This is a genomic window from Streptomyces sp. Y7 (genome assembly GCF_043195415.1).
GTDB lineage: Bacteria > Actinomycetota > Actinomycetes > Streptomycetales > Streptomycetaceae > Streptomyces.
Genome location: NZ_JBIDDQ010000013.1, coordinates 167,818 through 210,419, shown reverse-complemented (window position 1 = coordinate 210,419; position 42,602 = coordinate 167,818). Strand labels below are relative to the sequence as shown.

Genomic DNA, 42,602 nt, shown 5'->3' with positions numbered 1-42,602 from the left:
GAACCTCGCCCCAGCAGATGCTGGAGACGGGGTATCAACATATCTGGCGTTGATTTTTGGCACGCTGTTGAGTTCTCAAGGAACGGACGCTTCCTTTGTACTCACCCTCTCGGGCTTTCCTCCGGGCGCTTCCCTTCGGTGTTCCAAACTCTATCAGTGTTTTTCCGGCCCCTTGACCACCGTTCTGCAGGCATGCAGAAAGTGACCCCGAGATAGGATCTGACAAGTTAGGTGCTGCCGGGCAAGGACACCAAGTTGCGTCTCTCAGCCCCAGGCAGGAGTACGACTGTACACGTGGCCACGGAGCGCGTGCAAATCGATTTACGGTATGGTCTAGACCACTCTGGGGTGCCCACGCGGAACCGGCACTTCATGTGACATACGCTGCTGAACAGTGTGCTGTCCGGCACAGGTAGCGACGGCCCATAACGATCTCCACCCCTGGGAGGTTTCCCATGACCACCGTGACGTCCCCACTGGCAGGACGCGCCGTCGGACTGGCGTCCGTACCGGATCCCGTCTTCTCCGGCGCCATGGTCGGCCCGGGCACCGCGATCGACCCCGTGCGTGAGCCCTCCGAGGCCGTCTCGCCCGTGGACGGGGTCATCGTCTCTCTCCACCCTCACGCCTTCGTCGTCGTGGACGACCAGGGTCATGGGGTGCTCACCCACCTCGGCATCGACACCGTGCAGCTCAACGGCGAGGGCTTCGAGCTGCTCGTGAACAAGGGCGACACCGTCACCCGGGGTCAGGCCGTCGTGCGCTGGAACCCGGCGTCCGTCGAAGCGGCCGGCAAGTCCCCGGTGTGCCCGATCGTCGCCCTCGAGGCCACGGCCGAGGCTCTCTCCGAACTGCGTGACAGCGGCGATGTGAAGGCCGGCGACAGTCTCTTCACCTGGAAGTGACGTCGGTGCCGTCGTATGACGGCGAGTAAGGACGACAACCACCGCGGCGGCCGGACCCGCCGCACTATCGGAGACGGGTGAGATGGAGACAACGCTGCGAGGCGTCGGCGTGAGCCACGGTGTGGCCATCGGCGAGGTTCGGCACATGGGGACGGCGGTCCTGGAACCGCCTGCCAAGCAGATTCCGGCCGAGGACGCGGAGCGTGAACAGGGGCGCGCCCGCAAGGCGGTGGAAGCTGTGGCGGCCGACCTGATGGCGCGCGGCAACCTGGCGGGGGGCGAAGCCCAGGCGGTGCTCGAGGCGCAGGCCATGATGGCCCAGGACCCCGAGCTGATGGCGGACGTCGACCGGCGGATCGCTGTGGGAAGCACGGCCGAGCGGGCGGTGTACGACGCCTTCGCCGCATACCGCGAACTGCTGGCCGGTGCCGGTGAGTACCTCGCCGGTCGTGTGGCCGACCTCGACGATGTGCGGAATCGTATCGTCGCTCGCCTGCTCGGGGTCCCGATGCCGGGTGTGCCGGACAGCGACGAGCCCTACGTCCTGGTGGCGCGTGACCTCGCGCCCGCCGACACGGCGCTGCTCGACCCCACCCTCGTGCTCGGGTTCGTCACCGAGGAGGGCGGGCCCACGAGTCACAGCGCGATTCTGGCGCGGGCGCTCGGTGTGCCGGCCGTGGTCGCGCTGCCGGGTGCCGGTGAGCTCGCCGAGGGCACGTTCATCGCGGTCGACGGCAGCACCGGCGACATCTTCGTGAACCCGAGCGCCGAGAAGAAGGCGGAGCTGGAAGCGGCAGCCGCCGCTCGCAAGGCAGCGCTCGCGGCGTCGACGGGGCCGGGTGCCACCGCCGACGGTCACAAGGTGCCGCTGCTGGCGAACGTCGGCGGTCCGGCGGACGTTCCGGCCGCCGTCGAGGCCGGTGCCGAGGGCGTCGGTCTGTTCCGTACGGAGTTCCTGTTCCTCGACGACAGCAAGAAGGCGCCGTCGGAGGAGAAGCAGGTCGAGGCCTATCGACAGGTTCTCGAGGCCTTCCCCGAGGGCCGGGTCGTCGTGCGTGTCCTGGACGCCGGTGCGGACAAGCCGCTGGACTTCCTGACGCCTGCCGACGAGCCGAACCCCGCGCTGGGCGTGCGTGGTCTGCGGACGCTGCTGGACCACCCCGACGTGCTGCGGACCCAGCTGACCGCGCTCGCGAAGGCGGCGGAGGGGCTGCCCGTCTACCTTGAGGTCATGGCCCCGATGGTGGCGGACCGTGCCGACGCCAAGGCGTTCGCGGACGCGTGCCGTGACGCCGGGCTGCAGGCGAAGTTCGGCGCGATGGTGGAGATCCCCTCCGCCGCGCTGCGGGCACGCTCGGTCCTTCAGGAGGTGGAGTTCCTGTCGCTGGGGACGAACGACCTCGCGCAGTACACCTTCGCCGCGGACCGTCAGGTGGGTGCGGTCTCCCGCCTTCAGGACCCGTGGCAGCCCGCGCTGCTCGACCTGGTCGCGCTGTCCGCGGAAGCGGCGAAGGCCGAGGGCAAGAGCTGTGGTGTCTGCGGTGAGGCCGCGGCCGACCCGCTGCTGGCCTGTGTGCTGACCGGTCTGGGTGTCACCTCCCTGTCGATGGGCTCGGCGTCCATTCCTTACGTCCGGGCGACGCTGGCGAAGTACACGCTGGCGCAGTGTGAGCGTGCGGCCGCGGCCGCACGGGCGGCGGACAGCGCCGAGGAGGCGCGGAACGCCGCTCAGGCTGTGCTGTCGGGCGAGTAGGCCGGACGACTGCGGCCGCAGGTTGGTGATTGAGGGGCGCTCCACCTTCGGGTGGGCGCCCCTGCCGCGTCTCAGTGGTGGTGTCCGGGCGGAGTCGGGTCGCTTCCGCCTCCGAGGTCCGGGGGCACGCAGTAGTCGACGCCTGATTCCGGGGAGATGAGGTCGCCGGATTCGACGTCGGTGCAGTAGGCGTCGAAGACCTCGCCCGCGGTGAGGGGTTCCAGTCCGTCTCCGCGCAGGCGCCATCCGTAGATCCGGTCGGTGGTGCCGGGAGCGCTGGTCCGCATCACGAGTCCGCCGGGGCTCCGTGTGGCGAGGCCGAGGGCGAGAACAGTGGTGAACTCGAGGGCTTCGGCCTCCCGGAGGTGTGTCGCGCCTTGGTCGTCCTCGTCGACATGCAGTACGGAGAGGAGTGTTTCCGGGGTTCCGGTGACGCTGCATACGAGGTGTCGACTGCCCGGCGGGGCCGTGTCGAGGATGCGGACGAGGAGGTGGGAGGCGCGTGTGAAGGCCGCTCGGCCGATGTCCTCTCCGCAGGTGGCGCAGGTGCCGAGGCGGGCGAGGAGGATGGAGGCGTACTCCCAGGTGGCTTGTCGGACGGCTTCGTCGACGAGGGCGGGGACGACGTCCGACAGCGGCCGGCCGTCGTACGGGAGGGTCGGCCCTGTGGTCGCGAGGTGGGCCGTGAAGCGGGTGCGGCTCGACGCGGCGTCGGGATCGAGGCCGGTTTCCGCGCAGAACTCCGCGTACTCCTGTGGGTCGAAGAGGGCGATCGTCGTATGGCCGCCTTGGGAGGCTCGGGTCCTGAGGAGGGCCTCCACCTGTTCCAGATAGATCTTGTGGTCGTCGAACGTGAAGCTGCGGTAGCGCCGCATGGCGCGGAAGTCGTGCTCGTCGGTCAGCAGGCCGATCGTGCCGGCGATCTCGCTGCGCAGAACGCGTCGCATCGTCTGGTGGTCCGTGTGCGCCATGTTTTTCCCCCTGGTACGCAGTCGATCAATGCTCACTCACAGTAACCGGTGGCACTGACAACGGCGTCGGGGGTGGGAGCTCCGTGGAGCCGGAGCCCTCGTGATCGTGCAGGTGGAAGGGGGTGCGGACGGTTTGCCGTCGGCCTCGGACCCTCATAGGACTCCGAGGCCGACGGCGGGCGGTCAGGCGCGCTTGCGGGCGAGTTCCTCGTAGAAGTGGAGGAGGTCGAGGTTGTCGATGGAGCCGGGGTTGACCGCCTTGGCCAGGGGCGTGCCCTGGAGAAGGCGCTTGACCGGGACCTCGATGCGCTTGCCGGTGAGGGTGTGCGGGACGCCGGGGACCTCGATGACCTCGTCGGGGACGTGGCGCGGTGAGAGCTGTTCGCGGATGGTCTGCTTGATGCGGTTCAGGAGGGTCTCGTCGAGTACGGCGCCCGGAGCCAGGTGCACGAACAGGGGCATCCAGTAGCCGCCGTCGGGCTGTTCGATGCCGATGACGAGGGATTCCTTGATCTCGGGGAGGCGCTCCACGGCTTCGTAGATGTCGGCCGACCCCATACGGACGCCTTGGCGGTTGAGCGTCGAGTCGGAGCGGCCGTGGATGACGACGGAGCCGCGCGAGGTGATCGTGATCCAGTCGCCGTGACGCCATACGCCGGGGTAGGTGTCGAAGTAGCTGTCGTGGTACCGGCTGCCGTCGGGGTCGTTCCAGAAGTGGATCGGCATCGAGGGCATGGGGTTGGTGACGACGAGTTCCCCCACCTCGTCGACGAGGGGCTTGCCGCTGGGGTCCCAGGACTGGAGGTCGGTACCGAGGCCGGCGGCCTGGAGCTCGCCGACGTACACGGGCAGCGTGGGTACGGCTCCCGCGAAGCAGGAGCACACGTCCGTGCCGCCGCTGACGGAGGCGATCCAGAGGTCGTCGCGGACTTCGTCGTGCAGCCAGCGGAAGCCGTCGGGCGGCAGGGGGGAGCCGGTGGTGGCGACGCACTGGACCTTGGAGAGGTCGAAGTCGCGCGCGGGGTGCACGTCGGCCTTGCGGCAGGCCATGACGTAGGCGGCCGAGGTGCCATAGAGGGTGGCTTCCGTGCGTTCGGCGATGCGCCACTGGGCGCCTGTGTCGGGATAGCCGGGGCTGCCGTCGTAGAGGACGATCGTGGTGCCGGTGAGCAGGCCGGAGACGAGGAAGTTCCACATCATCCAGCCGGTCGAGGTGTACCAGAAGAAACGGTCCTCGGGGCCCAGGTCGCAGTGCAGGCCGAGTTGTTTGAGGTGCTCGACGAGGATGCCGCCCTGGGACTGGACGATGGCTTTGGGGAGGCCGGTCGTGCCGGAGGAGTAGAGCACCCAGAGGGGGTGGTCGAAGGGGACCTGCTCGAAGACGGGCTCCTCGTCGGCGGCCGTCAGGGCCGACCACTCCAGAGCGCCTTCGGGGGCCTCGGTGCCGAGAACCGGAATATGTACGACCGCTCGCAGGGTCGGCAGTTCGCGGCGCAGTTCGGCGACGGTGTCGCGGCGATCGTGCTCCTTGCCGCCGTAGCGGTAGCCGTCGACGGTGAACAGCACGACGGGTTCGACCTGCTGGAAGCGGTCCAGGACGCTGCGGGCGCCGAAGTCGGGGGCGCAGGAGGTCCAGACGCCGCCGACGGCCGCCGTGGCGAGGAGGGCGACCACGGCCTGCGGGATGTTGGGGAGGTAGCCGCTGACGCGGTCTCCGGGGCGTACGCCGAGGGCGCGCAGCTCGGCGGCGAGGGCGCCGACCTGGCGGCGCAGCTCGGACCAGGTGACCGGGCGTGGCTCGTGGGATTCGTCGACGTGCAGGAGCGCGGGTTCGTCGGCGCGGGTCGCGGCTGCGCGCAGGGCGTGTTCGGCGTAGTTCAGGGTCGCGCCGGGGAACCACTCGGCGCCGGGCATGGAGCGGTCGCCGAGCACGCGCGCGTAGGGGGTGGCGAAGCGTACGTCGAACCACTCCGTGACGGCTTTCCAGAACGTTTCCAGTTCGTCGACCGACCAGCGGTGCAGAGCCTCGTAGCCGCCCTCGGCGGGAGCGCCGTGGTGCTCGGCCGCCCAGGCCTGGAACTGGGTGACCTGTGCTCGGGCGATGCGCTGCGGGTCTGGCTGCCACAGCGGCTGGGGGTTCACGATCGACATGGAGCGGCTCCCGGACTGTGCGCGTCGTGTGCGTCTTCCGCGCACGGCGGGGGTGTGCGCGTGACGCGGATGACACGGACGATGCCATGTGATCGACTTCTGCACCAGGGGCCGCCCCACATAGTCCGTGTCGTGAAGATGTGGTCCCGGCACGGGTGAACGGCAGTTGAACGGCACCCGCGCGTGGGGCAGCGAATGGCAGGCTGAGCAGCATGGACGGTCGTGACCTGGTGCGTTCGATGAAGGTGGTCGGTTCTGTGGGGGCGGCCCAGGGGTTGCGTACCGTACGCGCGGCGTGGCGCAGGAAGCGCGCGGACGCCGCGGGGCTGCCGCCCCGGGGTGCCGAGCGCGCCCGGGTGCCCGGGCCCGTGCAGGAAGTGCGGCCCGGTCCGGGCGGCGGTGTGATCCGGTTCAGCCGGTCCGAGCTGTGCGTGACCGTGGCGGTGAACGGGGCGGTCTTCTGGGGCTGGGACGGGGCGGCTCCCGAGCCGTCGTACGCGCTGGCGGGCCGCTGTCCGGAGCCGGATCCGAGGGCGGTCCTGGAGCCCGACAAGGATGGTGGCTGGCGGGTCGTGGCCGAGCGGGTGACGGTGGTCATCTCGCGGCACGGCGCCGTGGAGGTGCTGACGCCCGGTGGTGTGACGCTGCGGCGTGACCTGCCGCCGCGCTGGTGGGAGCCGGTCGCGGGTGGTCCGGCGCGGTGGATGCAGCGGTCGGAGGTGGCCGCGGACGCGCGGTTCTTCGGGCTCGGGGGGCGGGCGTCAGGGCCCCGGCTCAGGGACGGCACCTACTCGTTGTGGAACACCGATCCCGGGCGTTCGTTCGGCCCTGGCGACGACCCGCTGTACATCACGATGCCGGTGCAGCTGGTCGCGGCGGACGCCGCGACGCACCTGGTGTTCCACGACACCTCGTGGGACGGCACCGTGACGCTGCGGGAGGGCGAGGAGGGCGCGGGTTCGGGTCATGACCGGGCGGGGACCAGCGAGCTGCGCATGGACGGCGGTCCGTTGCGGTGCTGGGTGATGGTGGGCACGCCCGCGCGCGTGCTGCTCGTGTGGGCCTCCCTGACGGGTACGGCGGCGCTGCCGCCGGCGTGGGCACTCGGGCACCATCACGCGCGCTGGGGGTTCGGCAGCGAGCAGGAGGTGCGCCGGATCGTCTCGGGGTACCAGGAGCGGGATCTGCCGCTGGACGCGGTCCATCTGGACATCGACCACTACGACGAGCACCAGGTGTTCACGGTCGACCATGAGGCCTTTCCCAAGCTGCCGCAGCTCGCCGAGGATCTCCGCCGGGACGGGATCCGCCTGGTGTCGATCGTGGATCCGGCGGTCAAGGCCGACCCGGGCAACGCCGTGTACGACGCGGGGACGGCGCTGGACGCGTTCGTGCGGGACGCCTCGGAGGAGGTCGTACGGGGTGTGGTGTGGCCCGGGGAGGCGGTCTTCCCCGACTTCACGCACGCGCGCGTGCGGCAGTGGTGGGGTGGGCTGTACGAGGAGCGGCTGGCTCAGGGTTTCGCGGGTTTCTGGCATGACATGAACGAGCCGACGTCGTTCACCGCGTTCGGGGAGTCGACGCTGCCGCGCTCGGCCAGGCACTCCCTGGAGGGGCGGGGCGGCGATCATCGGGAGGCGCACAACGTCTACGGCCTGTGCATGACCAGAGCGGGCTACGAAGGACTGCGTGAACTGACTCCCGGGGAGCGCCCCTTCGTGTTCTCGCGCTCGGGTTGGGCCGGCATGCAGCGCTACGGGGGCGCCTGGTCCGGGGACGTGGCCACGGGCTGGCCCGGGCTGCGGGCGTCGCTGTCGCTGGTCATGGGGCTCGGTCTGTGCGGGGTGCCGTTCTCGGGGCCGGACGTGGGCGGCTTCGACGGGAGTCCGTCGCCGGAGCTGTATCTGCGGTGGTTCCAGTTGGCGGCGTATCTGCCGCTGTTCCGTACACACGCGAGTCTGCGGGCGGGGCGCAGGGAGCCTTGGGAGTTCGGTCCCGAGGTGCTGGAGCACGCGCGCGTGGCGCTCGTCGAGCGCAGGAGGCTGCTGCCGTACTTCATGACGCTGGCGCATCTGGCCCGTCGGACGGGGGCGCCCTATGTGCGACCGGTGTGGTGGTCGGCGCCTGAGGACCGCACGCTGCGCGAGTGTGAGGATGCGTTTCTGCTCGGCGACGGTCTGCTGGTGGCCCCGGTGCTGGATCCGGGTGCCGACCGGCGTGCCGTGCAGCTGCCGCGCGGGCGTTGGTACGACACGGCGACGGAGCGGGCGTACGAAGGGCCGGGGCAGGTGCTCGTCGACGCGCCCTTGTCGCGGATCCCGGTGCTGGCGCGCTCGGGCGCCGTCGTCCCCGTGCGAGGGGACGACGGCGGGCTGGAACTGGAGGTGTGGGCGCCCGCCCGGGGACGTGCCGGGGGCGGGCTGGTGGTGCCGGATGCGGGTGACGGCTGGGACGAGCCGGAGATGGAGCGCTACGTCACCCGCTGGCAGGGCGACCGGGTGATCGTCGAGCTGGACCACGAGGACGGCTTGATCCCGTCACCCCGTCCGGTACGGGTACGCGGGCTCGGCGCGGGTGGGGCTCAGATGTAGCGGCCTTCGAAGAAGGCCCGCACGGCCAGCGTGTGCAGTGGGAAGGCGAGCTCCTCCGGCCTGCGCAGGAGCTGCCAGCCCTCGGTCTCGTCCGTGGCGGCCGACGTCGGCAGACGGTCGGCGGGCCGCTCCGGGAGGAGGCCGAACAGCAGCAGGTGCCCGTCCGGGGAGCTCATCGCGTCGACGAGGCGTACGTCGCGGCCGGCCGCGTCGATGCCGGTCTCCTCGCCGAGTTCGCGGACGACGGCCTGGCGCCAGTCCTCGCGGTCGTCGATGTAACCGCCGGGCAGGGCGATGCCCCCGCGCGCGGGGGCGATGGTGCGGGTGACGACGACCAGGGCGGTGCCCTGCGTGTCGTACACGGGCTGGAGTGCGATGGCCACCGGCAGCGGATTGCGGTAGGCCACGGCGCCGCACACCGGGCAGGTGCGCGGCCAGCCGGAGACGCCCTCTCCGTAGGGCGCGCCGCAGGTCGAACAGTGTGAGTTCGCTGCGGAGTTGGGAACGGAGGCTTGAGTTTCGGACACGCGGCGGACTGTATCCGATGAGTGGAAGGGCGTCTTCCGGGGGCCGGTCACTTGTGCGGCGTGAGGGATTTCGAGGACACGGGGAAGTCGAAGTAGGTGTCCGGGTAGAGCTCCGGCTTGTACGTGTAGTGCCACCACTCCTCGGCGAGGTTCACGAATCCGAGGGCTTCGAGGGTGCTCTTGAGGAGCAGCCGGTTGGCGCGCTGCTCGCCCTGGATGCGCGGGTCCAGCGTGTGGGAGAGGGTGTCGAAGCAGTCGAAGCCGGTGCCCATGTCGACGGAGTTGTCGGGGAAGCGCTCGGCCTTCGGCGCGTAGCAGGGCACCAGGGTCTCGCCGGGAACGTAGGGCCGGGTCGGCCTGGCCGGCAGCCTGACGATGGTCAGGTCCATGGTGGAGCCGCGGCTGTGGCCGGACTTCTCCGCGATGTACCCGTCGAGGAAGAGGCGGGCCTTGTCGACGTTCGGGTAGAACTCGTCCTTCATGGCCTCGTCGTCGAGGTCCTCGGCCCAGCGCACGAAATGGTCGACGGCGCGCTGTGGGCGGTAGCAGTCGTACACCTTGAGCGAGTACCCCTGCCGCAGGAGCCGCGTCTGCGCCTTGTGGAGCGCTTCGGCGGCGGGCCGGGTGAGGATGCACAGGGGCTGCCGGTAGCCGTCGATGCGTTCGCCGACGAAGTTGTGCGGGGTGAAGTACCGCATCTCCTGGATGATGGTCGGATCCACGGTTCTCAGCGCCACGAAGTCCTTCGGCGCCTTGTCGGTCCCGGTCTTCGCCTGGGCGGTCGCGGGTGCGGCGGTCACGGCGAACAGCGTGGCGAGGGTGACGGTCAGTCGCCGCGCCAGGGTCCAGAGTCGTGTCATGTCTCCTGCATCTATCAGGTGCGCGGTCCGCCCGGGAAGTGATCGGCTGCGGTTCCTTCCGAAGGCCGAATCCGACGCCCTGCCGCTGACCCGTCAACCGTGGCACACTTTCTGACGTTCCGTCAGATGACTAGCCCGGAGGGGATATGCCACGCACGCGTACGCCTGTGGTCGCCGGATGGTTCTCCGGCGACGGGGAGGACTTCCGGCTGATCGGCACTCGTTGCTCTGCGTGTACCTCGGTGTTCTTTCCCCGCGAGGACACGCATTGCCGGAATCCCAGCTGCCGGGGCGGTGAACTGGAGGAATTTCACCTCTGCCCACGCGGCCGCGTCTGGTCCTTCACGGACAGCCGGTACCGGCCTCCGTCACCCTATGTGAGCGATCCGGAACTTCCGTGGGAGCCGTGCACGTTGATCGCTGTGGAGCTGGAGTCCGAGCGCCTCGTGGTGCTGGGACAGGCGGCTCCCGGGGTCACCGTCGCCGATCTGACGGTGGGCATGGAGGTGGAGGTCGTGCCCGGCGTGCTCCATGAGGACGCGGAGACGACCTGGACGACCTGGCAGTGGCGGCCGACGGGGGTGACGGCATGACGGACGACGTGGCGGTGCTGGGCGCGGGCATGCATCCGTGGGGCAAGTGGGGACGAAGCTTCGTCGAGTACGGCGCGGCGGCGGCACGCGCGGCGCTCGCCGACGCAGGCCTGGAGTGGCGGGACATCGGGTCGATCGTCGGCGCGGACACCGTGCGGGGCGGCTATCCGGGGTATGTGGCCGGGGCGACGTTCGCGAAGGCGCTCGGCTGGCAGGGCGCCCGGGTCGCGAGCGTGTACGCGGCCTGCGCGTCGGGCGCCCAGGCGGTCAACACCGCGCGGGCGCAGATACTTTCCGGGCTCGCGGACGTGGTGCTCGTGGTGGGCGCCGACGCCGCCCCCAAGGGCTTCTTCCGGCCGGCGGGCGGCGACCGACCCGACGATCCGGACTGGCTGCGCTTCCGCGTCCTGGGGGCCACGAATCCGACCTACTTCGGGCTGTACGCGCGCCGGCGGATGGCCCTGCACGGAGACACCCCTGAGGACTTCGCCCAGGTCAAGGTCAAGAACTCCGCCCTGGGCGCGCTCAACCCCAACGCCCGCTATCGCAAGGCGGTCACCGCCGACGAGGTCGCCGCCTCCGCCGTCGTAGCCGATCCGCTGCGGCTGCTCGACATCTGCGCGACGTCGGACGGAGGCGCGGCGCTCGTGCTGGCCGGGATGGACTTCGCACGTCGACACTCAGTGGCGCACCCGGTGCGGATACGCGCGGTTTCCACGGTGACGCCGCGCTACCCCAACACCGTGCTGGACCTGCCCGACATCGCGACGGACTCCGCGGTGGCGGTGCGGCCGGCGGCTGAGACGTTCCGGGAGTCGATCGCCCGCGCCGCCTACGAGGAGGCCGGGATCGGACCCGAGGACCTGTCCCTCGCGGAGGTCTACGACCTGTCCACCGCACTGGAGTTGCAGTGGTACGAGGACCTCGGGCTGTGCGGCGAAGGCGAGGCCGCGAAGCTGCTGAGAGAGGGCACGACAGCGCTGGGAGGTCGCCTGCCGGTGAACGCGAGCGGCGGCCTCGCCTCCTTCGGCGAGGCGGTTCCGGCCCAGGCCATCGCCCAAGTATGCGAATTGACCTGGCAGTTGAGGGGAGCCGCGGGTGACCGGCAGGTCGCCGGTGCGCGGGTGGGGATCGCGGCGAACCAGGGGTTGTTCGGGCACGGGTCGGCGGTGGTCGCGGTGCGCTGAGAGCGGGGCGCGACGACCGCGGGCCGGAGCCGGGCGCGTGGTCATGAGAACGTCGCGTCGGCCTCGTCGGCAACGTCGCGTCGGCCTCGTCGGCACCGCCCGCGTCGGCCTCGTCAGCAACGTCACCTCGACCTCGTCGCACCCAGAACGATCAGCATTTATCTACGCAGCGTGAGCGGGCCGGAATCCTGCGTGAACGTCTCATGAACTGGGCTCGGGCGCGCTCAGGCGGCGCAATCATGCTCCCGTGCACTCCTGGACGGATACTCTCCGCTTCGCTTTCCAACCGGTGGTCAATCTGACCACCGGAGGGGTCGCGGGGCTGGAGATACTGGCCCGCCCGGAGACCGGCGACGTCCTGGCCGAGGCGCGCCGCGATCCCGATCTCGACGGCCAGCTCGCCGTGTTGGCGTTCCGTGCGGCGGCTCGCAAGGAGACACTGCTCCCCCTGTACGTCAACGTGTTCGCCGGCACCCTCGGCGACCTCGGCGGGCTGACGCCCCTGCACGACGCCGTCCGCGCGGCGGGGCGGCTGCCGTGGGAGGTGACGATCGACATCGGCCCGCCGTACACGCACGTGCCCCAGCAGGCGCTGCTGGAAGCCGTGGGCGCGTTGCGGGACCAGGGGTTCCGGATCAGCGCGGACGGCGTCGGCGACGGGGACGTCCCGCTGCGGCTGCTGACGGACATGTCACCGGAGCTGCTGAAACTGGACGCGTCCCTGCTGGCGCGGCCGGCGGCGATCAGTGCGATGCGGGCGTTGTGCGAGCAACTGGGAGCGCTCGTGTGCGTCGAGGGGGTGGAGACGGAGCTCCAGTGCGCCACGGCACGAGCGGCGGGTGCGCAGCTGGCCCAGGGCGAGCTGTTCGCTCCACCGGCCCGGCTGCCCGCGGCGGAGGTATACGTTCCGCCGCGTTCGACCGGACTGGCGGTTACGCCTCGTTCGGGACCCTCGGTGCGCGAGTTCGTGCGGCCGGCGGCCCTGCTGCCCGCCACCGCGTCGGCCGGACAGGTGCGGGCGCTGCTGACCGGCTCCCCGGAGGTGTCCGGGGTACTGCTGGTGGACATGCACGGCGTCCCGGTGCGGTCGGTGCACCGTTCCCGCTTCCTGCTGTCGATGTCGGGCCGCTACGGCCACGCCCTGTACGCCGACCGGCCCGCGGCAAAGCTCGGAGATCCGCCGCGCACGGTGGGCGTCGACGCCACGGCATGGGAGGTGCTGGACGTCGTCGCGGACGGCGGCCGGGACCGCACCTCGGACGACGTCGCCGTGGTCGACCGGTTCGGCCGGTGCGTGGGCGTCGTACGGCTGGCGGACCTGGTGCGGGCGCTCGCCGAGAACCGGGTCGAGGAGGCCGCCGGGCTCAATCCGCTGACCCGGCTGCCCGGGTCGGACGCGATCACCGGCGAGGTGGACCGGCGGATCGCGGACGGGCGGAGGTTCGCACTGAGCTGGCTGGACGTGGACCACTTCAAGCAGGTCAACGACGGTGCCGGGTTCGCGGCCGGCGACGAGCTGATCCGCTCCGTGGGGCGGGCGCTGCAGCACGTGGCGACGGACACCACCCGCGTCGGCCATATCGGCGGGGACGACTTCCTGGTCCTCGCGGATCCGGAGGGGCTGAATCCGCTGGCCATCTCGGTGCTGGACGCGCCCTGGTCGGCGGGGGGACGCACCGTCACGCTGTCCCTGGCCACCGTCCTGTGCGAACCCGGAAGCGTGACGGATCACCGCCAGGCGGCCTCCTGTCTGGCGCCGCTGAAGAAGGCCGCGAAGTCACTCAGCGGCGCGAGCTGGGTCCTCGGGCGCGCCGGACTGCCCGGGCACGAAATCCTGCGCGGAGTGGAAGCGGCACCCGCGGCTGGCTGCGCGGTGGCGGAGCCCGGCAGGGGGTGAGACGCTGTCCCCACGAGGTCGGCGGTGGCCGAAAGGCACCCGCGGGCCTCAGCACAGCACTGCACAGCAATGGCCTTCGACCCCTGCCGGGTCCAGCGGGAACTGGCCCGCCTGCCGGCCTCAGCAGGGCCTCGGTGTCCCGTCCCTGTCCCGTCTCACTTCCGAGTGGGCGTGCCCGGAGCGCGGAACGCGTGGGCTCGTGACCCGTCGGCACACCCCTGAACCGTTGGCGTCAGCGACCTTGACGCCCCCTGGACACCGGTGAACACTTCCCGGTGTCAGCCGACATCGCCGTACATTCTCGGCGTATCCACGCACTGCGCCGCGCGGTTCCGCCTGTGCAAAGGCCCTCCCCCACGGGCGATTCGGCTGCGACGGCACGCTCGTCACGGACGCCGGGCGGGGCGCGGGACCACCCTGCCTTCGTCTGAAGTCGCCATGGGAAACGCACCCCGCACCAAGAACCGGGGCCGATCGTCCCGGCCAGGGCCTAGGAGCAGCCATGAGCAACGGAGACATATTCCTCGGTGAGGTCATCGGCACCGCGATCCTGATTCTCTTCGGGGCCGGCGTCGTAGCCGCCGTCCTACTGAACTTCTCCAAGGCGAAGGACGCGGGCTGGATCGTCATCGCCTTCGGCTGGGGATTCGGTGTCATGGCCGGCGCGTACACCGCGGCCCCCCTGTCCGGCGGGCAGCTGAACCCGGCCGTGACGATCGGGATCGCCATCGACACGGGGGTCTGGGACAAGGTCCACATCTACATCGCCGGCCAGATCGTGGGCGCGATGCTGGGTGCGGTGCTGTGCTGGCTCGTCTACTACGCACAGTTCCAGGCCAATGCCGACGAGAAGATCGCCCAGCCGACGCTCGGGATCTTCTCCACCGCGCCCGCGATCCGCAATACGGTCGCGAACCTCATGACCGAGATCATCGCGACCGTCGCGCTGGTGCTGCCGATCCTCGCGTTCGGCCTGACCAAGGGGCTCGGCGTGTCGGGCACCGCGATCCTGATCGTCTCGTTCCTGGTGGTCGGCATCGGTCTGTCGCTCGGCGGTCCCACGGGGTACGCCATCAACCCGGCCCGTGACCTGGGCCCCCGCATCATTCACGCCTTGCTCCCGATTCCCAACAAGGGCACCTCGGACTGGGGTTACGCGTGGATCCCGGTGGTGGGACCGCTGATCGGCGGGGCGCTGTCCGGGGTCATCTTCAACGCAGCGTTCTGAAGGATCCGACGAAGGGGACGTCATGACGGACAAGTTCGTCGCCGCAATCGACCAGGGCACGACCTCGAGCCGCTGCATCATCTTCAACCAGGACGGCGCGATCGTGGCCGTCGACCAGCGCGAGCACCGCCAGATCTTCCCCAAGCCCGGCTGGGTGGAGCATGACGCCACGGAGATCTGGTCCAAGGTGCAGGCGGTGGTCGCCGGCGCGATCGCGAAGGCCGGTCTGCGCACCGACCAGATCAGCGCGCTCGGCATCACCAACCAGCGCGAGACGACGGTCCTGTGGGACCGCGCGACCGGCAAACCGGTGCACAACGCGATCGTGTGGCAGGACACACGCACCTCGGCGCTGTGCAAGGAGCTCGGCGGCTCGGACGGGCAGGACCGGTTCCGCGAGCAGACAGGACTGCCGCTGGCCAGCTACTTCTCCGGTCCCAAGGCGGCCTGGCTGCTGGACAACGTGCCCGGTCTGAGGGATCGCGCCGAGCGCGGCGAGATCGCCTTCGGAACCATCGACTCCTGGCTCATCTGGAACCTCACCGGCGGCACAGACGGCGGGCAGCACGTGACCGACGTGACGAACGCCGGGCGCACCATGCTGATGAACCTGGAGACCCTCCAGTGGGACCCCTCGATCCTGTCCGCCATGAACGTGCCCGAGGCCGTCCTGCCGGAGATCAGGTCCTCCGCCGAGGTGTACGGGACCGCCGTCGGGCAGCTGGCCGGGGTGCCGGTCGCCTCGGCCCTCGGTGACCAGCAGGCAGCCGTGTTCGGGCAGGCCTGCTACGACGTCGGCACCGCGAAGAACACCTACGGCACCGGTAGCTTCCTGCTGCTCAACACGGGCAACCGGCCGGTGCCGTCGAAGAGCGGGCTGCTGACGACGATGGGCTACAAGATCGGCGACGAGGCGCCCGTGTACTGCCTGGAGGGGGCGATAGCGATAACGGGCGCGCTGGTCCAATGGTTCCGCGACCAGCTCGGCATCATCCGTACCGCCGACGAGATCGAGCCCCTGGCGGAGAGCGTCGAGGACAACGGCGGCGCGTACATCGTGCCCGCCTTCTCCGGCCTGTTCGCGCCGTACTGGCGCTCGGACGCACGCGGTGTCGTCACCGGCCTGACGCGCTACGTCACCAAGGCGCACCTCGCCCGTGCGGTGCTGGAGGCGACGAGCTGGCAGACGCGCGAGGTCGTGGACGCCATGTACCAGGACTCCGGCGTCGAGATCACGACTCTCAAGGTCGACGGAGGCATGACGAAGAACAACCTGCTCATGCAGCACCAGGCGGACGTGCTCGACGTCCCGGTGATCCGGCCCAAGATCTCCGAGACGACCTGTCTGGGCGCCGCGTACGCGGCGGGCCTGGCCACGGGCGTGTGGAACGACCTGGACGAACTCAAGGCGCACTGGGCGAAGGACGCCGAGTGGACGCCCACCATGACCGCCGAGGCGCGTGACCGCGAGTACCACAACTGGCGCAAGGCGGTGGAGAAGAGCTTCGGCTGGGAGGAGGACGGCGGGAGCTGAGGCGGCGGGCGAGAGCTGCGGCAGGCGCCGAGAGCTGCCCACGCGTGCGTGCGCCCGACGTGAAGCACGCGCGTGTGCTCAAGGCGCACGGCCCGTACCCCGGTCGGCGGGGGTACGGGCCGTGTCCCTGAACGGGATCAGGTGGTGACGGTCTGGCGGCGGTCCGCCTGGAAGGCCATCGCGTGCTGGACGACCCCGATGAGGATCTCCTTGACGGACTCCCGGTCGCGGGCGTCGCACAGCACCAGGGGTGCGTCGGGGTCCAGATCGAGGGCCTGGCGGATGTCGTCCGCCGGGTAACGGGCGGCTCCCTCGAAGCAGTTGACGCCGACGAGGAAGGGTATGCCGCGCCGTTCGAAGTAGTCGATGGCGGCGAAGGAGTCCTCCAGGCGCCGCGTGTCGGCGAGGACGACGGCGCCCAGGGCGCCCTCCGACAGTTCGTCCCACATGAACCAGAACCGCTCCTGGCCGGGCGTGCCGAAGAGGTACAGGACCAGGTCCTCGCGCAGGGTGATGCGGCCGAAGTCCATGGCCACGGTGGTGGTGCGCTTGCCCTCGACACCGCTCGTGTCGTCGACCGGACGTCCGGCCTCGGTGAGCAGTTCCTCGGTGCGCAGCGGCCTGATCTCGCTGACCGCGCCGACGAGGGTGGTCTTGCCCACGCCGAAGCCGCCGGCCACCAGGATCTTGAGCGTGACGGGCTCGACCGGAGGCTTCCCGCGCTCAGAACGCCCGAAGATCATCGATCTCTTCTCCTGCTTGATGGGGGTCGCGCGACGGTGGGCCGTAGCCTCCGCCGCCGGGGGTTTCGATGACGAGTACGTCGCCGGGGCCGACGTCCGCCGAGTCGCTGCCGCCGAGCGCGGTGACCGTGCCGTCCGCGTGTTCGACGCGGTTGGCTCCCAGCGCGCCGGGCTCGCCGCCGGCCATGCCGTACGGCGGGACCCGGCGGTGCTGGGACAGCGTGGAGACGGTCATGGGCTCGTGGAACCGGAGGCGGCGCACCGCGCCGTCCCCGCCGTGCCACCGTCCGGCGCCGCCGCTGCCGTGCCGCAGCGCGAACTCGTCGAGCCGGACGGGCAGCCGCCATTCCAGCACTTCGGGGTCGGTGAGCCGTGAGTTGGTCATGTGGGTCTGGACGACGGGTGCGCCGGGGAACCCGTCGCCCGCACCCGACCCGGAGGCCACGGTCTCGTAGTACTGGTGGCGTTCGTTGCCGAAGGTGACGTTGTTCATGGTGCCGGAGCCTTCGGCCTGGACGCCCAGGGCCGCGTAGAGGGCCCCGGTGATGGCCTGCGAGGTCTCCACGTTGCCCGCGACGACCGCGGCCGGGGGTTCGGGGGCGAGCATGGAGCCGGGCGGCACGATGATGTCGAGGGGGCGCAGACACCCGTCGTTGAGCGGGATGTCGTCGGCGACCAGGGTGCGGAAGACGTACAGGACCGCCGCGTTGACCACCGAGAAGGGTGCGTTGAAGTTGGTGGTCAGCTGCGGGGAGGTGCCGGTGAAGTCGACGGTGGCGGTGCGGCCGGCGCGGTCCACGCGCACGCGTACCCGGATGACGGCGCCGGAGTCGGTCTCGTAGGCGTACTCGCCGTCGTCGAGGGCGTCGATGACGCGGCGTACCGCTTCCTCGGCGTTGTCCTGGACGTGCCGCATGTACGCCTGGACCACGTCGAGGCCGAAGTTCTCGATCATGCGGGCGACTTCGTCGACGCCCTTCTGGTTGGCCGCGATCTGGGCGCGCAGGTCGGCGAGGTTGGTCCTGGGGTTGCGTGAGGGGTACGGCGCCCCGGTGAGCAGACGGAGGGTCTCCTCCTCGCGGAACCGGCCGTTCTCGGCGAGCAGCCAGTTGTCGAAGAGGATTCCCTCCTCCTCGATGGTGCTGCTGTTCGCGGGCATGGAGCCGGGAGCGATGCCGCCGATCTCGGCGTGGTGGCCGCGTGAGGCGACGTAGAAGAGGATCCGCTGCTCACCCTCCGTGTTCGCTGCGCCGTCGGCGTCGAAGACCGGGGTGATCACGGTGACGTCGGGCAGGTGGGTGCCGCCGTGGTACGGGTCGTTGACCACGTAGGTGTCGCCCGGGCGCATCTCCGAGCCACGGCGCCGGATGACCTCCTTGACGCTGGTGCCCATCGAGCCCAGGTGGACGGGGATGTGCGGGGCGTTGGCCACCAGGTTTCCGTCCGGGTCGAAGAGCGCGCACGAGAAGTCCAGGCGCTCTTTGATGTTGACGGACTGTGCCGTGGATTCGAGGCGGGCGCCCATCTGTTCGGCGATGGACATGAAGAGGTTGTTGAAGACCTCGAGCAGGACCGGGTCGGCTTTCGTGTCGAGTTCGGAACTCTCCGTGATCGCCGCGCGTTCCATGACCAGATGCCCGTCGTCGGTCGCCACGGCTTGCCAGCCGTCGTCCACGACGGTCGTCGCACTGGCTTCGGTGATGATCGCCGGTCCGGTGACGGTTTCGCCGGGAGGGAGGAACTCGCGGCGGTGGAGGGGCACTTCGCGCCGGATGCCGCCGGTGTGGAGGGGGACGGTCGGCGGTGCCGCCGGGCTGCCCTCGGGGGCGGCCTCATAGGGGGCGAGAGCGGAGAGATCGGGGGGTTCGGTGATGCCGGTGGCTTCGACGGACAGGGCTTCGACGACGATCGGGCGGTCGAGCGTGAAGGAGTACGTGGCGCGATGACGTTCTTCGAAGGCACGCCGCATCGTGGCGGGTTCGGTGAGTTCGACGGTGAGGGTGGTGTCGGTGCCGTCGTAACGGAGTTGGGCGCGTCGGGTGACCCTGACGCGGTCCTCGGGGACGTCCTCGTCGAGGAGTTCGGCCCGAGCGGCGGATTCCAGGTCGTCCGCCGTCTTCAGGACGCCGGACATCGAGGCGGTGTCCAGGGCGGCTTCCACGGACTGCTCACGCATGGCCGTCGTGTCGGCGAGGCCGATCCCGAGCGCGGAGAGGACTCCGGCCATGGGCGGCACGAGGACGGTTCGGATGCCGAGCGAATCGGCGACCATGCACGCGTGCTGTCCACCCGCGCCACCGAAGGTGGTGAGGGCGTAGCGGGTGACGTCGTGCCCCTTCTGGACGGAGATCCGCTTCACGGCGTTGGCGATGTTGGCGACCGCGATCTGCAGGTAGCCCTCGGCCACCTGCTCGGGGGTGCGGTCGTCCCCGGTCCGTTCGCGGATCTCGCGTGCGAGGGCGGTGAAGCGGTCGCGGACGAGGACGTCGTCGAGGGACTGGTCGCCGTCGGGGCCGAACACCTGGGGGAAGTGCTCGGGTTGGATGCGGCCCAGCATGACGTTGGCGTCGGTCACGGTGAGCGGTCCGCCGCCGCGGTAGCAGGCGGGCCCCGGGTCCGCGCCCGCCGAGTCCGGCCCTACGCGGTAACGGGAGCCGTCGAAGTGGAGGACCGAGCCGCCGCCGGCCGCGACGGTGTGGATGTCCAGCATGGGGGCGCGCAGCCGGACTCCGGCGATCTGGGTGGTGAAGACGCGTTCGTAGTCGCCCGCGAAGTGGGAGACGTCGGTGGAGGTGCCGCCCATGTCGAAGCCGATGACCCGGTCGAACCCGGCGAGCTGCGACATGCGGGCCATGCCGACGATGCCGCCGGCGGGGCCGGAGAGGATGGCGTCCTTGCCGCGGAACTGCCCGGCCTCGGCGAGACCGCCGTTCGACTGCATGAACATCAGCCGCACGTCTTCGAGCTGGTCGGCGACGTGCTGGACGTAGCGGCGCAGCACGGGCGAGAGGTAGGCGTCGACGACGGCGGTGTCCCCGCGCGGGACGAGTTTCATCAGCGGGCTGACCTCGCTGGACAGCGAGATCTGCGGGAAGCCGATGCGGGCGGCGAGCCCGCCGACGGCCTGCTCGTGGGCCGGGTGGAGATGGCTGTGCATGCAGACCACGGCGACCGCGCGGATGCCGTCGTCGTACGCCTCCTGGAGGGGGCCGCCGAGGGCGTCCAGGTCGGGAGCGTGCAGGACGGTGCCGTCGGCGGCGATGCGTTCGTCGACCTCGACGACCCGCTCGTACAGCAGCTCGGGCAGCTCGATGCGGCGGGCGAAGATGCGGGGGCGGTTCTGGTAGGCGATGCGCAGGGCGTCGCGGAAACCACGGGTGATCACCAGCAGGGTCCGCTCGCCCTTGCGCTCGAGGAGGGCGTTCGTGGCGACCGTCGTGCCCATGCGGACGGCCTCGATGGGGTCCGGGGAGCCGTCCAGCAGCTCGCGTACGCCCGCCACCGCGGCGTCGGAGTAGCGCGCCGGGTTCTCCGACAGGAGCTTGTGCGTCAGCAGGCGGCCGTCCGGGCGTCGCGCGACGATGTCCGTGAAGGTGCCGCCTCGGTCGACCCAGAACTGCCAGCCTGTCACGTCACTACCCCGCTTCCGCGCCGCTCACAGCGCCCGCAGGCCGTTGATCACGTCGCGCAGAATACTCTCGTCCACCAGCTCGGCAGGCGGTACGGGCCGGTTCACATGGACGAATTCCGCGTCCACGAGGTCCCCGACGAGGACCCGTACGACTCCGATGGGCAGATCGAGTTCGGCGGAGAGTTCCGCGACGGACTGCGGGGCGTCACGGCACAGCTCCACGATGTCCACGTGTTCCGGGGACAGTGTCGAGTCGGCGTCCGGGTCGTCGGCGTGCGTCTCCGCGACGACCACCGCGATCAGGTCGAGGCGGTGCTGGGCCGCACTGGTGGTGCGGCCGCGCGTCATGGCGTACGGACGGACGACCGGTCCGGCCTCGTCGTCGAACCAGTGGCTTCTTCCCTGACCGTCAGCGCTCATGCCATCCCACTACCCGCCCGAGGTCAGATCGGTGCGCGGAGCGGAGCCCAGATGTACGCCGACCCGCTTGACCAGGAGCGTCATCTCGTACGCGACCTGGCCGACGTCGGAGTCGGCGTCCGAGAGCACCGCGAGGCAGCTGCCGTCACCGGCAGCCGTCACGAACAGGAAAGCGTCGTCCAGCTCCACGACGGTCTGCCGGACGCTGCCCGCCTCGAAGTGCCGGCCCACGCCCTTGGCGAGGCTGTGGAACCCGGACGCGACGGCGGCGAGGTGCTCGCTGTCCTCCCGCGTCAGGTCCTTGGACACACCGGTGGGCAGGCCGTCGCCGGAGAGCACGAGGGCCTTGCGGATGCTGGCGACCCGGTCCACCAGGTCGTCGAGGAGCCAGTTGAGCTCCCCCGACTGGTTGGTCGCGCTGTGGCCGGTCGCCTCTGGTGCGGTCATCGACCGTCCCCCTTAGTCGTTCGTTGTGGTGCTGTGCCGCTGTGGGCGTCGTCGCCCGCGGCGTTCTCCGTGCGGCCGCGCTGCCAGCCGCGCTGAAGTGAGGCCATTCGGCTGCGTACCTCGTCCGCGTCCCTCTCCACGGGCTCCGGTTTGTCCTCGGTGCGTCGCGCGGGGCCCTGCCTGAGCTGGGGAGCCAGATTGGCCTGCCGTACACGTCGGGGCAGCGCGCCCGCCCCGGAGCCGGCCGGCGGTGGTGCGCCCGCCGGGTTCGCAGCGGAGTCGTCGGAGCCGCTGGAAGCGATCGCCGGGCGGTGTGCGCGCCTGGGCAGAGCCGACGGCTCGGGCTGCTCAGCACGGTCCCGGCCGCCGGCCGACGGGATGCCGGGGCGCTCCTCGAACTGGTCGGGACCGTCGACCGCTCCGCCTCTGGGCCCTGTGCCGCGACGGCGGGTCGGCAGCGGGGCGAGACCGTTCGGTTGCGGACGGCTCGGACCCGCCTCGGGTTCGGCCTCCGGCTTCTCCCGCCGGGAGCGCTGCTCCGAGACCGGGCGCCCGTGCGAGCTGACCAGCTTGGGTGTGCTGCGGCGTGGCAGTGGAACCGGGGCGCTCACCTGGTCATCCCGGCCGGCGTGTTCCGGGCCGCCGGGGATGCCGGAGACCGGGTGCTGCTCGCCGATCGGGCCGGTCGCCTCGGTCTCCGTGGGGCCGAGTGCGCGGCGCGGGCGGAAGAGTCCGCCGCGATCGCCGTCCTCGTCCTCCAGGGGGTCCGGGAAGTCGCCCAGCGCATCGAGGTCGACGGGGGCCTCGAGCTCGACCGGGCCGTCCAGGAGCGAGGTCGGCAGTCCGGGCACGCGGACCGGCACCTGGGACAGGGCTGCCCGGCGCGCCTCCTCCAGTTCCGCTTCCTTGGAGGGCGTGGGCCGGTCCAGCCGGAACCCGATGCCGTTGGTGTCCGGCACGTCGTCGGTGAGGAGCGCGTCGGGGATGAAGACGACGGCGGTGGTACCGCCGTACGGCGACGGCTGGAGGGAGACGCGGACGTTCTGGCGCTGGGCGAGGCGGCTGACCACGAAGAGGCCGAGCCGGTCGGTGTCGGAGAGCTCGAACTCGGGGGTCTCGGCGAGCCGGAGGTTGGCGTCGAGGAGGGCCTCGGCGGCCATGCCCAGACCGCGGTCGTGGATCTCCAGGGTGAAGCCGTTGGCGACGCGCTCACCCAGGACCTGGACGGCGGTGTGCGGCGGGGAGAACACCGTGGCGTTCTCCAGGAGTTCGGCGACGAGGTGGGTGATGTCCGCAACGGCGGGGCCGGTGACGGCGACGCGGGGCAGACGGCGCACCTCGATGCGCTCGTAGTCCTCGACCTCGGCGACCGCGGCGCGCACGACGTCCATGAGCTGGACGGGCTTGCGCCACTGCCGTGAGGGGGCGGCTCCGGAGAGGATGACCAGGCCTTCGGCGTGGCGGCGCATGCGGGTGGTCAGGTGGTCCAGGCGGAACAGGTCGGCGAGTTCGTCGGTGTCCTCGGTCCTGCGTTCCATCGTGTCGAGGAGGGTGAGCTGCTTGTGCAGGAGGACCTGGCTGCGGCGGGCGAGGTTCACGAAGACCTCGGAGACGCCGGCGCGCAGTTCGGCCTGCTTGACGGCGGCCTCGACGGCGGCGCGCTGGAGGGTGTTGAGGGCCTGGCCGACCTCGCCGATCTCGTTCTTGTCGTACTCCAGGCGCGGGACCTCGGTCTCCACGTCGACCTGCTCGCCGGCGGAGAGGCGGCGCATCACGCTGGGCAGGCGTACGCCGGACGCCTCGTGGGCCTCCATGCGCAGCTGCCGCAGGTCACGGATGAGGCTCCGGCCGATGCGTACGGACAGGACGAGGGAGAACAGCAGGGCGAGCAGGCCGAGGACGCCGGCGATGGCGGCCTTGACGATGACGCCCATCGCGACGGGCTGGACGCGCTCCTGATAGCGGGTGCCGGCTTCGTCGTTGAGTTTGCTGAGCTCTTCGAGGACGCTGCCGGCCGCGGTGTCCCAGCTCTTGGCCTCGACGATGCTGGGCCGGCCGGGCTGGCCGAAGATGACGGCCTGCTCGGCCACGCGCAGCGGCGCGGTGGAGGCGTTCTTCCAGAAGCGCTCGTAGCGCTCGCGCTCCGAGGACGGCAGGTCCGTCAGGCTGACGTCGTACATCAGGGTGCGCTGGGCCACGAGGTCGGAGACGTCGCGGATCTCCTCGCGGGTGAGCTTGCCGACCACGAGGGCCGAGCTGAGCAGCGCGTCCTCGCGCGAGAGGAGTTCACGGGCGCGGGTGACGTTGAGCAGAGCCCGTGCCTGCTTGTCCATCGCGACGCTGTCGACGCCGTCGAGGGCACCGAGCAGGGCGTAGCAGGGGTCGACGAGCCGGTTGTAGAGATAGAGCGCCTGGGCCCGGGTCACCGTGCCGTCCTCGACACTGCGGCGCAGGGCGTTGACGCCGTCGAAGGCGTCCAGGACGGCGGTGAGGCGTTCCTCGTCGCCCTCGTCCATCCCGTCGCGGACGTCGGGGTCCTTGGCGTTCTTGCGGATCTCGGACAAGGCGGCGTCGGTGGAGCGCCGGGTGACGCGCAGCGCCGTCAGTGCGTCCGAGGCCCGTGGGTCGGCGAGATAGACGAGCGCCTGACGGCGCTCCTGCTGGAGAACGCGGACGGCGTCCTCGGTGGAGTAACCGATCTTCTCGACGAGGGACGACACCGTGAACAGCTGCGCCACACCTCGCCCCGTGAGTACCGTGGCGAAACCCCAGATCGCGGTCAGGGACACCAGCGGCACGAGAAGCAGCGCCACCATCTTCCGGCGGATCGACTTCCCGCGAAAGCGCATGGCCTCCCCCAGCTCAAACCCCCCACCGGTCAGGGGGCACACCTGTGCGTCAACAGTCGGCGCGAGCCTACTACCGACGCACAGGTAACTCGAAGAGCGGTCCGGAACCCGAACTTCCGCACCGGCGGCGAGACATGTGGAGTTGTCCGTGCATTACGGGAGATTGCCTACCGCGATCCCGTGGCACCCAGAGGCAGGGAACCAGCCGGTTTCTCTGGCCAGTTGGCCTGATTTTTATCATTCCCGGGAATCTTCCGGCCGCGTTGTTCGTCCTTCTGTACGGGAAATGGGGGCGGAATGAGCCACAGGAGCCGCATCCCGCCCCTGGGCGGCGTAAAACAGCGCAAGCCGGGCAGCCAATGGGGAGCCGGGCCTTCGGGTCCGGGCAAGCGGTCTGCCGGCGGTGGGGAGTGACACGGTGATGGGCACGGCGGAGCGGCGTGAAGCGCCTGAGGACGGCGCCACGGCGCACGAGAGGGCGCGGCTTGGTCCCGAAGCGCTGGATCGCGACATTCCAGCGGGCGCGCGCACAGAGACAGTCAGCCGTGAGGATCCGGAGGGCACAGGCGTGGTGACGGCGAGCGAGGACGCGCCCCGGGGCTGGTCGGGCTACCGGCCGCTCTGGGTGGAGGAGCCCACGCCGCGGCGCCGGATGCCCGATCCGGTGCGCAGGTCGGCGGTGCGAGCCGTGCTGATCATCGCGTTGACGCTGATACAGGCGATGGTGGCCTTCCTGTGCACACTGGCGGGATCGTGGCTGGCCTTCCCCATGGTGATCAGCAGCGTGGTCAGCACGGTGGTGGCCACCTGGGGCGCCCTCGACGTCTGGGTGACCCGCCAGGTGTGGAACCAGCGCAACGGCGTGGTCTCGGCCCCGAGCAGCACCGCGCGTTCGCTGCGCCGCGAGCGGCGCCGGGCGCGGCACCAGGCACGTGAGGCCGAGCGCGCTCAGGAGCGAATACGCCGCCAGGGCGGGACCGGGCGGTTGTCGCACCCCTGAAATCGATCGACCCGCGCGCGGTCCGACAGGGAGACACGTCGTACGGTTGCCGAAGGCCGCAAGGTCTCGGTCACCGTCGTCGGGAAGCGGAACAGGCGCTCGTCGTAGCGGCGCCTCTCGGCCCCGGGTCGGCCCAAAGACGCCCGCATCCGCCGACTGGAGCCTCCCGTGTCCCCCACCTACGACGTGATCGTCATCGGTCTCGGCGGCATGGGCAGCGCGGCCGCCCATCATCTGTCCGCGCGCGGCGCCCGGGTGCTGGGCCTGGAGAAGTTCGGCCCCGTGCACGACCGCGGCTCCAGCCACGGCGGCTCGCGCATCACCCGGCAGTCGTACTTCGAGGACTCGGCATACGTCCCGCTGCTGCTGCGCGCCTATGAGTTGTACGACGACCTGGAGCGGGCGAGCGGCCGCGACATCGCCACCCTCTGCGGTGGCCTGATGCTCGGTCTGCCCGACTCACGCACCGTCGCCGGTTCGCTGCGTTCGGCGCGGGAGTGGGATCTGCCGCACGAGATGCTCGACGCGAAGGAGATCCGCCGCCGCTTCCCGACGCTCACGCCGAAGGACGACGAGGTGGCGCTGTACGAGAGGAGAGCCGGTTTCCTGCGGCCGGAGAACACCGTCGCCGCGCATCTCGGACTGGCCGCGCGGCAAGGCGCCGACCTGCACTTCGACGAGCCGATGACACGCTGGGAGCCGTACCGGGACGGTGTACGGGTGCACACGGCCGAGGACACGTACACCGCCGGGCAGTTGGTGATCTGCCCGGGCGCGTGGGCGCCGGAGCTGTCGGCCGACCTCGGGGTGCCGTTCTCCGTCGAGCGGCAGGTCATGTACTGGTTCCAGCCGAAGCAGGGCACCGATCCGTTCCTCCCGGCGCACCACCCCGTCTACATCTGGGAGGACACCGCCGGGGTCCATGTCTATGGATTCCCCGCCCTCGACGGACCTGCCGCCGGAGCCAAGGTCGCCTTCTTCCACAAGGGGCAGGTCACTACGCCGGAGACCATCGACCGGACCGTTCACGAGGACGAGATCCGGGCCATGGCGGACCATCTGTCCGGCTGCGTGCCGCACCTGCCCGGCACCCTGCTCAAGGCCGTGACCTGCATGTTCACCAACACCGCCGACGAACACTTCGTGATCGCCCGGCACCCGGCGCATCCGGACTCGGTCACGGTGGCCTGCGGGTTCTCCGGGCACGGATTCAAGTTCGTGCCCGTCGTCGGCGAGATCCTCGCCGACCTCGCCCTGACCGGCGGCACCGAGCATCCCATCGGCCTGTTCGACCCGGCTCGCCTCATTGACACTGTCCTGCCGCACTGACACCGTCCTTGATCCACGCAGCCGCCCGAGCCGCTCCCTCCCCCACCTCGGCCCATGAGGAGTCCGCTCATGTCGACAACGGAGCAACCAGCCGGTCCACACGGTCACGACGACACCGAGCTCGCCGAGTTCGGCTACAAACCCGAACTCAAGCGCACCCTGGGCAACTTCCACACCTTCGCGGCCGGGATCAGCTACATCTCGATCCTGACCGGCACGTTCCAGCTGTTCTACTTCGGTTACGGCAGCGGCGGTCCCGCCTACTGGTGGTCATGGCCGATGGTGTTCGTCGGCCAGTTCATGGTCGCCCTGTGCTTCGCGGAGCTCGCCGCCCGCTATCCCGTGGCGGGCTCGGTCTACAACTGGTCGAAGAAGATAGGCAACCCGCATCTGGGCTGGCTCGCCGGCTGGATGATGCTGGTCGCGTCCATCGTGTCCATCTCGGCCGTCGCGCTGGCCTACCAGTTGACGCTTCCGCAGATCTCTTCGGCGTTCCAGATCGTGGGGGACGGCACCGGCACGTACGACGTGGCGACCAACGCGGTCGTGCTGGCCGCGGTGCTGATCCTGTTCACCACCCTGGTGAACGCCTTCGGCGTCAAGCTGATGGCGAGGATCAACACGGCGGGTGTCTTCATCGAGTTGATCGCCACCGTCGTCCTGATCGTCCTGTTCGCGGTGCACATCACCCGCGGCCCCCAGGTCGTCCTGGAGACGAACGGGACCGGGGCGGACTACGGCACGGGGTATCTGGGGGCGTTCCTCGTCGCCTCGCTGGCTTCGGCGTACGTGATGTACGGCTTCGACACGGCCTCCTCCCTCGGTGAGGAGTGCCTGGACCCGTCGCGCAACGCGCCGCGGGCCATCATCCGCGCCATCGTGGCCTCGTTCGTCCTGGGCGGCCTGATCCTGCTGCTGGCGCTGATGAGCGTGTCCAGCCTGAAGGGCGAGAAGCTGTCGACGGACGGGCTTCAGTACGTCGTGCTCGACGTACTCGGTCCCACGGCCGGCAAGGCGATGCTGTGGTGCGTGCTGATCGCGGTCACGGTGTGCGCGCTGGCGGTCCACACGGCCGCGATCCGGCTGGCGTTCGCGATGGCCCGCGACAACAACCTGCCGGCGTCCTCGCGCCTGGCGCGGGTCAGCCCGCGGTTCCAGACACCGGTGCTGCCGACCGTGATCATCGGAGTGCTGGCGCTGTCCATTCTCGTGGTGAACATTCGGCAGCCGCAGATCTTCACCGTCGTCACGAGCATCGGCATCATCATGATCTACCTCGCCTACCTCGGCGTCACGACGCCGATGCTGGTGGCGCGGCTGCGGGGCAGGTGGCAGCCGGCCGGCGACGGGAAGTTCTCGCTGGGGCGTTGGGGCCTGCTGGTCAACATCGTCGCCGTGGTGTGGGGCGCGGGCATGACGTTGAACCTGATCTGGCCGCGCGCCGCGGTCTACAACGCGGCGGCCCCGTACCACTGGTATCTACGCTGGGGCGCGGTGCTGTTCGTCGTCGTCATCGCGGGCGGCGGCTTCGCCTACTACTGGTTCGTCCAGCGGCACCGGACGGGCGTCCTCGCGGAGCACAGCCTGCAGAGCACGGCGACGCCCGCCGCAGCCGACGGCGGTCCCGTGGCCTCGCAGGCCGCCGACTGAGCGGCCGTACCGGGCTCGGACCCGTCACGGCGTCGCCGGTGCCGGGCGCTTGAACATCCGGGTCGCCGTGATCTCGCTGTGCCCGGCCTCCCCCGCCTGTGGCTGCTGAGGGAGCCCCGGGCGCAGGTGCTCCTCGACGCTGATGTACTTCAGGCCCGCCCTCAGGTCGGCGTCGTTGCGCAGCCGGATGACCAGCGGGAACTCGGCGAGCGCGGTCGTGTCGAAGAGGCCCGTGGTGTAGAGGAGCTGGACGCCGAGGGCGTCCGACACGGCACGCTGGAGTTCCAGCAGATAGGTCGCGTTGGCGCGTCCGATGGGGTTGTCGAGGAAGAGCGTGCCCGCGTGCCGGTGCTTGTCCCGGCCTCGGTCGTTGCTGCGGAGCGCGGCCATCGTGCAGTACAGCGCGATGGCCGCGGTGAGCAGCTGACCGCCCGAGAACACGTCGCCCATCTGCCCCACGGGCACCCGCTCGGCGCGCAGTACGGCGTCCGGCTTGAGGATCTCCACGGCGACACCCTTGGGCTGGAGCGCTGCCGCGACTCCCCTCAGGAGCAGCGACATTCCGTCGCGCCGCAGGTCGGAGTTCTTCTTCACGGCCGCGCGCGTGGCCTCGTCGACGACCTCGCCCAGCCGTTCGGTGAGTGTGGCCTGGTCCGGCTCGTCGAAGCGGATGCGCAGGAACTCCTGCCCGGACCACTCGCCGAGCCCCTCGGGCAGCCGGGACAGCCGCTGCGCGGAGCGAAGGGTGGCCAGCGCCGACTCCACCAGACCGCGCAGCCGGTCCACGATCGAGTCGCGGTTGCGCTCCAGCTGGGCCAACTCGTCGGTGAGCACACGGAGTCGGGGCGCGAAGGCGTCCGCCCACTTCTGCGCGTGCTCGGGCAGCGCGGAGGCGGGCAGTTCACGGATCTGCTGGCGGGCGGGGGTGCGGACCTGTTCGTAGCGCGTGGAGTTGGCATGCCGTACGAGGACGTCGCTCGCCTCGCGCACGGCGGCCTCGGCGGCGGACAGGTCGGCTGCGCAGCCGCGCACCGACCGGCGGGCCTCCGCCGCGGAGTGCCGGGCCTCCTCGGGGCTGCCGGGGTAGGCCTCCTGTTCCTCCTGCTCCTCCTCGGAGGGGTGCTCGCGCAGCAGGTCGCGCAGCATCGCGGCGATCTCGTCGAAGCCACTCGCCGCGTCCTCGGCGCCGCGGTGGGCTTCGAGGAGCTCGGCATGTGCCTCGCGGGCCTGGGTCAACGCCTCGGTGCGGGAGGCGAGTTCGCCGGTGGCGGTGCGCAGCAGCGCCTGCGCGTGGTCGGCGTCACGCGGCTGGAGTTCCTCGGACAGCTCGGTGTGCGTCTCACCGTCGTCGGGAGCGAGCCGCTCGGCTTCGCCGCGCAGCCGGCCGAGCTGTTCGCTCGCGCTCGACATGCGCGTCTCCAGGAGCTGGACCAGCTCCTCCGCGCGCGCGGCGGCCGCCTGCCGGGAGGGGCCGTCGGAGCCGTCCGGCGACTGCAGGAGCTGCTCGGCCCGGGTCCGGACCTTGTTGCTGAGCCGGTCGAGCTCCGCGCGGGCCGCGCTCTCGTCGCTCTCCGCGCGAGCCTGCTCGGCCCGCAGGTCGGCGCCGACGCCGACCTTCTCGTACACCTGGGACGCGGCCCGGTACGCCTCGCGCAGCGCGGGCAGTGAGTTCTTCGGGGCGTCCGTGTCCGTGTCGGGTACGTCGTCGGGGGCGCCGGCGATCTCCGAGCGCTCGGCGCGCAGGGCGCGTGCCGTGCGGCGTGCGTCGTCGGCCGCGCGCTGAGCGGCACGGCGGTCCTCGTCGGCGGCGCGGGCACGCTCCAGACAGGTCTGGGCGCGGGCCTCGGACTCGACGGCGTCGTCGGCGAGTTCGCGCAGTTTGACCTGCCAGCCCGCCCGCTCCCGCAGCCGGAACGCCAGCCCGGCGAGGGCGTCGGCGGAGCGCCTGGCCTTCTGGGCGGCCTCCTGCCGCTCGTCGCGGACCTGCGCCGCCTCGGCCGCGGCTTCGTCGGCCTCGGCCCGCACGGTCCGCGCCTCGGCGAGTTCGGCCTCGGACTCCTCGGCGAACGCGCGCGCCTCCCCGGCCGCCTGCGCCAGTTCCAGCAGCCTGCCGTCCGGGCAGCCGGTCCGCCAGGAGGCGAGCCGGGCCGCGAGCTCACGGTCCTTGCCGAGACGTGCGGCGAGACCGCGGATCTCCTCGTCCCGTTCGGTCGCCCGCGCGCGCAGCGCCTTGCGTTCCTCGTCGGCGGCGAACTCGTCGTGCATGGCCGGGTTCGGCGGTACGAGGAAGACGTCGCCGTCGGGTGCGTCGGCGGCCGGGGTCGGGGCGAGCAGCGCGGCGGCCGTGCCGACCGCGACGGCGGACCGGGGCAGCAGGGCCGCGTCGCCCAGCACCTCGCGGGCCCGCGCGTGCGAGTCGGGGTCGGTGATGATCACGCCGTCGACCAGTTCGGGCCGGGCGGCCAGCACCCGCGCGTGGTCGGCGGGGTCGACGGCCTGCGCGAGGTAGCGCCAGCCGGGCAGCGCGGGGATGCCCTGTTCGCCGAGGAACTCCACGGTGGCCAGGACGTCCGGGCCGGGCGGCAGCAGCCCGCCGTCGCCGAGCGCACCCAGGATCCGGGCGTCGTCGGCGGCGGCCGTACGCAGCTCGAAGAGCTGACGCTCGGCGGCGGAGACGGCGTCGTCGAGCAGTTCGCGCAGCTCGCCGGCGAAGCGGTCCAGCTCCTCCGGGGTCAGGGCCGGGTCGCCGACCACGGTCGCGCCGGGCCGGGCGTCGTCGCCGGTGCGCGGAGCGGGCACGGACCCGCGCTTCACGCCCGGCTCGCCGGTCAGGCTGAGCAGTTCGGCCAGTCGCTCCTCCGCGGCCAGCCCTTCGGCGAGCCGCCGCTCGGCGTCGTACGCGCGCTCCGCCGCCGTCGCCGCGTCCGCGGCGCGGGCCGCGGTCAGTTCCGCGCGGGACTCGGTCGAGGCCGCCTCGCGCGCGTGCTCCGAGGCACGCCGGGAGGCCTCGCGTGCGGTGTCCCAGGCGGCGACGGCGCTCTTCTCGGCGTCGCTGGCCGCGAGGGCGGCGCGGGCCGGGTCCGCGTCGGGCGCACTGTCGTCGAGCCAGCCCGCGCGTACGGCCTCGGCGGTCTCCTGCTCGACCTCCGTCAGACGCTGGCGCAGATGTCCGATCTCGCTGCGGGCGCGCTGCGCTTCGGTGGCGGCGGCGGTGGAGTCCGCGTAGGCGGACTCGCTGACCTCCTGGAGGGCGCCGGAGCGCTCCTCCCCCTCGTTGGCGAGGGCCTCGGCGCTCTCCGCCGCGCCGTGCAGAGCCCGTACGAGGTCGACGGCGGCCTTGGCCCGGGCGGCCAGTGCGGGGGCCGCGTCCCGCTCGGCCTCCTGGATGGCGGCGGCCACGCGCGCGACACGGTCGGAAGAAGCGCGGTGCCGCAGGACGGCCTCCGCGGCCTGCCAGGCGGAGTGCAGGGTGCGTGCGTCGGCGAGCTCGCGCTTCTGGGCCGCCGCCGTCTTCTCGGCCGCGGCGAGGGCCAGCGAGGCGTGCCGGTAGGCCAGTTCGGCGGCGATCAGCGCGCTGTGCTCGCGGGCCGCCTCCGCGTGGGTGACGGCGTACGCGGCGGCGGTCGTCCGCTGGGCGAGGTCGGCGGCCCGCACCCGTTCCTGGACGCCCCGCGCGGACAGCCGACGAGCCAGGGTCCTGGTGCGTCGCTCGGCGCCGGCGTGGATGTCACGCGCGCGTGAGCGGGTCTCGGCGGCCTCGACGATCCGTCCGAGCAGGTCGACGGATCCGGCGGTGAAGTCCCGCTCGGCGATCAGCTCGGCTCGTCGGCCCAGCTTGTTGCCGAAGCCTCCGACGAGGTCGGCGAGGCCGTCGGTGTCGCGTGTGTCGGTCACGGCCCGCAGCAGCAGGTCGGTGAAGTCGGCGTCCTTCTTGACCGCGAAGAGGCCGGCCGCCTCGCCCTCGTCGGCGTTCATCTCGCGCTGGTAGCGGAAGAGTTCGGGGTCGAGGCCGAGGTCGCCGAGGTGCTCGATCCAGCGGTCGTGGATCTCCTCCCAGTGCACCTCCAGATGCGGGTACGCCTTGCCCGCCTCCGTGATCGCGTCCCGGAAGCCCTTCATGGTGCGCCGGCGGCCCTGTGCTCCGGACTGGCCCTCCGCCGGCGGCCGTACGGAGGTGGCCTCGGCGACGGGCAGGTTGTCCAGGGACAGTCCGGGGCCGGGCCGGAAGGAGTACCAGGCCTCGGCGAACTTCCGCGGGTCGTTGGAGACCTGGCGCCCGCGCCACTCGCTGACCTTGCCGACGACGACGCACTCGCCGGTGAGCGTGTGCTGCCACTCCAGGGCGACATGTCCGCAGTCGTCGGCGAGCAGGAACTTGCGCAGCACGCCGGAGCTGGCGCCGCCGAGGGTGTTGCGGTGGCCCGGCAGCATCACCGAGAAGATCAGCTTGAGCAGGACCGACTTGCCGCCGCCGTTCTCCAGGAAGAGCACGCCCGCCGGGGCGGGCCGGCGCGGCGGGCCGACGGGCTCCTCCTCGAAGAACTCCGCCTGCGTGGGCGCGGGGTCGGGCACCGGCTCGCCCACACCGCGCAGGTCAAGCACGGTGTCGGCGTAGCGCGCACCGGCCGGTCCGATGGAGTAGAGACGGACCCGGGACAGCTCGTACATGGCGGACTCTCGTAAGTCTTCGGCAGATCGGGGAAGTTCGGGGAAGCCAGGGGCTTCGGGCGGGCCGTGACGGCTCAGGGGGCTCCGGCCGAGTGGAACGGCAACCCGGCGTCGGCCACCAGCTCCAGGTCGTCCGTCTCCTCCGCGGGCAGCAGGGTCGGCGTGCCGTCGGTGACCGGGACCACGCCCAGCTCCAGCAGCTCGGCCATGGCTGCGCTGCCGGCCATGTCCCGCACCTGGAGCTGGTAACGAGCGGTCGTCCGATAGGTACCGCCGCTGTCGTCGCCGGTCCGCTGGAGGAACCCGGAGTCGGTGAGGAAGGCGACGGCCTTGCCGATGATGCCGGTGGTGGAGCCGGCGAGCCGACGCGCGTCCTTCGTGGCGCCGGTGGCGCTGCGTCTCACCCAGATCCGCCAGGCGGACTCCAGGCCGGGCGCGTCCGTGGCGGGGTCGGTGTTCTCGCCCTGCTCCTCCGCACGCTCCTCCAGCCGGCGGCAGGCCTGCCGGACGAAGGCGTCGACGCCGTTGACGGTGACGCGTCCGATGTACCCGTCGTCGGCGAGGTCCTCGGGCCGCGGGAACGCCATCGCGGCCACGGCGAGATGGGCCAGGCCGTGCAGGAACCGGTCGCTGCCGTCGGCGGACGTACGACGCGCGTAGTCGCCCATGCGGACGGCGAACACGGAGTCCTCGGCGGCGGTCACCGCCATCCCCGCGCGCGGGGACACCTCCAGCACGACCAGCCCGAGCCCCGCGGCCACGGCGTCCGCGAGCCGCGCGAACGGGGGGTCCTCGCGGTACCTGCGCAGCAGATCGGCGTACTCCTGGTCCCGCGCGGGCTGGAGCTTGGGCTGGAGCCCGAAGGCGACGAGCCGCGCCGCGTCGGCGGCGTCGGCGGGGGTGACGGCGGCGGTCGCCGACGGGACAGCGGCCTCCGGCTCACTCCGATCGACGTGCTCGGTCACGGTTTCGGCTCCTCGGTGTGGTGCTGGTGCTGGTGCTGGTGATTCATACCGGTCACGCGACGCATACCGGTCACGTGATTCCTACCGGTCACGTGATGCATGCCGGTCACGTGATGCATGCCGGTCACGCAGATCATGCGGTTCCTACAGTTCATGCAGTTCGTACGGCCCATGCGGCTCGCGCAGTTCGTGCGGTTCGTCCGCTGCCCGAAGCGGCTCATGCTGCTTCCGTTCTGCCGGCCGCCATTCCCGCGGCGTCCAGCAGGGCCGTGCCGACGATGAGGTCGGCGCCGCCGAACTCGGGGTCGTCCAGTTCGGTGCCGTCGTCCACGGCGAACAGCAGCTTCTCCTCACCCTGCCGATAAGCCGTGCCCACCGGTGGACTGGCCGCGTGCACGGCCAGCAGCGCGACCAGGTAGGGCAGCTCGGGGTCCCGCCGGCGGGCCTCGGCCAGCAGGCCCGAGAGCCGGCGCGGCGCGTCGGCGGGCAGGTCGAGCAGGACCATCGCCGAGGCCAGCTGTTCCTCGCTGAACCGGCTGTCGTCCGGCGTCGCGATGAGGTCGGGCTCGGGCATCTCGGCGCCCAGATGCTCCCGCTCCACGGGCGGCGTGAGCAGTATGTCGACGAGGTCGGCCACACGGACCGAGACCGGCGTACGCAGTCCCGTCCCGCGCGCGAAGTAGGCGTCCGTGACCCGGACCGCCCGCTCCAGCGGCAGCGGCAGCACCGGCGCGACGAGATGGCCGTACAGGTCAATCCCCGACGTGGTCATCGGCGTCGCGAAAGCCTGCCGGTCCTGCTCGGCGCGGAACAGGGGGCCGGCCTCCAGCAGGCGGGACTGCAGTTGGGTGTGCCGTCGGATGCAGTCCTTGACGATGTCGACGAGCTCGGCCGCGCGGCGCTTGTGCTCCGGGTCCTCGGTCTCGTCGCGTGCCTTGCGGATGTTCGTGAGGATCGCGTTCTCGTGGCGGTACCGGTCGGCGACGTGGTCGAGGGCCTCGGCGATCATGTCCGGCACGGAGTTCAGCCAGTCGACCGCCCGGACGTTGCGCCGGGTCGCGTCCAGGGCCCGGCGGAGCGTCTCGGAGTACTGCACGGTGCGGTAGCGGGCCTGCTCGGCGGCCAGCTGGGCGTCGGCGAGGCGGCCGCGGTTGATCAGCACTTCCAGCTTGACCTCGGCGGCGATCTGGGCGCTGGTCACGTCGGTGTCCAGGGCGCCGACGAGGACGTTGACCGCCTCGTCGGTGGTCCGGAGGTAGACGGTGCCGCCGGGCCCGGGCACCTCTTCGATGAGCTTGAAGTCGTAGTCGCGGCGGACATAGCTGCCGTCCGGCGCGAACGTGCCGTAGACCGCCCGGAAGCCGCGGTCCACGCTGCCGACGTTGATCAGGTTCTCCAGGACCCAGCGGGCCACGCGCTCGTGCTCGGCGACGGGGCGGCGCGGGGCCTGGGCGGCGATGCGGGGGATGAGGCGGGCGACTATCTGGTCGTGGTCGGCGCCCGTGTCGAAGTCCATGTTGAGTGTGACGAGGTCGATGGCGGCGAGGGCCACCTCGGCCATGCCGTACACCGAGTACTCACCGGCGAGGTTGGCCTTGCGGGTGTCGAGGTCGTGCAGCGGCGCGGTGCAGGCGAGCGCGCGCAGCCGCCGGGCCAGCCCCTCGTCGGCGGCCGGGCCCGGAGCCGGGCGCGGCCCCGCGCTGAGCTGGGGCGGAACACGGTCCGTCGGTGCGGGTGAAGTCACGGTGCACAGACTAGGTCCTGGGTCTGACAACGACCCAAACGAGCGCGCTCCGCCGGGAGGGCCCGCGAGCTGCGGGCCGTGTCCCGCCCGCGGGCCGGATGTGGCTGGTCGCGACCGCGTGGTGGAGCCGCATGTCGACACAGCCCCGCGTCCCTCACGGGGCGCTCGCGACCCGCCTCCTGTACACCTCCACCACCCGCTCGAGCGAGTCCTCGAGGTACACCCGGAGCAGCTTTTCCGCCTCCGCCCGGTCCCCCGCGTCCAGCGCGCGCAGGATCTCCCGGTTGCGTGCCAGGTACGGCTCGTGCAGGCGCTTCGGATCGTCCACGACGTGAAAGGCGAGCCGTAGCTCGGCGAAGACGCTGCGCATCAGTTCGTCGGTGCGGGCGCTTCCCGCGAGGGCGACGAGTTCCCGGTGGAAGTGGATGTTGGCCGTACCCACGCTTTTCCAGTCATCTTCGGCAGACGCCCGGTGACCCTCCCCCACGGCCGCTGCGAGGCCGTCCAAGGCGTAGGGCGGTTCCCCGAGCCCTCGAACGACCGCGCACTCGACGAGGCCGCGGGTGCGGTAGATGTCCTCGACGTCCTCGACGGTCAGGACCCGCACGAAGACGCCCCGGTTCAGCTCGTGCACGAGCAGACGCTCATGGGTGAGCAGCCGGAACGCCTCGCGGAGCGTGTTGCGGGAGACGCCGAGCGCGCCGCCGATGCTGTCCTCCGACAGTCGGGTTCCGGGTGGGAAGAACCCTTCGGCGATACGGCTCCTGAGGATGTCGGAGACCCGCTCCGCGGTGCTCGTGCGGCCCAGGAGCGCGCGGTCCTCGGACAGTGAGGTCAGGTGCTCGTCCATGCCGGAATTCAATCGCAGACCACAAGAACGAACCAACATGGGTATTGAGGGATCGTTGAACAATCCCCTACGGTACTTCGCACCGGCACGGCTCACCCCCCATGCACCCTCCGTCCCCTCTCTGCGAGGTGCCCATGAGCACGACCCCTCCACCGCAGGCCCTGACCCACCCCACCTCCGACGAACGCGCCGACGACGACGGCGCGTTCGGCTGGCTGCGCGCCCTGGGCCCGCGCGGTCGCCGCGCCTTCGCGGGCGCTTTCGGCGGGTATGCCCTGGATTCCTACGACTACTTCACGCTGCCGCTGAGCATGGTGGCGCTGGCGGCGTACTTCGGCCTGGACAGCGGCCAGACCGGCCTGTTCACCACCGTCACGCTCGTGGTCTCCGCGATCGGCGGCGCCCTCGCCGGCGTGCTGGCCGACCGGATCGGCCGGGTCAAGGCACTGATGATCACCGTGATCACGTACGCGGTGTTCACCGTGGCCTGCGGTTTCGCGCCCAACTACGAGACCCTGCTGGTCTTCCGGGCCCTCCAGGGCCTCGGCTTCGGCGGCGAGTGGGCGGTCGGCGCGATCCTGGTCGCCGAGTACGCGAGCGCCAAGCACCGGGGCCGCACCCTCGGCGCGATCCAGAGCTCGTGGGCCGTCGGCTGGGCGCTGGCCGCGATCATGTACACCGTCGTCTTCTCGCTCGCCGACGACGACCTGGCCTGGCGCGTGATGTTCTGGACCGGCGCGCTGCCCGCGTTGCTCGTCATCTGGATGCGGCGCCGGGTGCACGACGCCCCCGAGGCGGTCGCCGTGCGCGAACGAAGCACCGGGAAGGGCAACTTCGCGGCGATCTTCAAGCCCGGTCTGCTGCGTACGACGATCTTCGCCGGGCTGCTCTCGACCGGTGTGCAGGGCGGCTACTACACCCTCGCCACCTGGGTGCCGACGTATCTCAAGACCGAGCGCGACCTGTCGGTCGTCGGTACCGGCGGCTACCTGACGTTCCTGATCTCGGGTGCCTTCCTCGGCTATCTGACCGGCGGTTACCTCACCGACCGGCTCGGCCGGCGGCGCAACATCTGGCTGTTCGCGCTGCTGTCGGCGATCTGCATCCTGGCGTACGCGAACATCCCGAGCGGTGCCAACACCCTGCTCCTGATACTCGGTTTCCCGCTCGGGTTCTGCATGTCGGCGATCTTCAGCGGCTTCGGTTCGTACCTGAGCGAGCTGTACCCGACGGCGGTGCGCGGCACGGGACAGGGCTTCACGTACAACACCGGACGCGCGGTGGGCGCCGTCTTCCCCACCACGGTCGGCTTCCTGGCCGACAGCTGGGGCGTGGGCGGCGCGCTGGTCTTCGGCGCGATCGGCTACGGCATCGCGGCGCTGGCGCTGCTCGGACTGCCGGAGACGCGCGGGAAGGAACTGGCGTGAACCGCACGGAGGACCGTCCGGTCAGCGCCGTGGCGGCCGACCGGCCCGTCACCGCCGTCGACGCGCACGCGCACGCGTGGAGCCCCACCGCCGCACGCGCCCGCTTCCGGGAGGGCCTCACGGGCCCCACGGCCGGGGTCGCGGCGGGGTACACCCAGGTCAATCTGATCTCGGTGCCCGCCGACTGGGCGTACGACGTGCTGCTGTTCTGCCAGCGCAACCCCAAGCCGTGCCCGGTGCTCGACGTCACGGACGCCGGCTCCTGGACGTCCGTCCTCGCCGACGGCGCCGACCTGCGCACCGATCTGCCGCGCTACCAGGTGTGGCGGGACGGCGAGTTGGTGGACGAGCCGACGGACGTGCGCGCGCACTGGCGGGGCGACCTGGTGTCGTTCCTGATCGGGTGCAGCTTCACCTTCGAGTCGGCGCTGGCCAGAGCGGGCGTCCCGATCCGCCATGTCGAGCAGGGCCGCAACGTCCCGATGTACGTGACCGGCAGGCAGTGCCGGCCGGCGGGTCGGCTGCGCGGCCCGATGGTGGTGTCGATGCGGCCGGTGCCCCCGCAGCACGTGGCGGCGGCCCTGCGCGAGACCGGCCTCCTGCCGGCCGTGCACGGCTCCCCCGTGCACTGCGGTGATCCCTCGGCGCTGGGCATCGCGGACCTCGGCCGGCCCGACTTCGGCGACCGGGTGGACCTGGAACCGGACGACATCCCGATGTTCTGGGCCTGCGGGGTGACCCCGCAGGCCGCGGTGATGGCCTCGCGCCCGCCGTTCGCCATCACCCACGCACCGGGCCAGATGTTCCTGACCGATGCCCGCGACGAGCAGTACCGCGTCGTCGCCTGACCGCCGGACAGAGGAAACGACGGAACTCATGACCTCGATCGATCTCAACGCCGACCTCGGCGAGGGCTTCGGCCGGTGGCAGCTCACCGACGACGAACGGCTGCTGTCCGTCGTCACCAGCGCCAACGTGGCCTGCGGCTTCCACGCCGGGGACGCGGCCACCATGCGGCGGGTGTGCGAGCAGGCGGCCGAACGCGGGGTGCGGATCGGCGCCCAGGTCTCCTACCGGGACCTGGCGGGGTTCGGGCGGCGCGCGATGGACGTGCCGTCGGCCGAGCTGGCGGCCGAAGTGGCCTACCAGATCGGCGCCCTGGAGGTCTTCGCGCGAGCGGCGGGCACGCGCGTGTCGTACGTCAAGCCGCACGGCGCGCTCTACAACCGCGTCGTGCACGACGAGGAGCAGGCCGGCGCGGTCGTCGACGGCGTGCTCCTGGCGGACGCCTCGCTGCCCGTGCTCGGCCTGCCCGGCTCACGGGTGCTGGACCTGGCCGCCAAGGCCGGACTCCCGGCCGTCACGGAGGCGTTCGCGGACCGCGCGTACACCGAGCGCGGCACGCTCGTGCCGCGCGGCCAGGACGGTGCCGTGGTCACGGACCCGGAGGCCGTCGTGGAGCGCTCGGTGGGTCTGGCCCGCACGGGCCGGGTCACCGCGCACTCCGGAGTCCCGGTCGAGGTACGCGCGCGGTCCCTGTGCCTGCACGGGGACACGCCGGGTGCCGTCGAGCTGGCCCGCCGCGTGCGGGCACGGCTGGAGGAGTTCGGGATCCGGGTGGAGGCCTTCGCATGAGGGTGCTGCCCGTCGGTGACGACGCCCTGCTGGTCGAGCTGTCCTCGGGCGAGGAGGCCCGGGCGCTGCACACGGAGCTGCTGCGGCGCCGAGCCGAGGGCGCGCTGTCGGTCCGCGAGATCGTCCCCGCGGCCCGTACGGTCCTGCTCGACGGACTCACCGATCCGGCCCGCCTGGCCGGCGAACTGACCGCGTCCGAGGTGCCGCCCGCTCCGCCACGCACGCGTGAGACCGTCGAACTGCCGGTGCGCTACGACGGCCCGGACCTGGCCGACGTCGCCGCGCACTGGGGTGTGTCCCCCGAGGAGGTCGCCCGGATCCACGCGGGCACCGAATTCAGCGTCGCCTTCTGCGGGTTCGCACCCGGCTTCGGCTATCTCACCGGCCTGCCGTCGCGCTACGACGTGCCGCGCCGGGCCACGCCGCGCACGTCCGTGCCTGCCGGGGCGGTGGCGCTTGCGGGGCCGTACACGGGCGTGTACCCGCGCTCGTCGCCGGGCGGCTGGCAGCTGATCGGCACCACGGACACGGTGCTGTGGGACCACACGCGCGTGCCGGCCGCGCTGCTGTCGCCGGGCACGCGCGTGCGCTTCGTTCCGGTGGGGAGCCGATGAGCGACCACGCGCTGTCGGTCGTACGCGCCGGGGCGCTCACCACCGTGCAGGACCTCGGCCGTCCCGGGCACGCCCACCTCGGGGTGCCCCGTTCCGGTGCGCTGGACGCGCCGTCGGCGGCCCTGGTCAACCGGCTGGTCGGCAATCCGCCCGAGGCGGCGGTGCTGGAGACCACACTCAACGGCTGCACGCTGCGGCCCCGTTCGGCGGTCACCGTGGCGGTCGCCGGCGCGCCCTGCCGGGTCACGGTGGACGGACGCCCGGTCGCCTGGGGCGCCCCGGTGCACGTGCCCGCGGGTGCGCTGCTGGATGTCGGCGCGGCCCTGTCAGGCGTACGCGGCTATCTGGGCGTCAGTGGTGGCGTCGCCGTCGAGCCGGTCCTCGGCAGCCGCTCCACCGACCTGCTGTCCGGCCTCGGCCCGCCGCCGCTCACGGACGGCGCGGTGCTGCCCCTGGGCCCGCCGACGCGGCCGCACACACGCGTGGACGTCGCCCCGCAGCCGGCGCCACCCGGCGAGCTCGTGCTGCGCGTGACGCTGGGCCCGCGCGACGACTGGTTCACCGCGGCGGCCGTGCGTGCCTTCGCCTCCCGCGTGTACCGCGTCTCCGCCGCGAGCAACCGCATCGGGCTGCGCACCGAGGGGCCCGCCCTGGAACGGGCGCTCACGCGTGAACTCCCCAGCGAGGGCGTGGTCCTGGGTGCGGTCCAGGTCCCACCCGACGGCAGGCCGGTCGTGTTCCTGGCCGACCATCCGACGACGGGCGGCTACCCGGTGATCGCCGTGGTCCGCGCGACCGACCTCCCGGCCGCCGCACAGGCCGTACCGGGCACACCGCTCCGTTTCGTGGCCGTACGCCGCCGCTGAGACCGCTCACGCCCCCAACGCCGAATCACCCCTCACGGCCGCCGCACGAGCCGCCCTCGGGCCGCTGAGGACCACGGACGCGCACCCACGCGGACCCGCCCCCCTATGCCGCCTCCGGTTCCGGCTGCGGCTCCTGGACCGAACGCTGACCGGGCACAGGGACCGACAGTCCTTCCGGCAGGGACAGGTGCTCCGGCACCGACGACCGGTGCTCGGGAACCAGCCGGTGTTCGGACACGGACAGCCCTTCCGGCAGGGTCAGGTGCCCGGGCAACGCCGCCGTCTCCGGCACCCGCCGCTGACCCGGCAGCCCGTCCAGCTCCGGCACCCGCCGCTGACCTGACGGCCCGTCCAGCTCCGGCACCCGGCGCTGACCGGGCACCCCGTCCAGCTCCGGGACCCGCCGGTGCTCGGGCTGCGGTCCCGTCCACTCGGGTACCGACAACGCGGCCAGCGCCCTGGACACCGAGTGCGCCGCTCGCACGTCGAGCCGTTCGCTGGTGCCCTTCGCGCGGTGCCGCATCTCGACGACGGCCAGGCGCACCAGCTGCGGCAGCAGGTCGTTGCAGCGCCGGATCACCCAGGCGGTGCCCGCGGTGGCCAGCCACAGCAGGCTCGCCTGCTTGGTGGGCGGCGGGAACTCGGGCTCGGGCGAGGGTGCCGTCTGCGTCGCCATGCCGCGGTGCCTCAGCATCGCGTGGAAACGCAGGGCGATCTGCCGGTGCCCGCGCTCCCCGGGATGCAGCCGGTCCGAGCTCCACATCGCGCGGTCCATGATCCAGGGGTCGTCGACGGCGTGCAGATGCACCGCCCCGTACCGCTCGGACAGGGTGTGGACCACCGTGTTGACGGCCCGCTGCCTGCGGGCCAGCGGATGCCCCAGGACTCCCGGCAGACCCAGCATCGTGCCCGGGTCGGGCAGACAGGCCGTGAGCACGGCCGTGCCCTGCCGGGTGAACGACTCGTAGACCTTGTCCAGGCGCTGGGCGATCTTCTCGATGTCGAAGGTGCTGCGCAGGGTGTCGTTGACGCCCACGAGCACGGACGCGACGTCCGGGCGCAGCTCCAGCGCGGCGGGCAGCTGGGTCTCCAGCACGTCCCGCGTCTGGGCCCCGCTGACCGCGAGGTTGGTGAACTCGGCGGACGGTTCGGACAGTCCGCCGGCGAGCAGCGCGGCCCAGCCGCGCCACCCGTTCCCCACCGGATCGCCCACCCCCTCGGTCAGGGAGTCCCCGAGGGCGACGTAACGGAGCGGTCTCATGCCGCGCCCTCCGCACGCACGAAGGGACGCGCCGGCAGAGCCGCGTCGTGCGCGGTCAGGAAGGCGTCCACCGCCGTGCCCCAGCCGAAGCACTCCGCACGCGCGCGTGCCGCCTCCCGGCGCTCGCGCTCGGGCCGGTCGAGCACCATCTCCACGGCGTCCGCGAAGGCGTCCCCGTTGTCCGCTGCGGTGGCCCCGGCGGAACCGATCACCTCGGGCAGCGCGGAGGACGCGCTCGCCACGACGGGAGTGCCGCAGGCCATGGCCTCCAGCGCGGCGAGCCCGAACGTCTCGGCGGGCCCTGGG

General features: G+C 71.5%; 31 protein-coding genes and 1 pseudogene (1 of these 32 running past the window's edge). 17 read left to right on the top strand and 15 right to left on the bottom strand.

Annotated elements, in window-relative coordinates; translation table 11 throughout:
• From ACGFW6_RS28540 to ptsP, 3 genes are all read left to right on the top strand, one after another.
• A partial coding sequence (locus ACGFW6_RS28540) for a hypothetical protein (protein WP_393515767.1) occupies positions 1 to 205 on the top strand: 205 nt, incomplete at its 5' end.
• 250 nt (positions 206 to 455) lie between these two features.
• Entirely contained in the window at positions 456 to 905 is a 450-nt protein-coding gene (locus ACGFW6_RS28535) for a PTS glucose transporter subunit IIA (protein WP_393515764.1), read from the top strand.
• A gap of 82 nt (positions 906 to 987) precedes the next feature.
• Entirely contained in the window at positions 988 to 2,658 is a 1,671-nt protein-coding gene (ptsP, locus tag ACGFW6_RS28530) for a phosphoenolpyruvate--protein phosphotransferase (RefSeq protein WP_393515761.1), read from the top strand.
• 71 nt (positions 2,659 to 2,729) lie between these two features.
• Here ptsP and ACGFW6_RS28525 read toward each other — a convergent pair whose 3' ends face one another.
• Complete coding sequence (locus ACGFW6_RS28525; RefSeq protein ID WP_393515758.1) at positions 2,730 to 3,629, bottom strand: hypothetical protein; 900 nt, start codon at positions 3,627 to 3,629, stop codon at positions 2,730 to 2,732.
• A gap of 183 nt (positions 3,630 to 3,812) precedes the next feature.
• Positions 3,813 to 5,780, bottom strand: coding sequence for an acetoacetate--CoA ligase (locus ACGFW6_RS28520; protein ID WP_393515755.1), 1,968 nt, complete (start codon positions 5,778 to 5,780; stop codon positions 3,813 to 3,815).
• Between the two features lie 212 nt (positions 5,781 to 5,992).
• Here ACGFW6_RS28520 and ACGFW6_RS28515 point away from each other — a divergent pair, with 212 nt between their 5' ends.
• A complete protein-coding gene (locus ACGFW6_RS28515) occupies positions 5,993 to 8,371 on the top strand; it encodes a TIM-barrel domain-containing protein (protein WP_393515752.1) in 2,379 nt (792 codons plus the stop codon).
• Here ACGFW6_RS28515 and ACGFW6_RS28510 read toward each other — a convergent pair.
• A complete protein-coding gene (locus ACGFW6_RS28510; protein WP_393515749.1) occupies positions 8,362 to 8,898 on the bottom strand; it encodes an NUDIX domain-containing protein in 537 nt (178 codons plus the stop codon). The genes ACGFW6_RS28515 and ACGFW6_RS28510 overlap by 10 nt on opposite strands.
• A gap of 47 nt (positions 8,899 to 8,945) precedes the next feature.
• Positions 8,946 to 9,758: a M15 family metallopeptidase gene (locus ACGFW6_RS28505; protein WP_393515746.1), complete on the bottom strand. Its 813-nt coding sequence runs from the start codon at positions 9,756 to 9,758 to the stop codon at positions 8,946 to 8,948.
• A 167-nt stretch (positions 9,759 to 9,925) separates the two neighbouring features.
• Here ACGFW6_RS28505 and ACGFW6_RS28500 point away from each other — a divergent pair, with 167 nt between their 5' ends.
• The 5 genes from ACGFW6_RS28500 (at position 9,926) to glpK (ending at position 16,197) form a co-directional block, all read left to right on the top strand.
• Positions 9,926 to 10,351: a Zn-ribbon domain-containing OB-fold protein gene (locus ACGFW6_RS28500; protein ID WP_393515779.1), complete on the top strand. Its 426-nt coding sequence runs from the start codon at positions 9,926 to 9,928 to the stop codon at positions 10,349 to 10,351.
• Positions 10,348 to 11,538: a lipid-transfer protein gene (locus ACGFW6_RS28495; protein WP_393515743.1), complete on the top strand. Its 1,191-nt coding sequence runs from the start codon at positions 10,348 to 10,350 to the stop codon at positions 11,536 to 11,538. The genes ACGFW6_RS28500 and ACGFW6_RS28495 overlap by 4 nt, the downstream gene beginning before the upstream one ends.
• 247 nt (positions 11,539 to 11,785) lie before the next feature.
• A complete protein-coding gene (locus ACGFW6_RS28490; RefSeq protein ID WP_393515740.1) occupies positions 11,786 to 13,435 on the top strand; it encodes an EAL domain-containing protein in 1,650 nt (549 codons plus the stop codon).
• A gap of 502 nt (positions 13,436 to 13,937) precedes the next feature.
• On the top strand, positions 13,938 to 14,663 hold the full coding sequence (locus tag ACGFW6_RS28485; RefSeq protein ID WP_393515737.1) for an MIP/aquaporin family protein: 726 nt from the start codon (positions 13,938 to 13,940) through the stop codon (positions 14,661 to 14,663).
• A 22-nt stretch (positions 14,664 to 14,685) separates the two neighbouring features.
• Positions 14,686 to 16,197: a glycerol kinase GlpK gene (glpK, locus tag ACGFW6_RS28480; RefSeq protein ID WP_393515734.1), complete on the top strand. Its 1,512-nt coding sequence runs from the start codon at positions 14,686 to 14,688 to the stop codon at positions 16,195 to 16,197.
• 137 nt (positions 16,198 to 16,334) lie between these two features.
• On the opposite strand, the gene ACGFW6_RS28475 is transcribed toward glpK, so the two are convergent.
• The 5 genes from ACGFW6_RS28475 to ACGFW6_RS28455 are packed head-to-tail and all read right to left on the bottom strand — an operon-like array spanning position 16,335 to position 24,287.
• Positions 16,335 to 16,940: an ATP/GTP-binding protein gene (locus ACGFW6_RS28475; protein WP_393515731.1), complete on the bottom strand. Its 606-nt coding sequence runs from the start codon at positions 16,938 to 16,940 to the stop codon at positions 16,335 to 16,337.
• Positions 16,921 to 20,571, bottom strand: coding sequence for a hydantoinase B/oxoprolinase family protein (locus ACGFW6_RS28470; RefSeq protein ID WP_393515728.1), 3,651 nt, complete (start codon positions 20,569 to 20,571; stop codon positions 16,921 to 16,923). Before ACGFW6_RS28470 ends, ACGFW6_RS28475 begins: the two co-directional genes overlap by 20 nt.
• A gap of 24 nt (positions 20,572 to 20,595) precedes the next feature.
• The gene (locus ACGFW6_RS28465) at positions 20,596 to 20,991 is read right to left on the bottom strand and encodes a DUF742 domain-containing protein (RefSeq protein WP_381454633.1); all 396 of its coding nucleotides are present in this window, start codon (positions 20,989 to 20,991) and stop codon (positions 20,596 to 20,598) included.
• A gap of 9 nt (positions 20,992 to 21,000) precedes the next feature.
• Entirely contained in the window at positions 21,001 to 21,438 is a 438-nt protein-coding gene (locus ACGFW6_RS28460; protein WP_393515725.1) for a roadblock/LC7 domain-containing protein, read from the bottom strand.
• On the bottom strand, positions 21,435 to 24,287 hold the full coding sequence (locus tag ACGFW6_RS28455; RefSeq protein ID WP_393515722.1) for a nitrate- and nitrite sensing domain-containing protein: 2,853 nt from the start codon (positions 24,285 to 24,287) through the stop codon (positions 21,435 to 21,437). The genes ACGFW6_RS28460 and ACGFW6_RS28455 overlap by 4 nt, the downstream gene beginning before the upstream one ends.
• A 421-nt stretch (positions 24,288 to 24,708) precedes the next feature.
• Between ACGFW6_RS28455 and ACGFW6_RS28450 the strand changes: the two genes are divergently transcribed.
• The 3 genes from ACGFW6_RS28450 to ACGFW6_RS28440 all read left to right on the top strand — a co-directional run bounded on the left by ACGFW6_RS28450 (position 24,709) and on the right by ACGFW6_RS28440 (position 28,266).
• A complete protein-coding gene (locus ACGFW6_RS28450; protein ID WP_393515719.1) occupies positions 24,709 to 25,287 on the top strand; it encodes a hypothetical protein in 579 nt (192 codons plus the stop codon).
• A gap of 168 nt (positions 25,288 to 25,455) precedes the next feature.
• Positions 25,456 to 26,616, top strand: a complete 1,161-nt coding sequence (gene solA, locus ACGFW6_RS28445; protein WP_393515716.1) for an N-methyl-L-tryptophan oxidase — start codon at positions 25,456 to 25,458, stop codon at positions 26,614 to 26,616.
• 69 nt (positions 26,617 to 26,685) lie between these two features.
• On the top strand, positions 26,686 to 28,266 hold the full coding sequence (locus ACGFW6_RS28440) for an APC family permease (RefSeq protein WP_393515713.1): 1,581 nt from the start codon (positions 26,686 to 26,688) through the stop codon (positions 28,264 to 28,266).
• Positions 28,267 to 28,290: 24 nt separating this feature from the next.
• Here the strand turns inward: ACGFW6_RS28440 and ACGFW6_RS28435 are convergent, their stop codons facing one another.
• The 4 genes from ACGFW6_RS28435 to ACGFW6_RS28420 form a co-directional block, all read right to left on the bottom strand.
• Positions 28,291 to 32,934, bottom strand: a complete 4,644-nt coding sequence (locus tag ACGFW6_RS28435) for a hypothetical protein (protein WP_393515710.1) — start codon at positions 32,932 to 32,934, stop codon at positions 28,291 to 28,293.
• 74 nt (positions 32,935 to 33,008) lie between these two features.
• Positions 33,009 to 33,899 (bottom strand): hypothetical protein, encoded by an 891-nt coding sequence (locus ACGFW6_RS28430; protein ID WP_393515707.1) that lies wholly within the window; start codon positions 33,897 to 33,899, stop codon positions 33,009 to 33,011.
• Between the two features lie 217 nt (positions 33,900 to 34,116).
• The gene (locus ACGFW6_RS28425; protein ID WP_393515704.1) at positions 34,117 to 35,643 is read right to left on the bottom strand and encodes a hypothetical protein; all 1,527 of its coding nucleotides are present in this window, start codon (positions 35,641 to 35,643) and stop codon (positions 34,117 to 34,119) included.
• A gap of 154 nt (positions 35,644 to 35,797) precedes the next feature.
• On the bottom strand, positions 35,798 to 36,493 hold the full coding sequence (locus ACGFW6_RS28420; RefSeq protein WP_393515701.1) for a GntR family transcriptional regulator: 696 nt from the start codon (positions 36,491 to 36,493) through the stop codon (positions 35,798 to 35,800).
• A gap of 134 nt (positions 36,494 to 36,627) precedes the next feature.
• Here ACGFW6_RS28420 and ACGFW6_RS28415 point away from each other — a divergent pair, with 134 nt between their 5' ends.
• The 5 genes from ACGFW6_RS28415 to ACGFW6_RS28395 are packed head-to-tail and all read left to right on the top strand — an operon-like array spanning position 36,628 to position 41,035.
• Positions 36,628 to 37,920, top strand: coding sequence for an MFS transporter (locus ACGFW6_RS28415; RefSeq protein ID WP_393515698.1), 1,293 nt, complete (start codon positions 36,628 to 36,630; stop codon positions 37,918 to 37,920).
• Positions 37,917 to 38,768 (top strand): putative hydro-lyase, encoded by an 852-nt coding sequence (locus ACGFW6_RS28410; protein ID WP_393515695.1) that lies wholly within the window; start codon positions 37,917 to 37,919, stop codon positions 38,766 to 38,768. Before ACGFW6_RS28415 ends, ACGFW6_RS28410 begins: the two co-directional genes overlap by 4 nt.
• 28 nt (positions 38,769 to 38,796) lie before the next feature.
• A complete protein-coding gene (locus tag ACGFW6_RS28405) occupies positions 38,797 to 39,555 on the top strand; it encodes a LamB/YcsF family protein (RefSeq protein WP_393515692.1) in 759 nt (252 codons plus the stop codon).
• Complete coding sequence (gene pxpB, locus ACGFW6_RS28400; RefSeq protein WP_393515689.1) at positions 39,552 to 40,169, top strand: 5-oxoprolinase subunit PxpB; 618 nt, start codon at positions 39,552 to 39,554, stop codon at positions 40,167 to 40,169. Before ACGFW6_RS28405 ends, pxpB begins: the two co-directional genes overlap by 4 nt.
• Positions 40,166 to 41,035 (top strand): biotin-dependent carboxyltransferase family protein, encoded by an 870-nt coding sequence (locus ACGFW6_RS28395; RefSeq protein ID WP_393515686.1) that lies wholly within the window; start codon positions 40,166 to 40,168, stop codon positions 41,033 to 41,035. Before pxpB ends, ACGFW6_RS28395 begins: the two co-directional genes overlap by 4 nt.
• 430 nt (positions 41,036 to 41,465) lie before the next feature.
• Here the strand turns inward: ACGFW6_RS28395 and ACGFW6_RS28390 are convergent.
• A pseudogene (locus ACGFW6_RS28390) lies at positions 41,466 to 42,296 on the bottom strand (SGNH/GDSL hydrolase family protein); the annotation flags it as partial.
• Positions 42,293 to 42,602, bottom strand: partial view of a glycosyltransferase gene (locus ACGFW6_RS28385; RefSeq protein WP_393515683.1) — the end only. Its footprint extends 851 nt past the window's final position; 310 of the gene's 1,161 nt are visible here — the last part of the coding sequence; its start codon lies beyond the right edge, outside the window; it ends in the stop codon at positions 42,293 to 42,295. The gene ACGFW6_RS28385 and the pseudogene ACGFW6_RS28390, both read right to left, overlap by 4 nt.

Bases quoted from the DNA above. Each gene is read 5' to 3' on its own strand.
- ACGFW6_RS28505 (WP_393515746.1), bottom strand. From the start codon at position 9,758: ATGACACGACTCTGGACCCTGGCGCGGCGACTGACCGTCACCCTCGCC.
- ACGFW6_RS28485 (WP_393515737.1), top strand. From the start codon at position 13,938: ATGAGCAACGGAGACATATTCCTCGGTGAGGTCATCGGCACCGCGATC.
- ACGFW6_RS28525 (WP_393515758.1), bottom strand. From the start codon at position 3,629: ATGGCGCACACGGACCACCAGACGATGCGACGCGTTCTGCGCAGCGAG.
- ACGFW6_RS28515 (WP_393515752.1), top strand. From the start codon at position 5,993: ATGGACGGTCGTGACCTGGTGCGTTCGATGAAGGTGGTCGGTTCTGTG.
- ACGFW6_RS28415 (WP_393515698.1), top strand. From the start codon at position 36,628: ATGAGCACGACCCCTCCACCGCAGGCCCTGACCCACCCCACCTCCGAC.
- ACGFW6_RS28405 (WP_393515692.1), top strand. From the start codon at position 38,797: ATGACCTCGATCGATCTCAACGCCGACCTCGGCGAGGGCTTCGGCCGG.
- ACGFW6_RS28465 (WP_381454633.1), bottom strand. From the start codon at position 20,991: ATGAGCGCTGACGGTCAGGGAAGAAGCCACTGGTTCGACGACGAGGCC.
- ACGFW6_RS28520 (WP_393515755.1), bottom strand. From the start codon at position 5,780: ATGTCGATCGTGAACCCCCAGCCGCTGTGGCAGCCAGACCCGCAGCGC.
- ACGFW6_RS28435 (WP_393515710.1), bottom strand. From the start codon at position 32,934: ATGTACGAGCTGTCCCGGGTCCGTCTCTACTCCATCGGACCGGCCGGT.
- ACGFW6_RS28460 (WP_393515725.1), bottom strand. From the start codon at position 21,438: ATGACCGCACCAGAGGCGACCGGCCACAGCGCGACCAACCAGTCGGGG.
- pxpB (WP_393515689.1), top strand. From the start codon at position 39,552: ATGAGGGTGCTGCCCGTCGGTGACGACGCCCTGCTGGTCGAGCTGTCC.
- ACGFW6_RS28495 (WP_393515743.1), top strand. From the start codon at position 10,348: ATGACGGACGACGTGGCGGTGCTGGGCGCGGGCATGCATCCGTGGGGC.
- ACGFW6_RS28420 (WP_393515701.1), bottom strand. From the start codon at position 36,493: ATGGACGAGCACCTGACCTCACTGTCCGAGGACCGCGCGCTCCTGGGC.
- ptsP (WP_393515761.1), top strand. From the start codon at position 988: ATGGAGACAACGCTGCGAGGCGTCGGCGTGAGCCACGGTGTGGCCATC.
- ACGFW6_RS28535 (WP_393515764.1), top strand. From the start codon at position 456: ATGACCACCGTGACGTCCCCACTGGCAGGACGCGCCGTCGGACTGGCG.
- ACGFW6_RS28455 (WP_393515722.1), bottom strand. From the start codon at position 24,287: ATGCGCTTTCGCGGGAAGTCGATCCGCCGGAAGATGGTGGCGCTGCTT.
- glpK (WP_393515734.1), top strand. From the start codon at position 14,686: ATGACGGACAAGTTCGTCGCCGCAATCGACCAGGGCACGACCTCGAGC.
- ACGFW6_RS28440 (WP_393515713.1), top strand. From the start codon at position 26,686: ATGTCGACAACGGAGCAACCAGCCGGTCCACACGGTCACGACGACACC.
- ACGFW6_RS28450 (WP_393515719.1), top strand. From the start codon at position 24,709: ATGGGCACGGCGGAGCGGCGTGAAGCGCCTGAGGACGGCGCCACGGCG.
- ACGFW6_RS28475 (WP_393515731.1), bottom strand. From the start codon at position 16,940: ATGATCTTCGGGCGTTCTGAGCGCGGGAAGCCTCCGGTCGAGCCCGTC.
- ACGFW6_RS28395 (WP_393515686.1), top strand. From the start codon at position 40,166: ATGAGCGACCACGCGCTGTCGGTCGTACGCGCCGGGGCGCTCACCACC.